This is a genomic window from Caldanaerovirga acetigignens (assembly GCF_900142995.1).
In the GTDB taxonomy this organism is placed as follows: Bacteria; Bacillota; Thermosediminibacteria; order Thermosediminibacterales; family Thermosediminibacteraceae; genus Fervidicola; species Fervidicola acetigignens.
This window is the reverse complement of the sequence record NZ_FRCR01000008.1, coordinates 1-56,710: the sequence shown is the minus strand read 5'-3', so window position 1 is coordinate 56,710 and position 56,710 is coordinate 1. Positions and strand designations below refer to the sequence as shown.

The following is a 56,710-nucleotide window of genomic DNA, read 5'->3' as shown; positions in this document are numbered from 1 at the left end:
ACCGCCAGGGCCATAGCCCGGCAGGTTGGAATAGATAAAGTCATGGCCGAAGTACTTCCGGAGCATAAGGCCGAAGAAGTGGAAAAGCTGAAGAAACAGGGCAAAATTACCGCAATGGTTGGAGATGGCATCAATGATGCACTGGCGCTGGTGGCGGCCGACGTCGGAATAGCCATCGGCACCGGCACCGACGTGGCTATCGAGACGGCAGATATAACGCTCATGAGCGGAGACCTGAAGGGGATTGTAACTGCCATAAAACTCAGCCGCGCCACCATGAGGAACATAAAGCAAAACTTATTCTGGGCGTTCATATATAACACCCTTGGTATTCCGTTTGCTGCCCTCGGATATTTAAGCCCCGCAATAGCAGGAGCCGCCATGGCATTCAGTTCGGTTTCCGTGGTGACAAACGCTCTGAGGCTGAAAAAATTTAAACCCTGAAATTAAACCTAAATGCTGGTAAGACCTTTCGCGGAGCTTCTTAAAAATGACATTATCATAAGGAGGTGTTACAATGGCGGGATGGATAAGCAGGTTTCTGGAGAATTTAGCTAAAGCCAGTGAAAGAGAATTCGCCGGTAGGAAGATGGACTGCTGTGAGTTACATCGAACTCAGGAAAAACACCCGGCGCATAATAATACGGCGCTTAATAATAAGAAAAAATGATTAAAAAGGCCTCTTTTTTTGCAAAAGAGGCCTTTTTTTGCGCCGTGGCTAGCAAAATATGTGTTTGTGTTGGTAGTGCTCCTGGACCTGCATCAGCGCCTCGCCGAATCTCTGGAAGTGGACTACTTCCCTTTCCCTGAGGAAGGAGAGCGTTGCAATAACCCCGTCGTCGTCGGTGAGGGAGATAAGGTGTTCATAAGTTGTGCGGGCTTTCTGTTCGGCAGCCAAATTTTCGTGGAGGTCGGTTATTGGATCTCCCGTAGCCTGGATATAGGCGGCGGTCCAGGGCACTCCGGCGGCGTCATGGGGATAAAGGGCTTTGTCGTGCTGTGCGAAATGGTCTCCAAGGCCGGCCTCTCTCAACTGCTCGGGTGTGGCGTCTTCGGTAAGTTTATATATGAGCGTACCTATAATTTCCCAGTGAGCCATCTCCTCGGTTCCGATGTGGGTAAGGAGGGCCTTAGCCTGGGGTATCGGCATCGTATATCGCTGGGTGAGGTATCTCACCGCGGCGGAAAGTTCGCTGTCAGGGCCGCCGTACTGGGCAAAGAGGAATTTTGCCATGGCTAAATCGCAGCGCCTCACGTTGGCAGGGTACTGCAGTTTTTTCTCGTAAAACCACATTTTTATGTTAGCCTCCTCTCAATATTGGATTTCCCAGGGCCACGGGTCGTTGATGTAGCGATAGGGATAGGGAGATTCGGAGTCGAGTCTAAGCGGCCCGTATCTATCTTCAAAAGCTTTTCTGAGCTGATTTAATCTGCTTACAAGTCGGTTGTGGTCTTCCAATGCTCTCCTGTCGCCCGGGTGGGTATCCAAAAACAGGGCAAGTTCATAAACTCCAAATTCGAGAGCCTGCAATTCCTTCAGCATCTCCACCATTGATCTATAGTCATGCATTTTGTTCACCTCACAATTGTGCTTATTACTCTGGTTTCCTATGAGCAGGTCTGTAGGGCCTATATAAGTCGGGGAAAATGGTTCCGTACATGAGAGCGGTTTTCAGATCGAAAGTTTCGCCGTAAGTTTGAATCGGAATATAAACCTCGGCAAGCCTCATACCGCTTGGGTATCCTTTTGGTGAGTTTTCTGTCCTGTTCATTTATAACTACCTCCAAGAAAGGTTATTTCGATTTGATTTCTTTTCAGTACCATACTATGCACCCTGTGGACTTTCCGTTACAGAAAAAGGGAAAAGGGCCGCGCCTGAGCGCGACCCTTAACGCAGGGATTTACAACCACCAGTCTCCCATAAGAAGGAGTATCAGTATCAGAAAAACTATAAAAGCCTCGCGGCTTCGACGATCACGGCCATCGTAGAAACCGCCTCCGGCTATTTCTCCCATGTAAATCCACCTCCTCCTATATTTCAATACCATAGTATGCGACGGAGGTTGAGCAGGTTACAGAAAACCATTTTTGGTAGAACATTTTACAAAATAATTTTGTTTTTTTATCTTAAAACGCTTTTCGGTTAAGAATGGGTAAATATAAAATAATAGGTAAAAAAAAGAAAAAGAGGGATTAATTTTGTTAATCACTCAGAAGGAAAGAGCCCTTCTACGCTTAAATAGCGTTCGCCTGTATCAGGAAGGACCGTAACTACCAGGTTATCCGGTCTAAAATTACGGGCCACTTTTTGTGCTGCGAAAACCGCAGCACCTGCGGAAATTCCGGCAAGAATTCCCTCTTTTGTTGAAAGCTCTCGGGCAGTTTCAAAAGCTTCTTCATTGGTTACTGTTATAATTTCGTCAATTAAGTCAAGGTCCAATACTTTCGGTATGAAACCAGCACCTATTCCCTGAATTTTGTGGATTCCTGGCTTTCCGCCCGACAGCACCGGTGACGATGTCGGTTCTACCGCCACTATCTTTAGGCTGGGAAATTCTTTTTTTAACACCCGCGCTACTCCGGTTATCGTGCCTCCAGTGCCTACCCCGGCTACAAAAGCGTCGAGTTTACCTCCTGTCTGCTCTAATATTTCTAATGCCGTAGTTTTTTCGTGGATTTCAGGATTGGCCGGGTTCTCAAATTGCTGAGGCATGAAAGAATCCTTTATTTTATTTGTTAGTTCCAAAGCCTTTTCTAAAGCTCCCCTCATTCCCAATTCCGGAGGAGTAAGGACGAATTCGGCGCCATAGGCCTTCAAAAGCTTGCGCCTCTCGACGCTCATTGAAGCAGGCATTACCAATATCAACCGGTATCCTTTAACGGCACATACCATTGCAAGGCCTATGCCTGTATTACCGCTGGTTGGTTCTATAATCGTTGATCCCGGTTTTAAAAGCCCCTTTTTTTCGGCGTCTAATATCATGCTGTAAGCTATTCGATCTTTTACACTCCCGCCGGGGTTAAAGGATTCGAGTTTTGCTGCAATGATTGCTCCCTCCTTTGGCGATAACTTCGAGAGCCGGACCATAGGAGTGCTGCCGATAAGATCCAAAATGGAATTAAAAATGCGGTTTGTCCTTTCCATAAGTGTTCACCTCGTCAATTATTTTTGCAAACAAAATCGTAGTTTTCACCTAAATCTTTTATTGAAGGATTTTCGCCACATATTGGGCATTTGTCATTTTTCGATAGAGCTGGTGTAATAAAGTTGAGTTCTAGCGAATCGAAAATTAGAAATCTCCCAGATAAAAGCTTCCCACAGCCTCCAAAAATTTTTACGGCTTCTATAGCCTCAATAGTTCCCATTACTCCAGGTACTGGTCCTAACACGCCAGTTTCGGCGCAAGATAGTACAGCTCCTGCTTGGGGCATTTTAGGGAAAACGCACCGGTAGCACGGGCCTTTCCCTGGCAGAATTGTCATCGCTATTCCTTCGAATCTCAGTACTGCGGCTTCGGCAAGAGGTTTCCCTGCAAGGACACAGGCGTCGTTTAAGAGATAGCGGCTCGGCAGGTTATCGACACCGTCAACGATGATGTCGTAATCCTTTATTATTTCAAGAGCATTTTTGGTGTTGAAACGAACATTGTACTTCTCAATATTTATTCCGGAATTTATTTTTTTCAAAAACATTTCGGCGGATTCAACTTTAGGGGTCCCTATGCGTGAAGTCGAATGAAGAATTTGCCTATTTAAGTTGCTCATCTCTACAATATCGCTGTCTAAAAGGCCGATATTTTTTACACCTGCCAAAGCTAGGGAAAAGGCAGCCGGAGAACCAAGTCCGCCACTTCCAACTATGAGGACTTTCAAAGAAGAAAGGTTTTTTCCTATGAATGGGTCTTGCATCGAATTTTCCTCAAGGGGTTTAAAGTCTTTTATGGATTTAAATTCCATATCCAGCAAGTTGTAATAAAGGGGTTCTTCCAATGCCCTTCCCAGGTTTAAACATATTTTTATAGCCTCTATCGCCGATATTGTCCCTGCAAAAAAACGAGAAAATACCAGCCCCGGAGAGTTTTTGCGAGAACCTTTCATATTTTGTGGAAAAGCAAGTTTATTACTTCCGCAGTCTTTTGCCGTCATTAAGCATCCGTTCCAGGGACGAGAGAAGCTTAGGATTCTTGGTACTCCTTTTAGTCGCTCGGATTCCTCAAAGTCGTCTGTAAAAAGCGCAAAGTTGATTTTTTCTATATTTTTAAAATTCGGAATATCGTTGTAAAACTCAACATCAAGGTCAGGGTTCAGGTCCAGTAGGCATGCTTTGAGTTCGGAAAAGTCTTCTTTTTTCTTCAAAATTACATAAAGATGTCCTATGCCTGATGCGGCCAGATAATAAAGCAGCGAAAGTATGTCTTCGACGGAATCGGCCACCACTATACCTTCCGACTCCAACAGTTTTTTTTGCCCAGGGCCGCTGATTTCAGGCATGATAATATGTCTCATGTACCTTGTTATTTGTTCCTTTGAGAGGATCACAGCACCACCCCTCAAAACAAATCCGTGTAAACAGATAGAAATATTATACTTTAATTATAAAGTTAACTATGTAGATTGTCAAACAAAAAAAGAGAACCTTTGTGCGAGGTTCTCTATCATAGGCTGTTTAAAACTCTTTGGAAAATATTATTTTTTCTCAGCGAAAAAGCTATAAAAGATGCGAGCATTGCTTTTGCAATATCCCCAGGGATAAAAGGCAGCACCCCGGCTGTTATTGCGGAAATAATGTCCATCCCGGTTACAAATGCAAGGTGCGAAGTTCCTATAATATAAACGATTACAATACCGCCTAATACATTTGAAAATAACAGTTTAGCAAAAGTGGCATTTCCCCTTTTAAGTAGCGTAGCTATTATATACGCTGCAAGGGGCCAGCTCATTATATAACCGCCTGCAGGACCTAAAAGCACTCCTATTCCCGCTGTCCCAAGGGAAAAAAATGGTATTCCGGCAATTCTCATAAGGATGTAAACTATAAGACTTAAAAGAGCTGTTTTAGGGGGTAAAAGGCTTCCTGCCAGCATAACCGCTAGGGTTTGCAATGTTATGGGAACAGGGCTGAAAGGGAGGGGAATTCGTATGTAGCTAAATACCGCCGTGAGCGAGGCAAAAAGTGAGCAGAAAGCAATCTCCTTTGCCGTGAGTTTTTTGTTCATAGAGCTTTAAACTCCTTTCACAGTTGTTTTTTAAGGATATTTTAATATTTGCCGAAGAAATTGTCAACTAAAAACAAAGATAGAGTAAACAAATAATTTTCCAATCGTAATTAAATCCCTGTTAAAAATAGAAAAAATAAGGTAAAATAAAAAGGGGATTTTTTGAGAAACCGCAAAGGGGGAATTAAGATGCCGGACATTACTTTAAAAGTTTTAGGCATGTCCTGTATGCACTGCAAACACGCTGTAGAGTCAGCGGTAAAGGCTCTGCCGGGAATAGAAAAAGTTGAGGCGAAGGTGGAGGAAGGAAAGGTTGAGGTCTACTTTGACTCTTCAAAAGTTTCCGTTGAACAAATTGCATCCGCGATAGAGGATGCAGGGTATGATGTTGAAAAATAGTTGACAGATTCGGGTTTTATGTCCTTAAGGGGCATAAAATCTTTTTTTATTGTTTAAACACTAGGGGTATTTTCCACTTGTCTTGCTCCGAACAAATATGGTACACTATAAATAATGCAGAGGAAGGCGGTCTTTATGCTGACTAAGGGCGACAAGATTTTGATTGCAACGGTAATTTTGGTGGCGTTTGTAATTTTTACAGGATTTCAAATTTATGGCTTTACTGGCGGGAAAACCTATGCCGTTATAGAAATAAATGGAAAAGAATATCAAAAGATTTCTCTTGGTAAAGATGGACCCAAGATGCAATTAAAGGTAGCAGGATTTATAGGCGATGTTGTACTTGAAATTGATAGAGACAAGGTCAGGGTAGTTGCTTCTGATTGCCCCGATAAGGATTGTTTACGTCAAGGGTGGGTGTCCAAGCCAGGACAGACGCTGGTATGTCTGCCTAATAGAGTTGTTGTTAAGATTCAAAACACGGAATCCACGAATGAGGTGGATGGCGTAAGCTTTTAAGCAATTATTTACAGGGATGATTTTTATGGCAAAAACAAAAAAATTAGTATATCTGTCGTTGCTGGTAGCCGGAGGAGTTGCCCTCCACGTAATAGAGAACATGATACCGGTGCCTTTTCCGGTGCCCGGCGCAAAGCTAGGCCTTGCCAATATCATTTCTCTGTTAGCGATAGTACTTTACGGAACTCGAGAAGGGTTAGAAGTAAACATCTTGCGGTGCTTAATAGGTTCGTTTTTGGGAGGTTCAATGTCAAGTCTGATTTACAGCCTTTCAGGAGCAATATCAAGTACTCTGGTGATGGGATTTGCCGTTAAGTACTTTGAAAAAGTTTTTAGCCTAGTAGGCGTGAGTATACTCGGGAGTGTGACCCATAATTTTGCTCAGGTTACTGTGGCCAGCGTCGTGCTTTCCACCTTTGGGATATATTCTTACTTGCCTTTTTTAATGGTTGTGGGACTTTTAACTGGGGGCTTCACCGGACTTGCGGCAAATTTTGCAAAGGAAAAACTCTCCGGAAGCCTCGGCCTTGTGGAGACGGTTGACAGAAGGAGATGAACCATTATGTACAACAACCTCGGTCCCAGGCTGATTTTAGCTTCGGCTTCTCCGAGAAGAAAGGAGCTTTTAAAGCAGATAGGGCTCGATTTTGAAATAATACCGAGTGCCATCGATGAAACTTTGCCGTCTGGGACAGCACCGGCTGTAGCGGCGGTGAAACTGGCAGAAAATAAAGCTTTAGATGTGGCAAGTCGCATAAAAGATGGAATAGTCATAGCCGCTGATACCGTTGTTGCTTTAGACGATATAATTTTGGGAAAACCCAAGGACGAAGAGGAAGCGATGAAGATGCTCGAAAGTCTAAGCGGAAGGTGGCACAGGGTTTTTACGGGTGTCGCTGTAATTGACAGTTCCTTATCAAGAAAGATTGCGGACTGCGAAGAGAGCAGGGTAAAATTCAAAAACCTTTCCTCTAGCGAAATAGAAAATTATATAAAAACTGGCGAGCCTATGGACAAAGCTGGAGCTTACGGAATCCAGGGGAAAGGAGCATTGCTTGTAGAAAAAATAGAAGGATGTTATTATAATATCGTGGGACTGCCGATTTTCAAATTAAGCCTTTTACTTTCTAATTTTGGAATAAGAATTCTTTGATCAGGAGGAAATTTCGTGTCATCCTTAAAGATTAAAGACCTGCCTAGAGAGGCAAGACCGCGGGAGCGCTTGCAAAAATATGGGGCTACTGCTTTAAGCGATGCGGAGCTTCTTGCTCTTTTGATAAGAACCGGTACCAAGGCCGAATCAGCTTTGGTGTTAGCCCAAAGGGTTTTAAAGGGAGACGGAGGAAAAGCCGGACTGGAATTTGTGGCAGAGGCAAGCTTAGAAGAGCTTTCAAAAGTTAAGGGGATTGGCCTTGCAAAGGCAGTACAGATAAAGGCAGCCGTCGAACTAGGCCGCAGGATTTCATCTTGCTTTAAGGATTGTGATATAGTAATATCCTCACCAGTTGACGTGAAAAAATTATTGATGGAAGAAATGCGTTATTTGGACAAAGAATATTTTAAAATAATCATGCTAAATGTTAAAAACCGTGTTATATCGGTGGAAAATATTTCAATAGGCAGTCTTAATTCGTCTATAGTTCACCCGAGAGAAGTGTTCAAGCCTGCAATTAAAAGGAGTAGTGCAGCCGTTATACTAGTTCACAACCATCCTAGCGGAGACACAACGCCAAGCAGGGAAGATATAGAAATAACTCGCCGCCTAGTGGAAGCAGGCAAAATTCTTGGGATAGAAGTATTAGATCACATTATTTTTGGGAATTCGGATTACTTAAGCTTCAAAGAAAAAAGGATTCTTTAAAAAAGAAAAAATTCGACCAATAATGGAAAGGAGTAGCAGTGCATGTTTGGACTTTTCAAGGCTCTTTCGAAAGATATAGGAATAGATCTTGGCACGGCTAACACGCTCGTGCACGTGAAAGGGAAAGGGATAGTGCTTAGAGAGCCGTCGGTAGTCGCAATTCAGAGGGATACGGGGACCATTTTAGCGGTGGGCGAAGAAGCAAAGCACATGATAGGGAGAACACCCGGCAATATTGTGGCCATACGGCCGTTGAAAGACGGCGTAATTGCTGATTTCGATATAACCCAGGCGATGCTTAAGCATTTCATATCGAAGGCCTTAAAGACAAGGAGCTTCGTGAAACCCCGAGTGGTGGTTGGAATACCTTCGGGTGTTACCGAAGTTGAAAAGAGGGCCGTCATAGACGCAACGCTGCAGGCAGGGGCCAGGGAAGCATATCTCATCGAAGAACCAATGGCGGCTGCCATAGGAGCAGGGCTCGAGGTGCAGGAGCCTACAGGAAATATGGTTGTGGATATCGGCGGTGGCACTACGGAAGTTGCCATCATATCCCTTGGAGGAATTGTGACTAGCAAGTCTATACGTGTAGGCGGAGATGAAATGGATGAGGCTATAGTAAACTACATCAAGAAAGAATACAACCTCATGATAGGAGAAAGGACTGCAGAAGAAATTAAAATAACGATTGGGTCTGCTTTCCCTAAACCCAAAGAGGAGGCCATGGAGGTAAGGGGAAGAGACTTGGTGACGGGTCTTCCAAAGACTATAAAGGTGAGCTCTGAGGAGATAAGGGAGGCCCTTGCTGAACCGGTAAACAGCATTTTGGACGCGATAAAGGTCACGCTTGAAAAAAGTCCTCCCGAACTTGCGGCAGATATAATGGACCGGGGGATAGTCATGACGGGCGGAGGTGCGCTGCTTTATGGCCTTGACAAGCTGGTTAACCACGAAACGGGAATGCCGGTTCATATTGCCGAAAATCCCATGGACTGTGTGGCTCTCGGAACGGGAAAAGCCCTTGAGGAACTGGACCTTTTGAAGCGAGTGCAGGTCTTATCAAAAAAAGTTGTTTAAAGGGTGTGGTGGTTTTTGCTGCACCTTAGTAGATATAAAAAGGCATTTTTCCTTATATTTATAGTAGTTGCCCTGAGCTTTGCAGTAAATTCTACGGTTCACAACAGGTCTTTATTTGGTGTACTGGAGCGTCCTGTAATTTTCTTTGTAAAACCCTTGCAGGAAGTATTCTCATGGATTTCCCACGGGGTGAGGAAAGCCGTTACGTCGGTTTCCGAGGTGTTTTACCTAAAGAGGGAGAATGAGGCTTTAAAGAAAGAGGTACAAGAACTTTTAGAATACAAACATAAATTTTTAGAATACAGCGCAGAAAACGCAAGGCTTCGAAGAATGCTGGAGTTCAAGGAAAAAAATTTACAATACAATATGGTGGCTGCCGAAGTAATAGGTAGAGACCCTGGCAACTGGTTTAACGTAATAATTATCGATAAAGGGAAGAAAAACGGTATCATGGAAAATATGGCCGTAGTTACCGAGAGGGGCTTAGTCGGATACACGATGGACGTGGGGGATGATTGGGCTAAGGTGCTCATGCTTTTGGACAACAGAATGTCGGTGAGCGCGATGATACAGAGGACGAGGGATAACGGCATTCTCAAGGGCAATATCGCACCGGCTCCGCCCGGGTGCGCCAAAATGGTTTTTTTGCCGGCCGACGCCCGCATCGTGAAAGGGGATGTGGTCATATCCTCCGGTTTGGGAGGCATAGTGCCCAAGGGTATATTGATAGGAGAAGTAGTAGAAGTAAAAAAAGAATCGGATAATTTGACCCAGTACGCAATCGTAAAGCCAGCGGTGGATTTTCAAAAGTTGGAAGAAGTTTTCGTCATAAAAGGGCAAAGGGCCGTGCCGGGGGGTGAATAGCGGGTTGAGAGTACTTGCCTATTTCGCGATAGCTGTTTTGCTGATGGCAGCCCAGTCCACCCTGGGAGTGCTTTTTCAAATCGGCACCATTAAACCCGATTTCGTACTGGTATTGGTGCTTTGCGTGGCGTTAATTAAGGGAGAGAATGCGGGAGCCGTATACGGCCTTACAATAGGACTTCTTGAGGATATAGTTTACGGAAGTTTTCTCGGATTTAACGCACTGATAAAGTTCCTGACCGGTTATGTGGTAGGTTACGGAACGAGAGATTTATTTAAAGGTCCCGTGGCGTTGACCATGGGCTTTGTTTTCGTTGGGACGCTGCTTTACAATCTGGTATTTTTGTTAGCGTACTGGGTTTTCGTCCCCGGGTACACCACCGGCCTTTTGGTGCCGAAAGCGGTATCTTCGGCCTTTTATAACGCGCTTATAGCCCCTTTTGTGTACGCGGCTGTTATGAGGCTGGAAAAATTTCTGAATTTTTATTTTGAGACGAAATATTAAAACCAGGGGAGAATTGCCGTGGATGTTAAGAAAATGGAGAAAAGGTTGCACATATTCACGTGGATTGCGGTGGGAGTTTTTCTTTTTCTGAGCATAGGCCTGTTCATGCTCCAGATAATCCACGGTGCTGAATACGAAAAACTCGCCCAGGAAAATAGAATCAGGATAGTGCCTGTCACGGCGCCGAGAGGAGTTTTTAAAGATAGAAACGGCAAAGAATTGGTTAACAGTAAGCCGAGCTATACCGTTTCTTACATGAACGTAAATTCAACCCCTGAAGAACAGGAAAAGGTATTCAAAGTATTGAGTGAGATCTTAAAAATACCCGAAATCACTCAGATTGTGAAAGAAAAATACACTGTGGGTGAAAATGGAGAGATAGTTTTGGAAAAGCTCCCGCTATATGACGTAAACGGCGACGGAAAGGTGGGTGCGGGCGACATCGAAGTGATTGACGAAAGAACACAGAAAGGCGTCGGCATAAAGAGCATCGAGGCCTCCACGGGCAAGGTAATTCTCGATGCCCCTAAAGATGCGACGGTGCTCGTTTCATACTCTTATCACACTCTGAAGAATAAAATAAGGGACCTGGGATATAAAAAGTACATGCCGGTCAGGCTGAAGACCAATGTCGATATGGAGACGGTGGCAAAAATCGAGGAAAGACGGCTTCCCGGCGTTTATATCGAAGTGGAACCCATAAGAAATTATGTCTATGGAAGCCTTGCAGCTCATGTCTTCGGTTACGTAGGAGAAATTAATCAGGAAGAGCTGAAAGCCCTCAGGGATAAGGGTTACCGGCTCGGGGATCTGGTGGGCAAGATGGGGCTGGAAAAGGTATTGGAGCCGTATTTAAAAGGCGAGGACGGAGGCCGGCAGGTAGAGGTGACGGCGACGGGAAAACCCATACGCACTCTCGGTGAAAAGCCGGCGACTCCGGGAGCTACGGTCAATCTTACGTTAGACCTGAAACTGCAGCAAGTGGCAGAAAAGGCCTTGGAAGAACAGCTTAAAAAGCTTCAGACGAACAAAAGAAATCCACTGCCCAACGCCAAAAGAGGGGCGGTTGTGGTATTGAATGTCAAAACGGGAGAAGTGCTGGCCATGGCCAGCTACCCGAGTTTTGACCCCAACATGTTTGCGAGGGGGATAACCCAGAAGGAGTGGGAAAGCCTGGCCAACAATCCCTTGAGGCCTATGGTGAATATAGCTATATCTGAAGTATACCCGCCCGGTTCGGTTTTTAAAATGGTCACGGCCACAGCAGCATTGGAGGAAAAGGTGACCGATGAAAATGAGAAGATTCGCGACCCGGGAGTTTACTGGACAATAGCGCCGAAAAAAGACTGGAAACCCGGAGGGCACGGCATCGTCGACATAGTAAAGGCCATTGCCGAATCCTGTAACATCTATTTTTATGAAATGGGAAGGAGGCTCGGCATAGATACCATAGAAAAATATGCAAGGATGTATGGCCTGGGGAAACAGACTGGAATCGAACTTCCCGGTGAGAAATCAGGAAATGTGGCAAGCAGGGAATACAAGCAAAAGGCCTTCAATAGAGCCGAGGACAAGATATGGTATCCTGCTGAAACCTTGGATGCAGCGATAGGACAGGGCTACCACCAGTATACGCCCCTTCAAATAGCGACTTATATTTCTGCAATCGCCAACGAGGGTTACTGGATGAAGCCGTATCTTGTAAAGAGCATTGTGGACTCAAAAGGAAATGTGATTTATGAGAGGAAACCCGAGGTTGCGGGCAAAGTTCAGGTGTCGAAGAAGACTTTTGAAATCATAAAAAGGGGCATGAGGGGGGTCGTGCTGCCGGGAGGAACGGCCTACTCCGTTTTTTCTGATTTCCCTATTGCCATTGGAGCAAAAACTGGAACGGCCCAATGGGATGTAAAAAAGACACCCCACGGCTGGTTTGTGGCTTTCGCACCTTTTGATGATCCAGAGGTGGCTGTTGTAGTATTCATAGAGCAGGCTGGATCTGGAGGAACTACTGGAGGCCCCGTGGCCAAGGCTGTGTTGAGTGCTTATTTTAATCTAGATTTGGGACAAGAAGAAAAGGACGGCAGTGGAGAAAATTCCGGAGTTCGGGTTGTCGAATGACCAGCCAGAATCTGTAAGATTCTGGTTTTTTTGTTTTAGCAAGAAGGAATTGGCTTTTTTTTGAAGAATATTGATAAAAGACGAAGCTGCGGAGGGAATATCGATGAGTCAAAAGATGGTAGTAATAAAGGGTACAAGGGATGGGATTTCAATAATATTGCGCCGCCGTTCGGATTTTGAAACCGTAAAAAATACAATTCTTGAAAAACTCCAAAAAGGAGGCGACTTTTTCAAAGGTGGCGAAGCGCGCCTTCTAATCAAAGAAGGACATATAAGCCAAGAAGAGATAAATCAGATTGAGGCGATGTTGAAAGAATACGGCTTAAAACTTAAGAAAGACCATCCGCTTTATACCATTCAATTCCCAACACCTCCGTTGCCTGAAACCCTAATTTTGAAAAAAACCTTGCGCTCGGGACAGAGAATTTCGTATGGCGGCAATGTGGTTATATTAGGCGATGTAAATCCAGGAAGCGAAGTGATAGCGAAAGGGGATATCTTGGTTTTCGGCACGCTGCGAGGCATGGCGCATGCGGGAGCGGAGGGGGATGAAAACTCGATAGTTGCGGCGTACAGGTTGCAGCCTATTCAGCTCAGGATAGCCGGAGTTATTTCAAGACCACCGGAGGGGAAAAGTACAGTTCCGCAGGTGCCAGAAGTGGCCTATTTGAAAGACGGTGTCATAGTAATTGAACCCTATTATTTTCATTAAAGAGGTTTATAAATTAGGAGGGGAAGAGATGGGTCAGGTAATTGTAATTACTTCCGGGAAAGGAGGCGTGGGAAAAACCACCACGACTGCCAACATTGGGACTGGTCTTGCTCTTTTAAAGCACAGGAAGGTAGTGATGATCGACGCTGACATTGGACTTAGGAATCTGGATGTGGTTATGGGGTTGGAAAATCGCATCGTATACGATCTCGTTGATGTGGTGCAAGGCGTGTGCAGGCTGAAACAGGCTCTTATAAGGGACAAGCGCTTCGAAAACCTTTACCTTTTGCCTGCAGCTCAGACGAAGGACAAGACTGCAGTATCGCCTGAACAGATGAAAAATTTGTGCGACCAACTTAAGGAAGAATTCGATTACGTTTTGGTGGATTGTCCAGCAGGTATCGAGCAAGGTTTTAAAAATGCAATAGCCGGGGCGGAGAAAGCTATTATTGTTACGACGCCGGAAGTCTCTGCAGTTCGCGATGCCGACAGAGTAATAGGACTTCTTGAAGCCGCAGGTTTTGAAGAGCCTCAGCTTATAATTAACCGCATTAGGCCGGATATGGTAAAACGCGGCGATATGATGGATATTGAAGACATAATAGATATACTTGCTATCGACCTTTTAGGAGTAATTCCCGAAGACGAGCGAATAGTAATTTCTACTAACAGGGGTGAGCCAGCAGTCGCTGACGAAAGTTCGAAAGCAGGGCAAGCCTATAGGAATGTAACCCGCAGGTTAGAGGGGGAAAATGTACCTCTGATGTCGTTAGATGTAGAACCCACTTTGATGGAAAAAATTAAAATGCTTTTTGGCCTTAGGGTAAGAAGATAAAGGGGGCATTAGGATGGATTTTCTTAGACTTTTTGGTAGAGATGATGTGTCAAGCAAAGATATAGCAAAAGAAAGATTAAGACTTATCCTGGTGCACGATAGGGCCAACGTTTCACCGCAATTCCTAGAAATGATAAAGAGCCGGATCATCAACATTATTTCAGACTATGTCGATATAGAAGAGGAAGGGCTGGAGATTAAGCTTACGAGAATGAAAAAGGATGAGGATGCGACCGTGCCCGCTTTGGTTGCTAACATACCCATAAAGAGGATAAAACATGTTGTCCGCGCTTAAAAAAGGAGGAATATTTTTAGCAAATGAGCGGAGAAGTTTTTGCACTTGATATCGGAACGAGGACAATAGTTGGGGTCGTTTTGTGCAAAAGTGGGAGAGAATTTTTAATAAAGGACTGGGAAATTTTAGAGCATGAAACGAGGGCGATGTACGATGGACAAGTGCATGATGTGGAACTTGTAGCCGATGGTGTCAGGCGCTTGAAAGAAAATCTAGAAGGCAGATTGGGTTATGAATTGAAAAAAGCTGCGGTGGCTGCCGCCGGTAGGAGTTTAGTTACGATCGAGACCAGGGTTGAAAAACGGCTCTTACCTTATAGAGAAATAGAAAGAGATGATATACGAAATCTTACGGTTGAGGCTTTGGAAAAGGCCATTGAATCAATTTCAGGGAAAAGCGCAAAAGAAGGATTTATTGACTATCATTGCGTTGGGTATAGCGTGGTCAGATGGTACCTGGAAGGGAATCCGATAGAAAATCTGCTGGGCCAGAAAGGGAGGAGTGCCACTATAGATATTGTTGCGACTTTTCTCCCGCGTTCGGTGGTTGAAGGCCTAATTTCTGTTTTAAAAAGATGTGACTTAGAATTGGAAAACATTACTTTGGAACCCATTGCTGCAAGTAGCATCGCGGTCCCTCCCAGCATGAGGAAGCTCAATATCGCCCTGGTTGATATAGGTGCGGGTACCTCGGACATAGCCATTTCGAAGGACGGGAGCATCATTGCCTACGGGATGGTTCCTACGGCTGGAGATGAGATAACGGAAAAAATATGCGAAGCATTTCTTTTGGACTTTCAGGAAGGGGAAAGAGTAAAAAGGAAGCTTCTGGACAGTACCTTCGTAGAATTCACGGATGTATTGGGGATTGAAAGGCGCGTGGAAACGAGGCAAGTAATGGAAGCGATAAAAGAGGCGGTTTGGGACCTCTCAGCCCAAATAGCGGGGAAGATTTTAGAGCTCAACGGAAAACCCCCGGCGGCGGTAATATGCATAGGAGGAGGGAGTTTGCTGCCTGGGCTTCCTGAAGCTATTGCGGCAAATCTGGAGATTCCAAAGGAAAGAGTAGGGGTCAAAAACTTAGAGTCCACAAACTTTATCAAAGGTGGCAAGGTAGGCTTATCTGGGCCCTTTGCCATAACGCCTGTGGGTATAGGTGTCAATGCGATAGAAGGTACAACCCTTTCCTTTATCAAGGTTTGGGTAAACGGCGAAATGGTGCATGTGCTGGGTAAAGACGAACCCACCGTTTTTCAAGTTTTAGTGCAGGCAGGATATCCTTCTTCGAGAATTTTAGGGCTGCCCGGTCCTGCTCTGACTTTTGAACTCAACGGAAAATTGAAAGTAGTGCCAGGAAAACTTGGGGTACCTGCGGTGATTACAGTGGATGGGCGTACAGCGAGCCTCGATGATCGTGTAAAAGACGGTGCGAGAATACAAATCGAAGAAGCAAAGCCTGGGGCACCAGGCAGAGCTTGGATTAGGGATTTTATAAAAGATGAGGACAAGGTCTTTATATTCGTCAATGGCAGAAAAATTTCAGTGGAACCGCATGCGTTCATCAATGGCGAGAGTGCCAGTTACGATGATGAGATACCCCCCGATTCGTCGGTGGAAATAAAAAAACCCGACCTCATCGTGAACGATATTTTCAATATAATAGACTTTGATTTAGGCGGATTCAGGGGATACCTGGACATAAAGGTAAACGGCATGCCGGCAACTTTGACTACTGCTCTAGAAAGCGGGGATTCGGTAGAGCTCTCATGGAAAAATATACACGGCTAACCGGATGGCAGATTGCTTTCAGGGGTGGTTTAAGATATGGTATAATGGATAATGGATTTTCTTTGGGAGGCTCGCTATGGATCCGAGGCTTTTAAAAAATCTGGACTACAGGATTATAGTAGTAATAACGATGCTGGCAGCACTCAGCATATTGACCATCAGCAGCGCCACCCATGTAACTGCCCCCGGGGGAAGCTTCCATTATACCAAAATGCAATTTTTATGGTTTCTCCTGGGACTTGTGGCGATGGCGTTTTTCATAGTGGTGGATTACCATACTGTCGCAATGCTTTCAAATGCTATATATGTGGTAAATTTATTATTGCTCGTTATAGTACTGCTTCTGGGAAGAACGACGATGGGCGCTCAGCGGTGGATAGACATAGGTCCTTTTGGCTTTCAACCTTCTGAATTTAGCAAGCTTGCGGTTATAATTACTTTGGCGAATTTTTTGGATAAAAAGAAAGTCGTCGGTTTGAAGGATTTACTTCAAATATTCATTCACGTAGGGATACCGATGTTGCTCATAGTAAAACAGCCAGACCTGGGGACATCTCTAGTATTGATAGCAATAATGTTCGGCATGATATTTGTTGCAGGGGTCAGTGCAAAGCTCATTTTGGGAACTGTAGCGGCGGGATTGGCTGCATTTCCGGTATTGTGGCATTTTCTGCACGATTACCAGAGGATGAGGCTTTTGATTTTTATAAATCCAAATCTGGATCCTTTGGGTTTTGGATACCACGTGATTCAGTCAAAAATAGCTATTGGTTCCGGGAGGTTTTTGGGAAAAGGTCTTTTCAAAGGGACTCAGAACCAGCTTGATTTTATACCTGAGCAGCAGACTGACTTTATTTTTGCCGTGTTGTCAGAAGAACTGGGATTTGTAGGCGGGATGTTTCTTTTATCTTTATTTTTCGCCTTGGTATATCTCACAATAAGAATAGCTTTCAAATCCCGCGACAAACTTGGAACTTATATGGCCGCTGGTGTAGCAACAATGTGGATATTTCAGATATTGGTAAACGTAGGCATGACGATGGGGCTTATGCCCGTCACAGGGATACCCCTTCCGTTCATGAGTTATGGCGGGAGTTCGTTTTTGATGAACATGATGGCTGTGGGCCTTGTACTGGGAATAGGGATGCGAAGACAGAAGATCCTTTTTTAAAGGCCGGGGAAATTTTTCCTTGGCCTTTTGTCTTTGTTGTAATAAAAGGGCTTAGCTCGCCATAGATATATATATCGAGATTTAAGCTGGAGGGGGAACCATGTGGTGGCACAGAGAACGTGATCCGTATGCCCAATATTATGAGAATTCAGAAGAAATGAGTATAAATCGTTTTTTGAACCTCCAAAAGGTTATAGTTGCCTTTGCTATATTATGCGTTATGCTTTTTTTAAAAAAAATTAATTTGCCACCGGCCTCCGCAATAATTACAAGGGTCCGTAGTGCTATAACTTATGAAATGAACTTAGCAGAAATTTTAGAAAAGATAAAATACCAGAAATTTATAAGGGATATACCCGCCTTGAAAAGTATTTTTGGGGAGGAGACTTCTTCTTTGCCTTCGAGAGTATTTATTGCCCCTCTGAATGGGAAGGTTACTTCGGGTTTTGGGCAAAGATTTCATCCCCTCCTGGAAGTAGAACGAATGCACAATGGAATTGACATAGAGCAGCTCGAGGGAACACCTGTCAAAGCTGCGTCAAGCGGAATGGTGATACAGGCGGCTCAAGACCCGGAGCTAGGCCAGCTTATAAAAATAAGGCACGAAGGGGACGTGGTGACGGTATATGCCCATCTTAAAGATGTCTACGTAAAGACTGGAGACAGAGTGACCCAGGGGGAAGTAATAGGAACTGTCGGTAAAACTGGACTTGCCGAAAATCCTCACCTTCACTTTGAAATCTGGGAAAAAGGACAGGCGCAGGACCCGGAAAAGTGGCTGGAAATTTCCGAAAAGCCTTAGGGGGATACACAATGTTTTTTTTAATCGGCAAAGTGAAGGTAAGACTTCATTTTTTGTTTATCGCGATTGTTGTTGCTGGCCTTTTTGGAGGGGCATACAAAGAGATAATAGCTGCTTTGTTGGCAATACTGGTTCACGAGATTTCGCACGTTTTGGCAGCGCAGATGCTTGATATAAAAGTGGACGAACTGGAACTATTGCCTTTTGGCGGCAGGATATATATTAAAATGTTTTACCAATATTCCCGTGAATGCGAGGTACTCGTTTTGCTCGCAGGGCCTGCTGGAAACTTGCTGCTGGCCGCTGTTTTCATGTCCTTAGCTTATAATGGACTTATCCCTTATGGCATTATGTATTTTTTTATAAGATACCAGCTTATTTTAGGACTTTTCAATATGTTGCCGGCCTTACCTTTAGATGGAGGAAAGATATTTATGTTATGGCTAAGCCAAACCGTGAGTTTTATAAAAGCGGTGCGAATAGCGGCCAGGGTGGGGAAGGTTTTGGCATTTTTTTTATTGGCTTTATTTTTAGTTATGGCTGCAAACTCTAATTTGAGTCCGGCGCTTGTAGTGACGGGAATTTTTCTTTTCTGGGCAGCCAGCGATGAGGAAAGACATGCTCCCCTTATGTTTATGAGTTATATGGCGCATAAAAAAGAAAACCTAATTGAAAAAGGGGTATTACCTGTTCAGTCTATCGTAGCCTTTGTCAAAGTGCCAGTAAAACAGGTTATATTTCGCCTAAACCCCCAGAATTTTTACCTTGTCTACATTATAGACAATAACAATAGGTTAAAAAAGTGCTTGACCGAAACGGAAATATTTGACACTATTATAGAAAAAGGATTGGATATAAAGTTGGAAGACCTGTTATAATATAAAAGGCACAAAGCTACGAGGAGGAATAAGACTTTGGAGATTGAAAATATTCTCGATGAAATTCTGCCAAAAGTTTCAAAACCAATGAGGTACGTAGGCAATGAGTTAAACAGCACCAAAAAGGATAAAAACGATATCAAGGTCCATATCGCATTGGCATTTCCAGACGTATACGAGGTAGGCATGTCCCATCTGGGACTCAGGATTTTGTACCACCTACTGAATGAACGAGAGGATGTCTATGCAGAGAGGGTATTTGCACCGTGGATTGACATGGAGGATATACTAAAACAAAAAAAAATTCCTCTATTTAGCCTCGAAAGCAAAACCCCCCTTTCTGAATTTGACATGATCGGTTTTTCGTTGCAGTACGAGATGAGTTACAGCAACGTATTGAATATGTTGGAGCTTTCGGGAGTCCCTATTTTTTCATCAGAGCGCGAGGAAAACAACCCTATAGTTATTGCCGGAGGTCCATGCGCTTACAATCCGGAGCCCCTTGCTGAAATTATCGACCTTTTTGTAATAGGAGAAGCAGAAGAGTCAATTTTGGAATTGGTGGACCTATATATAAATTGGAAGGAAAGTTCATCCGAAAGGAAAGAGTTTCTGGAAAGGGCGGCACAAATTCCGGGAATTTACGTTCCGTCCCTTTACCGGGTGACGTACAGCGAAGACGGGACAGTGAGGGAGATCTTACCCAGAAAAGAGGGTGTTCCAGAAAGGGTGAAAAAACGCTTTATTGAGGACCTCGATAGCGTATATTATCCCACCAAACTGATAGTCCCTTATACTGAAATAGTTCACGACAGAGCGGTACTTGAAATTTTTCGAGGATGTACAAGAGGCTGCCGCTTTTGCCAGGCGGGGATGATATACAGGCCCGTCAGGGAAAAATCGGCGGAAAAATTGGCGGACATTGCCCGGGAAATGATAGATGCCACTGGTTATGAAGAAATTTCGTTAGCTTCGCTCAGTACCAGCGATTACTCGGATTTGAAAAGGCTTGTAGAAATATTAACAACCGAGTTCAAAGACCGCAGAGTCGGCCTTTCGCTGCCTTCGCTTCGCATCGATTCTTTTACATTGGAACTGGCCCGGAGAATTATGGAGATTAAAAAAAGCGGGCTTACCTTTGCTCCCGAAGCCGGTACTCAGAGACTTAGAGATGTCATAAATAAAGGTGTTACAGAGGAGGACTTGATAAAGTCGGTAAGGAGAGCTTTTGAGGCCGGCTGGAACTCGGTTAAACTTTATTTCATGATAGGACTTCCGACGGAAACTTACGAGGATTTAGAAGGGATTGTAGACCTTGCTCATAAAGTGGTGGATGTTTACCGCGAGGTAAAAGGGAAGTGCAAAGGACTCAGGGTTACCGTGAGCACCTCTACTTTTGTGCCTAAGCCCTTTACCCCATTTCAGTGGGAAGCGCAGATTCCTCTAGAAGAGATAAACGAACGCCAGAAATTTTTAAAGAAAAAGCTCAAGAACCCCCATATAATTTACAACTGGCACGACGGCCGATTAAGCTTCCTAGAGGCGGTGTTTTCAAGAGGAGACCGGCGACTGAATTTAGTGCTCAAGAAAGCCCGCGAAAAGGGGTGCAGGTTTGACGGCTGGAGCGATATGTTTGCTTTTTCAAAGTGGATGGAGGCTTTCAGCGAAGCGGGGTTAGACCCCGGATTTTACGCCAATAGGCCGCGCCCTGAAGGAGAATTTTTCCCCTGGGAGGTCATAGATCCGGGAATAGATAGACACTTCCTTTTGAGGGAGTTGAAGAAGGCGAAGATGGCACAGCCGACCCCCGACTGTCGGTTCGACAGGTGCCACGGGTGCGGGATAATCAAAATAAAAGGCGGGATTCGATGTGAAGTTAAGAATGAGGATTAGAAAAGGCCGAGAGGTAAAATTTATATCCCAGCTCGATATGATGAGGGCCTTGGAGCGGGCCATGAGAAGGGCCAGGCTCCCCCTAAAATTTACGGAGGGCTTTAACCCCCGGCCTAAAATGAGTTTTACCCCGGCCATACCGGTCGGGATTACCAGCGATGCGGAATACGTAGACGTGGAACTCACGAAAGAACTTGCTTTGGAAGAAATTTATGACAGCTTGAACTCAACACTGCCACCCGGCATTGCCCTGTTAAAAGTAGGAGATGCCGAAGGCAAACTGCCCCTTTCATCGGTTAACAGGGCGCTTTATACGGTCGTTGTAGACCTGGGATGTGCTTCGAGAGAAGCTCTGGAAGAGGCAATCGGAAAAATCCTTTCTTCATCCGAAATAAAAATGGTCAAAAAATCTAAAGGAAAAGAGAAAGAGGTGAATATCGCCTCCGGAATTTACGGGATAAAAATAAACACCGCTGAAAACGACAGGTTCACGCTCAAGATGGAACTTGCCGCCGGGCAAGATGCAAGTGTAACTCCGTTTATGGTGATTGATGCGTTAAGGGAGTACGTCCCTTCTCTTAATGTACGGGGCGTTAATAAGGATGAGCTGTTTGTTTTCGACAAAGGTAGGAAAATTCTTCCTCTTTAGGTTCCGCAAGGGAGATGAATGTCCATGAAAAAAGAGATAGTTGCTGATGTGGGAAAAGATGAGGTGATGGTGGGGATTTTAGAGGATGGAAAACTAGTGGAGTTTTTTGTTGAAAGAAAAATAAGCGGTAGCATAGCCGGAAATGTATACAAGGGGAAAGTGGCAAACGTCCTTCCGGGTATGCAGGCTGCCTTTGTGGACATAGGTCTGGAAAAAAATGCCTTTTTATATGTGGGCGATGTTAATCTGGAATCGCTGGGAAATCTCAATGAACGATCGGAATGGAATGTAGAAAAACCTTCTATCCAGGATATGTTAAAGCCGGGGCAGGAAATACTAGTGCAGGTAGTAAAAGAGCCCATTGGTTCGAAAGGGGCCAGGGTTTCAACAAATATAACTCTGGCCGGTCGGTACCTGGTCCTTATGCCCAGGCTCGATTATGTAGGGATATCAAGGCGAATAGAAAAAGAAGAGGAAAGGGCCCGTTTGAAGGCTTTGGCCGAGGAATTGCGCCCCTGTCGAATGGGTGTTATCGTGAGAACGGCTGCTGAGAACAGGGGAGAAGACGAAATAAAGGCTGAGATGGATTATTTGAAAAATTTATGGGAAGAGATTAAAAAGAAAGGGCAAACTTCATGGGCTCCTAAGCTGATTTACAAGGACATGGACCTAATAGAGAGGATAGTTAGGGATGTATTCACGCCCGAAGTGACATGTTTTTACATTAATACAAAAGAAGCTTTTGAAAGAGTTGTGGAGATAGTATCGGTAATTGCTCCGGGTTTGCAAGAGAGGGTGAGCCTGTATAACGGTGAAGAAAGTATTTTCCAATATTTCGACATCACATCGGAAATCGAAAAAGCCCTGCGGCGCAAGGTGTGGCTTAAATCAGGTGGTTACATCGTTATAGACAGGACCGAAGCCCTGACGGCAATAGACGTTAATACTGGGAAATTCACAGGCGATAAGGACCTGGAGGATACCGTTTTGAAGACCAACTTAGAAGCTGCGAAGGAAATAGCAAGGCAGATAAGATTGCGGGATATAGGGGGGATTATAATTATAGATTTTATAGATATGAATTCACAGGAACATAGAAAAATGGTCATCGATGCCCTTGAAATGGAACTCAAAAAAGACAGGACAAGGACCCATATTTTTGGGATAACTACTCTAGGCCTTGTGGAAATGACTAGGAAAAAGGTGAGACAGAGTCTCGATGAAGTTTTAGAAAGGGTATGCCCTTACTGTGACGGCAAGGGCAAAATAGGAATTTTAAAATAGCAATTTGATATAGAGCCGTGCTCGCGCACGGCTTTAAGTATTTTTTTCCTTTTCCTCTGAGCCTTTGATTTCCTTACTTTCCGCAGGTTGGGCCTCGCTGGCAGAAAGGGTTTTCACGAGATTTAAGAGCGCGGCAGGATTTATCTTTTTGTCGGAACTGGTCCCTAACATTGTAAGTAAAGTCGATGCCAGGTCTTTTACGTCTGAAGGAGCAGGTTTGGAAAGAACTGAATTTTTTATGCCGATTTTGAGATCCTGAGAATTTAGGAAGGTCAATATACCCAGGATGTTGCTCAAGGCTAGGAGGCTTACCACCTCATTGATGTTACCGCCGCGCTTTCCCTGAATTACTTCCGCCACAATTTCCAACAGGCTGAAATCGGACCTGGTGGTTTCTTCGGACATTGTTTCACCCCCCTGTTAACTTAATATATGATTTCGGTAAATAAAAAAGAATAAAAAGGGCCTTTGCAGCCCTGAACAAAAATCGATTTTTTATTCATTCTTTTCTTTTTCGGCCAACGCATTTAGAAGATTTTCCAGTTGTTTTGTCTTCGTAGAGTCCTCCGCCGGTTTAATTTCGACGGTTTCCTCTTTTTTATCTTCCTTTTCTTCCGAAGGTGTAGATACGATAGAAAGCAATGCGTTTAAGGCTTCAAGGTTTATTTTTTCTTCGGGGTTTGATGGCCTGAAGACGTTGAGGACCGTGGAAAAAATTTCTATAACTTCCTGGCCTTTTGGGCTTAGAAAAGGTTTTAGGGCGCCCAAGAGCTTCAAATCGTCATCAGATACCGAAAGAAGCCTCATTTGTTTAATGCACCCCTTTTGATATTTTTTGATGAAACCGGTACTTCAAAAGACTTAACGAGTAGAATCAGTATTAAAAAAAGCAAATAAGGGTTATATGAGGTTTTTTTCCAGTTTTTTTCGAGCTTTTTCTCATCGTGGCTGTGCTCATTGCCCTTTTTATTTTCATCCATCGTTTCGCACCTACTTTTCATAAATTTTTCTAAAATATTATATGTTTTTTTTGTTGAGGAAGTGAGGGAATAAAGGATGCGGGGATCACCAAAACTAAAAATGACAAGTTTGAGGAGGTGACAAAGTGGAAGGATTTGTAAAAAAGGTAAGGCTTATTACCGCTCTTGCGTTAATGTTAATCCTCGGAGCCGGAATCTTTTCAGAAAGTAGAGAGCGCTCAGTCAAAGAAGCAACTGCCGGCTATTTAGTTGCAGCAAGGGCAAGTGACATAGAATTATTAGCCCGCGTAGTATCAGGGGAAGCGGCTGGAGAACCGTATATAGGTCAGGTTGCCGTTGCAGCCGTTGTCTTAAACAGGGTGAAGAGCTCTAAATTTCCAGATTCAATTCCCGAAGTAATTTATCAGCCGAGGGCTTTTGAGTCAGTGAGCAACGGACAAATATGGGCTAGGAATCCAAGTAGGGAAAATTACAATGCTGCTCGCGATGCCTTAAATGGCTGGGACCCTACTTACGGAAGCCTCTTTTTCTGGAACCCATACAAAAGAGTTAGCCCCTGGATATGGACCCGCCGGATAATCACCCAGATAGGAAGACACGTATTTGCAAGATGAAGGGAGATGATGAATTGAAAAGAAATTATGTTTTGTGGACATTATTAGTGCTGCTCGTAGCTTTGGCGGTTTTTAGCCTTTGGAGCATGAAAAGCAAGGCGTATTCTGCGGAAAACCTTCTGGAGGCGGGTTATCAAAAGGCTTTTTACAACCTTCTTGAAAACGTCAATAACATTAACATATTATTATCCAAAGGGCTTGTCACATCGTCAGAAGGCCAGAGGATTATGCTTTTAACCAGCGTCTGGCACGAAGCGGAAAAGGCCCGTTCCAATCTTTCTTCCCTGCCTTTGGGAAACAGAGATATGACTAACATGCAGAAATACTTCGCCCAGATGGGGGACTTTTCCCATACCATTGCCGAAAAAATCGCGCAGACTCAGACGGTTACTCAAAGGGAGTGGAATATTCTCCGGCAGTTCAAAAAAAATACTCAGAACTTGAACCGGTACCTACGGGAGCTTTCAGATGATGTGGCAAAAGGACGGGTAAACTGGGAGAAAGGTTCTTTTGCCATGGGTATGAGCAGGAGGGTCGGGCAGGTGATGGCCGATAAATTCGTGGCAATAGACCAGCGGCTCAAGGAAGAAGCCCCGACCATCACCTATGACGGCCCGTTTTCCGACCACGTTGAAGAGATAAAACCGAAGGCTATAACAGGTTCGCTCATAACCGAACAGGAAGCCGTTGAAATAGGACGGAAATTCATAGATAACCCGCGGAACGTGCGGTACGATGTTTCGGTGACCGCACGAACAAAGGGGACCATAGATGCCTACACCCTCAGCTTCAGGAGAGCCGGAACGAACGATATTGATATCGCAATGGATGTAAGCCGGCAAGGCGGGCATGTGTTATGGTTTTTAAATTCGAGAAACGTCGAGCAGCAGAAAATAGACATAAAAACCGCCGTCGAAAAGGCGAAAAAATTTATCGCGGCCAGAGGTTACGGCAATATGGAACCCACAGGGTCACTGCGGGAGAACAATACAATTACTGTGACCTTTGCTTATAAACAGGATGATGTTCTAGTATACCCGGATTTTGTGAAGGTAAAGGTAGCCATGGATAACGGCGACGTAGTGGGCTTTGATGCCCTCGGGTATCTCACAAATCACACGGAAAGAAAAATCCCAGAATTTAAAATTAGTGAAGAGGAGGTAAGGGGTAATTTTGAAAAGAGACTTACAGTAAATAGAATACGTAAAGTGATAATACCCGATGAGGCTTTGAAGGAAATCTTTTGCTACGAGGTCGACGGGAGATTGGAAGATGAGCGCTATCTCGTTTACATCAACGCTCAGAACGGACGTGAAGAAAGAATATTGAAAGTTGTGGAAACCGACAGAGGTACCATGACCATGTAAAGCTAGGAACAAATTAAGTTAGGAATGAATAGCCTATTACTAGCAATAGTGGGGCAAAGGGGGGTCTTCGTTGCTTCTTTCCGTGGAAACCAGGAGGGATGTCTTCGTAGTATTTTTAGTACTAATATTGCTTTTACTTGCAGATTAGGCGGGGGAATACCCCGCTTATTAATTTTTTCTTGCAACACATAAGTGGGAAGGGAGTGAATATTATAATTTTTAAGATTAACTTTTTGGAGGGATCTTTTGTGTCTTTAATCCGTGAACTCATCGAAAATATATACCGGCAGGATGAATATTCGCTCGTATATCTGTTACTTATAGCGAACGCACTGAGCCTTGCGGTTTTCCTGTCCAGAGATGCAGAAGCAAAATCCGTGCCAGGTAAGTTTAACGCCAGGGAAAGGGGAACACCTGGTGATTTGAACAAAACCCCAGAAACTCCAAGGACACCGACACAACAGTCTTCAAAAAAAACCATATCGGTTGTCGCAAGCGGTGGAATTGAATTGCCTGCCCCGGGAAAACAGGTAGAGCAGTCCCAAAAAGAAAAAGTGATAGACCTTGAGAAAGTCCGATCAAAACCCCTGGTGTGGCGCTTCCCCAACAACTGAATTACTTTACAGGAGACATTATCAAATATATATGATAAAATGGGAGTTAAAGTGAAGGATTATTGGTACCACCCGGGGGGCGGGGAAAAGAAAACAAACGGGGGAGGAAGTTTTATGAAATATGAAATCCGGGGAAATACATTACCCGTGGTTATCCTGACTTTGGAAAAAGGGGAGAGTGTCTTTACGGAATCCGGCGGTATGGCCTGGATGAGCGACGGATTCGAAATGAAGACCAATATGGAGGGGGGACTTTTTGGAGGTATCGCTAGGAAGCTGGCGGGAGAAACGATTTTTATGACGACTTACACCTGCAAAAAGCAGCATGGTATTATTGCTTTTGCATCATCCTTTCCGGGGAAGATAATCCCGCTGCAACTTTCCGCAGGACAGTCCATTATATGCCAAAAGAAGGCTTTTTTATGTGCGGAAAGGACCGTAAAACTGGAGATTTTCTTTAGGAAGAAACTGGGGGCGGGCCTTTTCGGCGGAGAAGGCTTTATTCTGGAAAAAGTGACGGGCCCGGGAATGTGTTTTATTGAAATGGACGGAGAAGTGGTGGAATACGACCTGGCACCGGGAGAAATTATGAAGGTTGACACCGGCCATATAGCCATGTTTGAACCCACCGTTGATTTTGACATAGAGATGATAAGAGGATTTACAAACATACTGTTTGGCGGTGAAGGCCTATTTTTATCTACTCTAAGAGGGCCCGGCAGAATCTGGCTTCAATCCATGCCTTTACAAAACCTTGCTGCAAGGTTGATACCCTATCTGCCTTCGTCGTCTTCTTCTTAATGTGCTGCTATCAGCAAATAAAAAATGTTCCCGGCAAAAAGAACGCACTATGCAACTTGCTACGCCCAGAGATAAATTGTTCTGTCGCTTCTTTGCTTTCCTGCGCATGTGGTTTTGGCCGTTGCGGACCGCATCCGGGATCCGCTACCTACGAGAGAGTAATAAGCCTTGTGAAAAACGTTATAGTTACGACTAAGGTTTTAATAAACAAATTCGACCTGAACGAGGAAAAAACTGAGGAAATATTGTGTTTACAATGGAATCTAAATAATAAGTAAAATTCTCTTTGATGAAAAAAATAGTAGAGGCGATTTCAAAAAGCATTTTGACGATGAATTTTTCTGACTGGAAGGGAGAGAAAGTCCTGTCGAAGTTGACAGAAGGCGTTTTTGTGTGCTAAAATTAACTACGTGGTTTCGCCGGCCACCGCACAGGGCGGGTTTAAAAGTATTACCTTGTCCTGGCGAGAGGAAGGAGGATGAGAGAATGTACGCGATAATTGAGACCGGCGGAAAGCAGTATAGGGTTTCGGAGGGCGATGTAATCAGGGTAGAAAAATTGAGCGCGCAAGAAGGCGAGATGATCGAGCTCGATCAGGTACTGGCCGTCTCCGACGGAGAGAAATTTATGGTGGGACAGCCGGTACTGGAAAATGCAAAAGTAAAGGCGACGGTACTGAAACATGGCAAGGGCAAGAAAATAATCGTCTTTAAGTACAAGCCAAAGAAGAATTACCGGAGGAAGAAGGGACACCGCCAGCCCTATACCGAGATTAAAATTGAAAAAATCGAAGTCTCATGATAAAGATAACCGTTACTCTTGATGAGAACGAAAGAGTGCGGGAGCTTTCGCTCAAAGGACATGCTGGGTATGCCGAGTACGGAAGAGATATAGTCTGCGCTGCGGTTTCAGCCCTGGTCGAGACAGCGGTGCTGGGGCTTGAAAACGTGGCAAAAATTAGGATTTTTCCGATAAAAAAGGAAGGGTATTTTCATCTTGTTCTTCCCGAAAACGAACAGGAAGAAAAATTATCTAGGGCTTCCGTTATATTGGAAACAACGGTACTAGGCTTGAAAGATATAGCGCGGAGTTATCCAGCATACGTAAAATTAGAAACAAGAAGAAAAGGGGGTGTTTTGAGATGAACCTTCAGCTTTTCGCTCATAAAAAAGGAGTAGGAAGCACGAGGAACGGAAGGGACAGCGAATCCAAGCGTCTTGGAGTGAAAAGATTCGACGGGCAGTTTGTGAAGGCCGGAAGCATCCTGGTGCGCCAGAGGGGCACGAGGATCTATCCGGGGAAGAACGTGGGGATGGGGGTTGACTATACCCTCTTTGCGAAAACCGACGGTTACGTGAAATTCGAGCAAAAAGGCAAAGATAAAAAAGTGGTAAACGTTTACCCCGAAGTGCAGCTCCTCGGATAATCGAGGAGCTTTTTTGATGGCAAAGAAGGAAAATTAAAAATAATGAAGAATATAAACGATGTTAAAATTAAAAAAGGTTTGGTGGACCAAATGGCGGAGTTTTTGGTGCGCTTTACGACTGAAAGCCAGCACTATGTAAGCCTTGTGGTTTCGAAACTTTTAAAGACAAAAGGATATGGTGCTTTTACCTTATTTTGGTGTATATTGATTTTTTTCGTAGCAGTACTTGCGGCAAGATTTTACGATAGATTTGTGCCCAGAAAATGTTGGGAAAGGCTTTTTTTCTTCTCGAGGCTTCAGCGGCACGATTTTAACAACCACCTACAGGTTATATACGCCATGCTTCAATTGGGCAAGGTCGATAAAGTTTTGGATTATATAGAAAAAATAAAAAGGAAAAATGAAATTTTTTCTGCAGTTTGCAGCTTGGAAAACCCGCGGCTAATAGGCGAAGTCCTAGACCTCATAATCCTTTTGAAGAAAAAAGGATATGATATATATATAAAGGAGCCAGTAGACTTCGACCTCAAAAAAGTCAACTTACAAGATGTCAAGTATCTGAAAAAGAAGATTTGGAAGGTATTGAAGGAAGGGAAGGATTTGCAAAAAAATAGTAATCTACAGAATGTGTTTCCCGAAGCGCTGGTCATATGCGATTCTAAACCTGACATTGTATAGCTTTTCTTTTTATGTTGATAATTAAAAGGTGATGGATATGTTTGTGGATAAGGCAAAAATATACGTCAAAGCTGGAGATGGCGGAAATGGAGCTGTTGCTTTTAGGAGGGAAAAATACGTGCCCCGGGGCGGACCGAGCGGAGGGGACGGCGGAAAGGGTGGAGACGTGGTGCTCCTTGTTGACAGAAATCTTTCTACCCTGCAGGATTTCAGATATAAAGTACATTATAAGGCAGAGCGCGGACAAAACGGGCAGGGTTCAAACAAAGCAGGCAAAAGCGGCGAAGATCTTATCATCAGAGTCCCCCCGGGCACGGTTGTAAAGGATGCAGCTACCGGTGAGGTGCTTGCAGATCTTGTAGAACACGGCCAGAGCTTTGTTGTAGCCCGTGGAGGCAGAGGAGGGCGCGGGAATGCTCGTTTTGTTTCGTCCGTAAATCAAGCTCCGGATTTTGCAGAAAAAGGTGAACCCGGTGAGGAACGCTGGATACTACTTGAATTAAAACTGCTGGCTGATGTAGGTCTTGTGGGTTTTCCAAATGTAGGTAAATCCACCCTGCTTTCCCGGATGACGGCGGCAAGGCCCAAGATTGCCGATTATCCCTTCACCACCCTTTCCCCTAATCTCGGAGTGGTGGAAACCGGTCCGACTGGTCGCAATTTTGTCATTGCCGATATTCCCGGGCTAATTGAGGGAGCACATCAGGGCCTGGGGTTGGGCCATGAATTTCTGAAGCATGTGGAAAGGACCAAGCTCCTTGTCCACGTCATAGATGCTGCAGGACTTGACAACGACCCTATAGAGGGGTTTTATGTTATAAACAAAGAACTGGAAAACTTCAATGAAAAACTGGCCCGGAAGCCCCAGATAGTTGCGGCTAACAAAATGGACCTTCCGCAGGCTAGAGAAAACCTGGCTAGAATAAAATCTAATCTAGAACCTCGGGGTTACGAAGTAATTCCAGTATCGGGAGCGACGGGCGAAGGCTTAAGAGAGCTGATCTACAAAATAATACAGTACTTGGATAAAATAGGTGATGAAAAGGTTGAACCAGTTGAGGTAAAAAAATACACCGTAAAAGAAGAGGATAAGATAAAAGTAAGGCGGGAAGGAGAAATTTTTGTTGTCGAAGGAAAGACCGTGGAGCGGCTAGTGGCCATGACAGACCTAGGCAACGAGACCGCTTTAAAGAGATTGCAGAGAGCATTTAAGAATCTAAGAATTGACGAACTTTTAAAAGAAGAGGGAATAAAAGAGGGAGATACAGTGAGGATAGGCAATAGCGAATTTTACTATACAGAGTTGGAGTAAAGACCGAAAGTGGAGGGAGACGTTTTGGGGATTGGAAAGAGGATTGGGATAATGGGGGGAACGTTTGATCCAATCCATTTTGGACACCTGGTAACGGCAGAAGAGGCTAGGATTAATTTTGAATTGGACAAGGTAATTTTTGTTCCCACCGGAAAACCCCCCCACAAAAAAGATTATGAAGTAACCGATTCCGAACACAGGTATTTGATGACTGCATTAGCTACGAATAACAATCCTTTTTTCGAGGTTTCCAGGATTGAGATAGATAGAAAAGGGTATTCCTATACGGTAGACACGTTAAATCAAATGGTACAAATATACGGAAAAGATACCTCGTTATTTTTTATTTCTGGAGCCGATGCGGTGCTTGATATACTTACATGGAAAAACATAAAAGAAGTGCTGGATATTTGTACTTTTATAGCCGCTACGAGGCCTGGCTATCCTATTAATAAATTAAAAGATAAGCTTGAAGAGATAAAAAGATTATACGGGAAAGACGTTTACCTACTCGAGGTTACTGCAATAGCTATATCCTCTACCGATATAAGAAGAAAGGTCAAAGAAGGGCGTTCCATTAAATATCTGGTTCCAGAGGGTGTGGAAAAATACATTTTGAAAAACGGTCTTTACAGGTGATTTGGATGATTTCAAAGGAATTGATTATGGAGGATTTGAAAAGGAACATGACTCAAAAACGCTTCGCCCACACTCTCGGAGTAATGGAAATTGCGGTGGCCCTTGCAAAAAGATACGGTGTCGATGTAGAAAAAGCGCAGCTTGCCGCAATGGTACACGACTGCGCAAAAGATATGCCGCAAGACGAGCAGTTGAATTTAGCACGGCAGTTTGGTATACTGTTAGATGAAATTTCAATGGCGGAGAAAGCTTTAATACATGCCCCGCTTGGAGCTGCCTTAGCGAAAATAAAATACGGCATAGAAGATCCGGCTATACTCAGGGCTGTCAAAGTGCACACTACGGGGGACCCGAAGATGACCCCCCTTGATAAAGTGATTTTTCTTGCAGATTACATAGAGCCCGGGAGGAATTTTCCAGGAGTCGACAGGTTGCGCAAAGTGGCTTTTGAAGATTTGGATGATGCTGTAATCATGGCGTGCGATTCGACTATAAAGTACGTAATAGAGGGCGGTAGGCTGCTGCATCCACGTATGGTCGAGGCAAGAAATTGCCTTCTCCTGGAGAAACTCAAAAGGGGAGAGAAAAAATGGGGAGGATAATTAAGTATATAATTATCGTTTTTGCTTTTGCATCTTTAGCTTTCGTGAGCGGTTTTTATTTTGCTCTGTCCCGCTTGAATGGAGGTCAAGGTCTGTTTACAGGAGACAATCCTTCCGGCGATGAGTACTCTGGCGGGAGATTGAACGTCCTAGTTTTGGGACTTGATGCCGGAACCATTGGCGCCGACGAAGAGCACAACCATTACAGGTCTGATACGATGATGGTGGTGAGTGTTGACCCTGTCGAGAAAAAAATCAACGTGCTTTCGATTCCCAGAGATACCAGGGTAAGGATTCCCGGAGTGGGTTATCAGAAGATAAATGCTGCGATGGCTTATGGAGGGCCAGAGCTTGCCGTTAGAACAGTAAAGGACTTTCTTGGAGTGCCCATACACAATTATGTGGCTATAAATTACAGCGGCTTTCGCAAGATAGTAGACGCGATGGGTGGTGTAGAGATAAATATTGAAAAAAGGATGAAGTACGTGGACAAAGCCGGAGGACTTAATATCGATTTGGAACCTGGCCTTCAGGTGCTCGACGGGGAAAAGGCCGAGCAATTCGTAAGATTTCGGCAGTACCCGGAAGGCGACCTTGGGAGGATAAAAGCCCAGCAGAAATTTCTCGAAGCTGCTGTAAAATCATTTTTTAAACCTTCTACCATTTTGAGGCTTCCTCAGATAGTAAAGGCAGTTCAGGAAACGGTGAGAACTGATATTGAGCCATCAAATATGATGAAACTTGCGAATCTCGCAAGGCAGATAGGACAGGACAACGTAAAAATGTATATCCTTCCTGGAGAGGGAAGGTATATAGGCGGCGTGAGCTACTTTTTACCTTATGAGACCGAAATGCGAAAAGTAGTGAAAGAAGTGTTCTTCGGCGAAAACGCAAATGTAAAGGTTGCGGTATTAAACGGCAGCGGCTATGCGGGCCTGGCAAGTAAAGTGGCGGAGAAATTGGAAGCAATGGGTTTCACGGTGGTCAGGGTCGCTAATGCCGATAGCTTCGATTACGATACCACAACTATAATATATCCCAGCGATATGAAAGAATACGCAGAAAAGCTGGCGAAAGTTTTCGGGAGTGCTAGGATGCAGGAAGGCACTGGGGATGACGAAAATTTGACGACAATAATCGTGGGTAAGGATGCCCAGAGAAATTGATATGGAGGGGGAACGAATGATAATAAGCCCCAGAGAAGCGGCAATGCTTGCAGCTAAAGTTCTTATTGAAAAAAAGGCTGAAAATGTAGTGGTGCTGGACATAAGTTCCATTTCGATTCTGGCCGATTATTTCGTAATTGCCACCGGCAAATCATCGATTCACGTCAAAGCCCTATGCGATGAAGTTGAAGAGAAACTCCTGGAAAATGGGTGCAGAATTAGGGGGAAAGAGGGCTATGATGAGGCCCGTTGGGTCTTAATAGACTTTTTTGATGTCATTGTCCACGTATTCGACGAGGATTCGAGGGACTATTACGACCTGGAGAGACTTTGGTCCGATGCAGCGAGGATAGACGTTGACAGCAATTATGATTTTGCATATAATAGACAGTAAAAGTGAAAACTGCCATTCAAGGAGTAGTAAAGGCTAAAGCCCTTACAGAGACCGGGTGGATGGTGTGAATCCGGAGGGTGAAGCCTTGAACTCGCCTTGGGAATTGGCCGGTAGGCGTTAAAGTGCAAAGAGCGGGCAACAGCCAATTAGGGTGGTACCGCGGGAGAAAGGCTTCTCGTCCCTAAATTGACGAGAGGCCTTTAATTTTAAAAATTGCTCGAACTTGAGAGGAGGTTGCTTTGTGAGCAGCTACGATTTTAAAAAAATTGAGGCGAAATGGCAAAAACGATGGGAAGAGCAAAAGCTATATAAAACTGTGGAGGATCCAAATAAACCAAAATACTATTGCCTTGAAATGTTTCCGTACCCTTCTGGGAAGCTACATATGGGCCATGTGAGAAATTATTCCATAGGAGATGTTGTAGCCCGGTTCAAACGGATGAAAGGATATAATGTGCTTCACCCGATGGGGTGGGATGCTTTCGGCCTGCCTGCCGAGAACGCTGCCATAAAACACGGCATCCATCCAGCCAAATGGACGTGGGATAACATAGCCAACATGAGAAAACAGCTCAAACAGCTTGGAATAAGCTACGATTGGGACAGGGAAATTGCAACGTGCCACCCTGGCTATTATAAATGGACCCAATGGTTTTTCTTAAAACTTTACGAAAGGGGACTGGCTTACCGCAAAAAATCGTACGTCAACTGGTGCCCTTCGTGCTCTACGGTGCTCGCCAATGAACAGGTGGTGAACGGGCGCTGCGAACGCTGCGGAGCCGAAGTCGGGAAAAAGAATCTGGAGCAGTGGTTTTTCAAAATAACCGAGTACGCCGACGAACTTCTGGAAGACCTAAAAAGGCTCCCCGGCTGGCCCGAAAAGGTAAAGATAATGCAGGAGAACTGGATAGGGAGAAGCGAGGGCGTGGAAGTTTATTTTACCGCTGAAAAAACCGGAAGGAGGATACCGGTTTTTACGACAAGGCCCGACACGATTTTCGGTGTAAGTTATCTCGTCATGGCGCCGGAACACCCGATGGTGGACGAACTGGTGGATGGAACGCCTTACGAAAAAGAGGTAAGGGAATTTCAAAAGAAGATGGAAAAATTAAGCGAGATAGTCAGGACCTCTACAGAAATTGAAAAAGAGGGCATTTTTATCGGGGCTTATGCGATAAACCCCATTAACGGCGAAAAGGTGCCTATATGGATTGCCAATTACGTTCTTTTGGACTACGGAACGGGAGCTGTAATGGGGGTGCCAGCCCATGACCAGAGGGATTTTGAGTTTGCGAAAAAATACGGTCTTCCGATAAAAGTCGTGATAAATCCGCCGGGAAATGAGCTTTCGGCCGGGGACATGACGGAAGCCTATACTGAAGAGGGGATACTCGTAAATTCGGGTGCGTTCAGCGGTATGAACAGCAACGAAGCGATAAAGGCAATAGCAGAGTTCATGGAAGAAAAAGGATTAGGGAAAAAGACCGTAAATTACAAACTGAGGGACTGGTTGATATCAAGGCAACGCTACTGGGGGGCTCCGATCCCCATAATTTACTGCGAAAAATGCGGCATCGTGCCGGTGCCTGAAGAAGAGCTTCCCGTCTTGCTTCCCGACGATGTGGAGTTCAACCCGAAAGGTACTTCTCCGCTGTTGGAATGCGAGGAATTTTTGAACACCACCTGTCCCAAATGTAAAGGTCCGGCGAGGCGCGAGACAGATACAATGGATACTTTTATGTGCTCTTCCTGGTATTATTACAGGTTTACCGACCCAAGGAATGAAGAAAAACCCTTCGACAGGGAAAAGCTCGAGTACTGGATGCCGGTGGACCAGTATATAGGCGGGGTGGAGCACGCGATATTGCACTTGATGTATTCTAGGTTCTTCAACAAAGTCATGAGGGATGCGGGTCTTGTACATGTAGATGAGCCTTTTACCAATCTGCTGACCCAGGGCATGGTTTTAAAAGACGGCGCTAAGATGTCCAAATCCCTGGGCAACATCGTGAGCCCGGAGGACATCATAGAAAAATATGGGGCTGATACGGCGAGGCTTTTTATACTTTTTGCATCGCCACCGGAAAAGGACCTGGAGTGGAGCGACCAAGGCGTGGAAGGTTGCTACCGTTTCCTCCAAAGGGTTTGGAGGTTGGTGGAAGAGCTCTTGCCGAAGGTCGACGCTCCATCCGGCAACGAACAGGTGGACAGAGAAGTGAAGAGGCTTGTTCACAGGACGATAAAGAAAGTCACCGAGGACATCGAGGAAAGGTTCAACTTCAATACAGCCATAAGCGCCATTATGGAGATGGTAAACGGACTTAACTCGTGCAAGGAAAAGGCGGTTTCCGGCAAGGTAATCGAGGAAGCAGTGGAAAGCCTTCTTTTGCTCCTTGCACCCTTCGCACCCCATATAACAGAAGAACTCTGGGAGCGCATGGGGAATAAAACGAGCATCCACCTTATGTCCTGGCCTGAGGCCGATGAATTGGCGATGGTAGAGGAAGAAGTGGAAATGGTCATTCAGGTCAACGGAAAGGTCCGGGCAAAAATGCTGGTGCCTGCCGAAATCGCGGAGGAGGAGATGAAGGAGGCTGCCTTAAAGCACGAAAAAATTTCGTCCATTATCGAAGGCAAAACGGTGGAGAAAATTATAACCGTGCCCCATAAACTGGTGAATATAGTGGTAAAATAAGACGGCCCTTTCGGGCCGTTTATTTTTCGCGGAATTTAATGTAAAATAAAGTTAAAAGTTCATCAAAGAAACCGGCAGGTGAGACAATGCTCCAATTTACGAAAAGGGAAAAAATACTCCTTTTTGCGTTGACAAGCGTAAGTTTAATGGCTGTAATTTTTGCTTATAGGGCTTTTTTTGTTAAAGTTCCCGATGTGGCCTTTAAGTTGGAAGGTGGTAAGGCAATTCCAGTTTTTGAAAGCGAAAATAATTCCGGTGAGGTTCCCGAGGAAGACAAAATTGTAGTGCATATTGCAGGGGCAGTAAAAAATCCAGGAGTTTATGAGCTTAAAGAAGGAAGCAGGGTAATTGACGCTGTTAAAGCTGCAGGAGGGTACATTTCCGAAGCTGACGTTACTGGAATAAATTTGGCAAAAAAGCTGCAGGATGAGGATAAAATCTACATTCCGCAAGTAGGAGAATTCCCTGCCTCCGGTGACGCCGTAAACGGAGGAATTTCGCCGTCGGACGGCAAAATAAATATCAACTCGGCGGGGCTTGATGAACTGGATAAACTTCCGGGTATAGGTCCTGCCCTGGCTCAAAGGATTATCGATTACAGAAACCAGCACGGGCCATTCAAATCCGTTGAAGAACTGAAAAACGTCTCGGGGATAGGGGAAAAACGGTTTGAGGAAATAAAGAATTTGGTTAAGGTAAATTAGCTTTAAGGAGGTTCTTTGGTTGGATAAAAGAGAGGTCTTGAAGAAATTACCGAAAGTAAGCGAGCTTATGGAAGAAGATTCCATAAAAGTGCTCGAGCAGCATTACGGAAGACAGTTGGTTTTGAGCGCCGTAAGGCAAGGAATAGAGGAAGTCAGGCGTTTAATCGAAAAAGCCCTTGAAAATGGGCTTGAAATCCAGGCAGATGAAGAGGACCTCAAAAGAGAAGCTCTGGAAAGGACAGTGAAGCTCGCCTCCAGGTACGGTTCTTACAGCCTGAGAAAGGTTATAAACGCCACCGGTGTAGTGCTGCACACCAACCTGGGCAGGGCGCCGCTGCCGGAGGAAGCCTTGAAGAATATTGTCGATGTAGCTCGCGGATATTCGAACCTTGAGTATGATCTGGAAGAGGGGAAAAGGGGGGAGAGATATGACCATGTCCGGGGGGTTTTGTGTGACATAACCGGCGCAGAAGATGCAATTGTAGTAAACAATAACGCGGGTGCGGTGCTTCTTTCGCTTTCTGCCCTCGCTTCCGGGAAGGAAGTTGTAATATCGAGGGGGCAGTTGGTGGAAATAGGTGGCAGCTTCAGGGTACCCGATGTCATGGCCCAAAGCGGTGCCACTTTAGTAGAAGTAGGAACGACCAATAAAACGCGAATTGCCGATTACGAGAGGGCTATTAATGACAACACTGCATTGCTCTTGAAAGTCCACACCAGCAATTTTAAATTCGTAGGTTTTTGGTCCGAAGTGAAAATAGAGGATTTGAAATCTTTGGGGCTGAAATACGGCATACCAGTCATGGAGGATTTGGGTAGCGGAGTTTTAGTAGACCTTGCAAAATTCGGATTGCCTCATGAGCCCACTGTTCAGAACTCGATAAAGGCGGGAGCTGACATAGTTACTTTCAGCGGCGACAAACTTCTAGGTGGTCCTCAGGCGGGTATTATCTTAGGGAAAAAGGAATACATAGAAGAAATAAAGCGTCATCCCCTGACGCGAGCTCTTAGGATAGACAAGCTCACTTTGAGTGCCCTTGAAGCAGTTTTAAAAATTTACAGAAATGAAGACTATGATAAGATACCTGTTTTTAAAATGCTTTTAAAGTCCCCTGAAGAGATGGAAAAGAACGCCAAAAAACTTGCAGAATACCTTAAAAAAGTTGTTCGCGATAAGGGGACCATAGAAATTTTTGACGACACTTCAGCGGTTGGGGGAGGTTCCCTCCCTGGCGTTGAACTTCCGACTAAAGTCGTTGCCGTAACATTTCGAACATTGAGCCCTGATGACCTGGCGAAAAGGCTGAGGTCGGGCAGGATTCCGGTAATTGGCAGGATAAAAAAGGACAAATTCCTTTTGGATGTGAGGACCCTGTCTGAGGAAGACTTGAGAGTTATACCAGAGATGTTGGGGGGTGTGTTATGAGCGGAGTGATAGTAGGGACGGCAGGCCACATAGATCACGGGAAAACCACGCTGATAAAGGCAATGACGGGTATTGATACAGACAGGTTGAAGGAAGAAAAAGAAAGAGGCATTACAATTGACCTTGGCTTTGCCCATCTTTTGCTGCCGAGTGGTCGGAAGGTAGGAATAGTAGATGTACCTGGTCACGAGAAATTTGTGAAGAATATGCTGGCGGGAGCAGGCGGAATAGATTTGGTTCTGCTTGTAGTTGCGGCCGACGAAGGCGTGATGCCACAGACTAGGGAGCACCTCAATATTCTTCAGCTTCTCAACATAAAAAAAGGCATAGTTGTGGTGACCAAAAAAGACCTGGTGGACGAAGAGTGGCTAGAATTGATAAAAGAAGATATTAAAAAGGAACTGAAAGGAACATTTTTAGAAAATTCACCCATGGTCTTTGTATCAGCAGTAAAGGGGGAAGGAATTAAAGAACTTATCGAATTAATCGACAATATGACTGCCGAAAGTTGCGAAAAAGACATAGATTCACCATTTCGCCTCCCAATAGACAGGGCTTTTTCAATACCGGGGATAGGTACCGTGGTAACCGGAAGCCCTATATGCGGCCGCATTAGGGTGGGGGAAACGGTAGAAATCTTCCCAAAAGGGCTGATTTCAAAAGTAAGGTCTATAGAAGTCCACGGGGAGAGCAAGGATTCGGCTTATGCCGGTCAGAGGACGGCTGTGAATTTAAGCGACGTGAAGCCGGAAGACATATCAAGAGGCGATGTAATTTCGAAAGTAAATGCTATGATGTCAGTAAACAGGGCAGCCGTCTGGTTTAAGCTCCTTAAAGACTCGCCGAAGGCCTTGAAAAACAGAGAAAGGGTCAGATTTCATGCGGGGACTGGTGAGGTTATGGCTAGGATAAATCTCGTAGAGGGTGATGAGCTCCTCCCCGGGATGGAAACCTTTGCAATCGTTGATTTTGAAGAACCTGTTGCGGTCGTTTATGGAGATTACTATGTGGTCAGGAGTTATTCTCCCGTCTACACCATAGGAGGCGGAAGGGTCCTCTTCGTCAACCCTCCAAGATTAAAGAGAGCATTGAAGGATAAGGCCTTGGAGACTTTGAAAAAGGCAAAAGAAGGAGGCCTTGAAGATTTTATCCTGGGGTTTGTATCGGTCTTCGGAAGTCCCCACATTCCGGTCAAAGATTTGATGCCGTATACGGGGAAAAGCTTTGAAAGGTTGATGGAAGCTGCTAAAAGTCTTTCCAAAAAAGGGAAAGTGTTGGTATTGTGTGTGGGTGCTGAAGATGAAGTTTTTGATATAAAATTTTGCGAGGAAAAGAGGGAACAAGCCAAGCAAATCCTGGAAAACTACCATCAAAAATTTCCGTTGAGCGAAGGTATGGCAAAAGAAGAGCTTAGGAGCCGCCTTAACCTTGTCGGAAAAGTTTTTGAAGCCCTGCTGGATATGTGGGCGAAAAAAGGAATAGTGGAAAGCAGGGGCAAGACGGTTCGACTGAAGGGATTTGCTGTTAGGATGGATGAAAAACAAAAAAAGGTAGCCGATATGCTGCTTCGCGAGTTTAAGGAAAAGGGATGGACTCCTCCGAGTGTCGAAGAACTTCAGGCGTTATTCGGCGTCGAGGAAGGCGCTGTAAAGGAAGTGCTGAATTGGCTTGTATTTAAAGGAGATATAGTTAAGATCGGCGAGGGGCTTTATTTGGGGAGGGAATGGGTTGAAAGAGCTTTAGAACTCCTGAGGGAATTTTTTAGAGAAAATAGCGAACTTACGGTTGCACAGTTCAGGGACATGCTGGGTACTACAAGGAAGTATGCCTTGCCGCTTTTAGAATACATGGATGGGATAAAAGCCACCAGGCGCTTGAAGGACATTCGGGTAGCAGGCGTTAAATTGTACGAACAAAGCAACAAAGGAGAACCGTCCGATGGAAGTTGAAAAAAGTCCGATTTTCTGCTATTATAATTCTGTGTGCGGGGGCAGATAGGTCCTGGTGGGCCTCCTGGTCTTCAAAACCAGTGTCGGGGGCAAAACCTCCGGGGTGGGTTCGATTCCCACATGCTCCCGCCAAATTCGGAATTTTGGCTTTCAGATGACTCTGAAAGCCTTTTTTTAATAGCAATCATTTGGGGAATTTGGGGGAGGGAGTAGATTTGCATAAAGTAGCTTGGAGCAGCTCCCATGGCGAATTCCTCATTAGCGATTCTTACTATTTTTCAATTCTGGAGAGGGAAGCCCAAAAAAAAGGCATCGAAATAGTGGAAGTAGCGGATTTCGAGGAATTGTTTTCTTATCCAGTGGTGGTATTCAACTACAGCGAGCGCCCTTTTGACGAACGAGAGATTGAAATAATAGAGAGGGCTGTAAAGCAGGGGAAACGCGTTATATTTACCGGCCATTTCAATAACAAGGACAACGTGGCGAGGATAGCGAATGAAGTCAGCGCAAGATTCGACCTCAGGTTAAAAGAAGATGAAGTTGTGGACGATGAAAATTTTGCTTCGGACGACTGCAGAATGGTCATAACTTCGCGAGTCGAAGCTTTCGGAGATGGTGTAAAAAGGGTAGTTTTCCCTTACAGCGCACCTGTAGAAATTTTAAATTCGGAGGCGAAAGTTATTCTCAGGGGAGAGGACTCCTCCCGAGACGGCTCTGGGGAAAGGGCTCCGATACTTGCTGCTCAACGTCCATATCCTTCGGGAGGAAGTTTAGTGCTTTGTGGGAGCTGCCTTTTTTGGGACAACTATTCTATTTTGCGGGAGGACAACTTGAGCTTTTCGTTGAACCTGCTCACTTTTCGTTAATCTTCGCTAGGTTCTATATCAGCAAGATCGTACGTAAATTCAACAAGCCTTGGCTTCATGAAAATCGGAGCACCGAATCGGAGGGCTAAGGCTATGGCGTCGCTGGGTCTCGAATCGATTACTAAAGTTTTCCCATCGAGTGTAATGTGGATTTCTGCATAGTAAATGTTATCCCTTATATCGGTTATAATTATCTTGTCAAGATTTCCTCCCATACTTTCGATTACTGATTTTAAAAGGTCATGGGTTAAGGGTCGAGGAGGCTTTACTCCCTGAAGGGGCAGGGCTATGTTGTGCGCCTCTAAGGGTCCGATAGCAATGGGCAGCACTTTCTTTTCCTCTTGATCCACAAGTAGTATCAGATATTCTCCAGCCGGGCTTGCGACAACCGATTTAACCCTCATTTCAAGCATTTTTACCACCTCTTATATTGTTCAAGATTAATTATAACATTATTTATTAAAAAATAGTAAATCTGGGATGCAAGAAATTTTGCAAAAAGTGCAATACTATTTGGCATTTCTTTAAAAAAAGCTGCTTTCGAGGGCATTTTTGTATTGGTATGAAAATTGCTAAATGTAAGTAGTTGAAAATTTTTTATAAAGCGTTTAATATATTGTTTAATATGCGATTTATAAAATTATGCATGATGAGAGGTGGTAAAAATGCTTAAGCCTGAAGAGGTCATTCCGACCTTAGGAAAGTACATGCTGGTTGACGGTTTTCCTGTTGTTGTAGATATGGAAAAGTCCCATGGTTGTCGTATAGTCGATGCAAGAGACGGCAGCGAATATCTGGACTTTTACACTTTTTTTGCGTCATTGCCCTTGGGGTTTAATCATCCAAAACTGGCAAATGAAGAATTCAAGGAGAGAGTATTCAGAGCGGCTGTAAACAAGGTCGCGAATTCGGACATTTATACAATTGAAATGGCTCAGTTTGTAAAGACCTTTATGGAATTTGCTGCACCGTCTGGCTTCGACCATCTATTTCTAATAGATACCGGGACCCTCGCCGTGGAAAATGCGTTGAAAGTAGCAATGGACTGGAAGGTAAGAAAAAATATAGAAAAGGGATACAAGGAGAGCGAACAAAAAGGCACGAAGGTAATTCATTTCAAAGAAGCTTTCCACGGGCGAAGCGGTTACACTTTGTCCCTTACAAATACAGCAGACCCGAGAAAATATAAGTATTTTACCAAATTCAACGACTGGCCCCGCATACTTAATCCCAAGATCGTATGGCCGCTCGAAAAACACCTGGAAGAAGTCAAAAAGGCCGAACAAGAAGCGCTAAAGCAGATAAAGGAAGCTATTGCGAAAAGTCCCGACGACATCTGTGCCATTATAATAGAGCCCATTCAGGGAGAAGGCGGGGACAACCATTTTAGACCGGAATTTTTGAAAAGCTTAAGAGAGATTTGTGACGAACACGAGATTATGCTGGTTTTTGATGAAGTGCAGTGCGGCATGGGGATAACGGGGAAAATGTGGGCTTTTCAGAACTTCGGAGTAGAACCGGATATATTTGCTTTTGGAAAAAAAGCTCAGGTTTGCGGCATCTTGTCCAATCGCCGGGTGGATGAGGTCGAGGAAAATTGTTTTGTGGAAAGCAGCCGGATAAACTCCACGTGGGGCGGAAATATAGTCGATATGGTGAGAGCTACAAGGATTATTGAGGTGATGATTGAAGATAAAGTGCTCGAACATGTAAACAGAGTATCGCCGGTGCTCCACAAATACCTCCATGCGCTTGAAGATGAGTTCCCGACCCTCGTGAGAAATGTGAGATATAGAGGGTTAATGGCGGCTTTTGACCTACCCGATGCGGAATTGAGGAACAAATTCCACAGGCTTTGCTTTGAAGAAAAAATGCTGGTTTTAACTACCGGGGTAAAAGGAATACGGTTGAGGCCTATCCTAACTGTTAGTGAGGAAGACTTAGAAGATGGGTACAACCGCCTGAGGAACGCATTAAGAAAACTTAACTTGCAAAAAGATTAGTGTCCATATATAATGTCCATATAAAGCCTGCTGAGAAAGCGGGCTTTTTGCTTTATTGGCAAACTATTGATCGACAGGGTATAATATAAATCGGTCGTTAAAAATCGCATCAGCGGAGGATTCCAATGAAAGAAGTACGACAAGCCGTAAAAACATTTTCCCTACGAAAAAAGATAATGAGGTTGTCACTTCCCGCAATTTTTGAGATGATATCAGGCACTATCGTTTGGGTGGCTGATACGGCGATGATTGGGCGTTTGAGCGCCGAAGCGCTAAATGCTGTCGGTTTAGGAGGACAACTTGCATTTAACGTAACTTACATTTTCGGTACTTTAGGCGATGGGGTTTTGGCGATGGTATCGAGGTACATAGGTGGGGGAGATAAAAAGAGGGCCAATTATGTTTCCGAGCAGGCTTTGATTATGTCCGCATGTCTTGGTATAATTCTCACTATAATTTATTTTTTTGGTGCTGAATGGATTTTTGGGCTGTTAACTGATGACCCTGAAGTTATAGTAATTGGAACGAAATATATGAAGATCCTTGCTTTTGCTGTAACCTTCATGGTGCCCACTTATGTGGTCAATTGTGCATTGAGAGGGGCGGGAAACGCAGTTGTTCCTATGCTATCGGCTGCGATAGGAAATTTTCTTAACATAGTAGGGGATTACGCTTTTATTTTCGGAAACTTCGGATTTCCGAGGATGGAAGTTGAAGGGGCGGCTCTTGCTACGACGATTTCACAAATCGTCGCGGCAGTGATTACTCTGGGCTATGCCGGTTCGGGACGGGCTTATGTTACAATAAACTTCAATAAACTCGCTTTTTTAGATTTAAAATTAATGCGGGGGCTCTTTTCACTAAGTCTTCCTTCTTTCCTAGAAGAACTCTCCTTTGGTGCGAGCAGGATGCTTTCCTCTATCTGGATAAACAGGCTGGGCACGATGGCTTTTGCTGCCCATCAGGTCGCGGTAACGGGGGAATCCCTTTCCTTTATGCCAGGGTATGGTTTTTCTGTGGCTGCTTCGGCGATAGTTGGGCAAAGCTTGGGGGCAAAAGAAGAAAAAGTAGCCGAAAAAGCTGCATGGGAAGCTGCCAGGCTCTCGGCCATCCTAATGGGGATGACGGCTGTTTTGTTTTTCCTGGTACCGGAAAAGATAACAGGTGTTTTTACGAACATACCGGAGGTGAGGGTCCTTGCGGCAAGGTGCCTGAAGATCGGCGCGTTGGAGCAGGTTAGCATCGCGTATTCTATGACGCTAGCAGGGGCGCTCAGGGGAGCTGGAGATACTAGGGGACCTTTTCAGGTTACTCTGATAAGTTTGTGGCTCGTGAGGATACCATTGATTTTTCTTGTCATATTTGTGTTTAAGGCAAGCCTAGAATTCGTATGGGTGACTACAGTTTTACAGTTTTTTATAGAGGCCGTTTTGATGGGCAGAAGGTTTAAAAAAGGTGAATGGAAAAAAATAACAATATAGGATGGGTATATATTGGAGTACTTGACATATAATATATAAAAAATTAATATATAGTAGAGGCATTTTTTGATCCCGATGAGGAAATGTAAAAGAGGAGGAATTTTTTTGCAGACAAAAACTCGGCTATGGGTCATTACCCTGGTCGCCGCAGCGGGAATTGCATTAGCCCTGTGGGGACACCATAGCAGGGAGAAAAATGTGACTATTTTAGACGCTGGAAAAAAAATCGAAGTTAAGACGTATAAATCGACTGTAGAGGATTTACTGAAAGAAAAGAATATTTCGGTTTCGGAAAATGACGTGATAATACCCGATGTATCTTCTAAACTCACGGATGGCTGCATAGTTCAAATAAAGCGGGCTTTTGATGTGAAAATTACCGCGGATGGGGAGGAACTTGAAGTAAAAACACAGCCAGATACAGTGGAAAACATTGTGAAAAAAGCAGGAATAAAGCTCGGTGAAAAAGACAAGATTGAACCGGCAAAGGATGCTTATGTAGAAGGTCCCGCAGTTGTAAAGGTCATCAGAGTGGAGGAAAAAGTCATAGAGGAATTGAGAAAGATACCCTATAATAAGGTGTTGCGGGTGGATTATGACCTTCCCATAGGGCAAACAAAACTGGTGCAAAAAGGTCAGGATGGCCAGGAGAAGGTTGTGACGAAAATTAGGTTGGAAGATGGGAAGGTGGTAGAGAAAAGTACAGAAAAAATCGTGATAAAACCAGCCGTGCCGGAAATCGTTTTAAAGGGAGGGCTAATGGTCGCGTCCCGTGGAGGCGAGAAATTCGAATATACTCAAAAACTCAGGATGTTGGCTACGGCTTATACTTATACGGGGAATCGGACAGCAACCGGCACGATACCTAGGGTAGGAGTGGTTGCGGTAGACCCTGATATAATACCATTAGGGACGAGGCTATATGTAGAAGGTTACGGGTTTGCGAGAGCCGAAGATACGGGTTCTGCAATACAGGGAAACAGGATAGATATTTTCGTTGAAACCGAAGCTTTAGCGCGCCGGTTCGGACGCCGGTGGGTAGACGTATATATTTTAAAGAACTAAAAAAATGGACTTGTCCAGTTTTTTGGGCAAGTCCATTTTTTTACATTAGCTCTTTCTTTTATTTTTTCTTCTTTTGGATGTGTCTATAAGAATTAATGTAATAGTGGTTTCGACGGCGCCTGTACCTTCTTATTCCTACCGATATTCGAAAAGGCACATAAATTATTCCGATAAGAAGGGATGGCCAGAACCACCAATGAGTGAAAATTTTGCGGGGAACATCGGAAGCTGCCACGAGGGGTATGCTCCCGATTTTCACCCCATCTCGGTAAAATTCAAGGACTCCCAATGTCTGGCCTTTGGCAACGGGTGCTTTGATATCATCGGGTATAATTTTTTTGATTTCGATTGGGGCACTTCCTCTTTCGACTACTGCTGAAAAGTCTTCTGAAGCAGCTAAATCCACGGGTGTTCCGAACTTGACCGGTATTTTTTCAACCACTTCACCTTTCTTAATCAATTCTCTTTTTTCAAAGTTATTGAATCCGTACTCGAGCAAAGCTTTTGCGTCCGCGTATATATTACGGCCTTGAGATTTTAAAACTACCGCCAAAAGCTGCCATCCGTTTCTCGTCGCCGAGACAACTATGGTCTGTCCTGCCGAACGGGTATAACCGGTTTTGACCCCGTCGGCACCTTCAAAATTCCATAAAAGCTTGTTGTGGTTTACCAGAGTTCTGTCCCATTCTTTGCCCTGCCATGGGATGTAAAAAGTTTTTGTTGCTACTATTTTCCTAAATTCAGGATGGTTTAGCAGCGCATAACGGGTAATTAAAGCCAGGTCGTAAGCTGTTGTGTAATGGTTTTTGTCAGGCAGGCCGCTAGGATTTACGAAATTTGTGTTTTCAGCCCCGAGGCTTTTCGCCTTTTCGTTCATCAATTTAGCAAAATTCGATACACTTCCTGCTATGTGCTGTGCTATGGCTACTGCGGCGTCATTTCCCGAATTGAGCATCATGCCGTAGAGCAACTGTTCGAGAGTAAGCCTTTCCCCTTCTTCCAGGTATATGCGGCTTCCATCAACTAAGGTGGGTTCCTTCTCAATAGTGACGATGTCCGATAGATTCCCTCTTTCAAGGGCGAGCACTGCAGTCATAATTTTAGTAGTGCTGGCTGGCTCCAGTTTCTGATGAGCGTTTTTTTCGTAAAGAACCTGGCCGGTCCTTACATCCATTAAAACTCCTGCGACCCCTACTATGGAAGGAGGTGAAGGTAATGATGCAGCCTGGGGCTTTTCTGTCGTTATGAGCACAAACAAAATGAAAATTGCAAATAATTTATGACATACTGACCTTGTCATTTGACACCTCTCAGTGGGTACTATTTGACTTTTTTAGTATAACAAAAAACTGAAGAAAAGCAAAGTCGGAATAAAAAAATGCGTAAAATCCCAAAATATATTAAGTAAAAAATAAAACAGGGGGGCATAAAGTGGCAAGAACCAAGGTAAAGACGGCCGGGTTTATGGTAAATTTTCAAGACCAACTGGACAATATGATGAGCGGTTTAAAAGCCATTGAGGAAGACTTTGACGAAGCTTTACAGAAACTTCTTATAAAATCTTCAGGGCAAATACAATTGAGTAAAAAATTGGAAGAAATATCGTTGATCGTGGAATTTATGAAAACTCAAAATTCGAGCGAGAATGAGGAGGAAATAAAAAATCTTGTAAAGGCTATAAAAAGGAAGTTTTATGAATGCATCGAGCTATTGATGTGTCAAATCCACAAAAGCATGATGAGAGCCGTGGAGTCCCTGAGCGAAGCCCAAGAGGGCATCGTGATGGCGGACAAAATACATAAATTGATGAAAAGTTTGGTGAGGCTAGAAAGGGTGATCGAAGAGTGAGCGGGCAATTTAAGGAATTTGCTATGCTTTCTTTGCGCTCGGCCATTCTTTTTACTGTCAGCCTGGTTCTCGTTCGAATTATGGGAAAGAGAACAATCGCTCAGCTTTCACCCTTCGACCTTATCCTGATTATCATAATGGGGTCTGCTATTGCCATACCTCTGGAGGATTTGAAAATAGCCTTGAGGTTTGGCATAGTGCCGGTGGTAGTAATGTCAGTTTTAAATTACATTTTAGCAATAATAATAACTAAAAATAGAAAATTAGAAAACATTTTGCAGGGGACTTCGACAGTTCTCATAAAAGACGGAGAAGTAATTCCAAAAAACCTAAAAAAAGAGCGAATTACCGTAGCGGACCTTTTAATTCTCCTGAGGGAAAAAAATATAACGGATATAAATGATGTCCAGGAAGCTACGATCGAGCCCAACGGAAAGCTCAGTATATTGAAAAAAAAAGAAAGGGAAGCTGTTACGCCTAAAGACTTGGGATTGACCGCTTCACAGGGTATCTTTCCCATATTGGTTGTGCACCAGGGGCGGGTGGTGAAGGATAATCTAGAAATTCTGGGAGTAGGAGTCGAAGCATTGCTTTCCGAATTGAGGAAAAAGGGAATAAATCGCTTCTCAGAAGTCAAAGCCGCCTGGTTGGACGAGGAAGGACGGCTTGAGACAGATGTTGTGGCAGAAGACAACTTTAAAAAGAGAACAGGAAGGCACGATGGCTTTTTCAGCAAATTGGGAGTAAGCGCCGATAGTATAGAAAAAGAATTCGGCGTCGATCCTTACTTATTTCTCGATGCCGTATCCTTGGGATTAAAGGATGAGGAGATATCCAGTTTGCTGGGTTACGAAGTTAAAAAGGTCAGAGAACTCAGGGCAAAGCTCGGAAATGTCGGGAGCGAAATCGGGCTATATTACAAAAAAGACCTTCCACAATGACAATCTAATAATTCACGGCTTTTTTTTCATTTCCTCTTACAATGTGAGAAAGGTCAACCTTTCCTCCTTTTTTTATTATGACGAAATCGTTTTCATCGTAAGGCCCGATAAGAATCTTCTTAAGAAAATGCAAATCTCCTTCTTGGCTATCTACCTTCAGACCGACCTTTTCAGCAAACTCCTGAATTTCCTTTAAATACTTTTCGGTGTCGTAAGTGCCAGTTTCAAGGAGCATTAATTTTGTGTAGTTTTTAAGCATTAGGCGGAACAATTTCTTTGCCCTTTCCTCGCCGTAACGTTCCAAGGCTATTTTATATTCTTGTATAATACTTGCCGGACTTTCGATCCAGCGCCTTGTCAGGTAATACGCATCATTTAGCCGTTCCGATTTTAGCAACATGGAAATGCAATCGTTTACCCTCGGGAAAATTAAATTAGCAGTGGTAGCCTTCAAGCCGATGAGGGCGTTGCCGCAGTATCCGTAAACCAGTATTATGTTGTCGGTGCCTTCCAAGTTGTCGATAATTTCTTGGAGCTTAGACTTTAGGCGTTCAGGTTCGGAGTGATATTCTGAGTCCACCCAAATTACATGGTCTAGGGAATTTATTTCGTCCATTACATGCTGCAATTCGTCTTGAATCATTCGACATGCTATGATCGTGTTTTTCATATCTATCCCCGCTTTCGTGTTTTTCTTTACAATATTATGAAATAAAAGATATTGAAAATCAAGTTTGATTTTTAGGAATATGATGTTTTCTAAAAGGTAAAAAACCTGTATAATAAAAGTGAATTTTTAAAATATACCTAGGCGGGTGGGCATCTGATGGAAAACGCAAAGGTGCTGCAGCAGGAACGGATATGCATATATAGAGATTTATATGACGACAAGGTTCCGAAGAGAGTACCAGTAAACATAAATCTCCCTTTTGAGGTAATAGCTCAGTTTGGAGGCCTTGACCTTAGACAGGCTCACTGGAATCCGGCTATGCTTGAAGAAGCAGTTGATAAGGTATGCGAGTTGGTTTACTCCGATGTGTGCGTCTTTATGGGCTCTTTCCGGTATCCCTCATTTTATCATATCTTAAAGTCGCAATCCTTTAAGATGGCATCAAATGGTTATATTCAGCATCCAGAAGTATCCGGAATGGACCCTGAAGACTACGATTATCTGATAAAAAACCCCTTTGACTGTATTATAGAAAGGATTATCCCCAGGCTATATAAAGCCTTTAACCCCGGTGAACCGATAGTGTTTGCTTTGAATTTCGCAAAAAGCCTTTTGGCTTATAAAGAGGATTTTTCAATATCGGCTGAGATAAGAAAGAAGATGATCGACAAATACGGCTATTATCCGGAGGGTTTGTTTTCGGAAAATTGCGGTTTTACCGAAACCCCTTTTGATTTTTTGGCAGATCAGCTTAGAGGTTTCAAGGGGATAAGCAGGGATATAAGAAAGATGCCGGGCAAAGTCGTGGCGGCTTGTGAAGCCCTATACCCTCTGGTATTTAAAAAAGGGATACCTAAAAAAATAACAAAATATTCTCAAGTATTTCTTCCGCTCCACATGCCGCCCTTTTTGAGAGAAGAAGACTTTGCAAAGCTGTATTGGCCTACTTTTAAGAGAATGCTGGATGAATATGCCTCAATGGGGATTCGATGTACGATTTTTTGCGAACATGACTGGATGAGATATCTGGATTATCTTTATGAGCTCCCCACGGATACCACTTTATGGTTCGAATACGGCAATCCCAAACTTATAAAGGATAAGCTGGGAAAAAAACACATAATAACGGGTCTTTATCCCATAATGAATTTAAAGACGAAAACAAAAAAAGAGTGCGTGGATGAGGCAAAAAAGTACGTCGATGTACTGGCGCCTGGAGGAAAATATATATTTAATTTTGACAAGAATCCACTTCTTCTCAGCGACATAAAAATTGAAAACCTGTGCGCCGTCGCTGAGACTGTTAGGGATTATGCCGTTTATAGCAATCCGGGAGAGATATCAGGAATGGTTTTTAAAAAAGAAGATTATAAGGCGATACCTTTGAGCAATTTTGAAAGCAAGTATTACACCGGCAGTACAGGGTACGAAAATACTAGGCTTTCCGATTTTGCACGTGAAAAACTCGATAGGTTAGATAAAGAGATGTTTGATTATCTGATGTTCCTTCTTTTATAAAAATTGATGAAAGCAAAATTAAAGTATATAATTGTGCAAGGAGGGATTTTATGAAGAATATCATAACTTTAAATGATTTGATAATAAAGGCTGTTGAGGAATTGGATGAGGAAAGGGTTATTAAGTTATCAAAAAAGGCACTAAAATCCGGAATGGAGCCGCTCTTTTTGCTGGACCTGATAAAAGAGGGAGTAAAAAGGGTTGGAAAATTGTATGAAGAACAAAAATATTTTATCGCGGATCTTATAATGGCTGGACTCATTTTTAAAGAAGTTCTAGAATTGGAAGAAATAAAGGAACGGTTTCAAAGAAAGAGCGATGAAATAGAGGGGAAAATAGTCGTAGGGACGGTAAAAGGCGATTTACATGACATAGGAAAGGACATTTTTAAGGGTTTGATGGAAGTGAATGGCTTCGAAGTTATAGATTTAGGAGTAGATGTGCCCGAGGATGCCTTCGTGAAAAGTGTAATTAAATATAAACCCGATATTATAGGGCTTAGTGGGGTACTGACAACTACGGTAGAGTCAATGAAAGATGTGGTTGAAGCCCTTATGCAAGCTGGAGTTAGAAACAGCGTTAAAATTATTTTAGGAGGAAACCACATCACCAGGGAGGCATGCGAATATATTGGTGCAGACAGTTTTACCAATGATGCATCAGAAGGAGTAAAGATATGTAAACAGCTTTTAAAATCAAAATGAAGCGGGGAGATGTGCCATGCGACTTCCGATATATTTGAAAATTGCTCAGGATATAAAAGAAAAAATAAATAGCGGAGAATTAAAACCCGGGGATCCCATTTACTCTGAAAATACCTTATGCAAGGCGTACAAAGCCAGCCGCATGACTGTAAGGAGAGGTTTGGCTTTGCTCGCCAGCGAAGGTTACATCTACTCGATTCCCGGGAAGGGCAGCTTTGTGAGGGAGCCAGACAACAACTCCTATACTCTTTACTACAACGAGATGAAAAATTTTGTAAACAGCGTGGATAAAACAAAACTACTAGAAGTGAGCATTACGCTGCCCAATCAAAGATTGATAAACAGCCTGCAGGTTACGAAGAATAAAAAGATAATCCTCATAAGAAGGCTGTTCTTCACCGAAGGGGAACCAGTGGCTTACGACATAAAATACCTTCCGTACTGCAAAGGAATGCCTATAGTTGAGAAAGAAATTCAATATGCAACTTTCCCAGAAATGGTCGCGAAAAAGATGTCGCTCTTTGCAATAAAAAGGGAATTGATAATCTACACTCAGATGCCTGATGAGGAAATCAAAAAATATCTTAACATATATAACGACCTTCCGCTCATGGTTGTGGAACAAAAACTTTACGATAGAGAGGAAAGGCCAATAGGGCTAGGTATAACGTATTACAGAGGGGATTATTGCAAGCTTTATGCCGAGTCGTATTTTTCCGATAGCTTATTGAACGAAAAATATAAAAATGGCGTTGAAACTTGAGGTTTCTTTTTTTATTTCCGCAACATTTGAAAAATGGACACATTGACAAAAATTTTTAAATATGCTAATCTAATAGTATAGAAGTAAAACATACATGTATATACAGGTTTGCTAAAAAACAAAATTTAAGAGGGGGAAGTTGAATGATCATAATTGGTGAAAAAATCAACGGGACGATTCCTCGTGTTCAGAAAGCCATAGAAGAAAAAGACGAGGCATTTATTCGTGAGCTAGCCATAAAGCAAGCTGAAGCAGGCGCGGACTATATTGATGTGTGTGCAGGAACTTCTCCTGAACGGGAAGAAGAGACTTTAATATGGCTGATGGAGATTGTGCAGGACGCTGTCGAAAAGCCGCTTTGCATAGACAGCCCCAACCCCAATACTATTGAAAAAGTTTTTAAGTATGCAAGGAAGCCGGGGATAATTAATTCGGTTTCCGAGGAGAAGAATAAATGCGAAATTATTTACCCGCTTATTCAAGGGACTGAATGGCAGGTGATAGGACTTACATGCGATAACGACGGAATACCGAGCGACGTTGAAAAGAGGATAAGCATAGCTAGGATTTTAGTGGAAAAAGCGGATAAATACGGGATAAGTCCGGACAGAATACACATAGATCCTCTGGTAATTGCTTTAGCTACCGACAATCAGGCTGTGCACAAATTTGTGGAGGCCTTAGAAGGGATAAAGAAAATCTTCCCAACAGTAAAAATTACTTCTGGATTGAGCAACGTTTCTTTTGGACTGCCTTATAGAAAAGCTATAAATCAGGTATTCTTGACGGTGGCTGTGTTTGCTGGGATGGATTCAGCCATCATGGACCCCACCAACAGAGACATTATGACAACTCTCTTTGCTGCAGAGGCTATTGCAGGACGGGATAAGTTCTGCAGGAAATATGTAAATGCATACAGGAAGGGGCTCCTTGGCCCCACAAAGGAGGCATCGAAATAAAAAAGTGGGATAACTTGATGTTTGTGGATTGCCATGTGCACATTGCGCTAGACGGCAGAGATTCAAAAAAATGGCGCCAACTTATAGCGGAAAAGAATTATGAACCGGTTAAAACGGCATTAGAATTATACAAAGACAAAGGTATTATGGCAATAAGAGACGGCGGAGATAATTACGGAATATCGCTAGTGGCACGTGAAATTGCAAAATCCTTGGGAATTACTTTTAGGTCCCCAGGATGGGCAATTTATAAAAAAGGGATGTACGGTACTTTTTTAGGAAAACCTGTTGTGGGGATAAAAGACTTCAAAGATTTGTTTACAGAACTTCTGAAAGTTAAGGTAGACCATTTGAAAATTATATTGACGGGCCTTGTAGAGTTTGAATGTTACGGGAAAGTAGGTGGAATCGGCTTTTCCGGGGAAGAGCTTAATTACATGGTGCAGTCGGCCAAGGAGAAGGGGCTTCCTGTTATGGTTCACGCGAATTCGTCTATTGGAGTAAAAATGGCAGTAGAAGCTGGCGCCGATACGATTGAACATGGATATTTTTTATCAGATGAAGAACTTTATATGATGGCCGATAAAGGTGTGGTTTGGGTGCCAACTCTGGCGCCTTTAGGTAACATCCTTGAAAAAGAGGAACTCCGCAGGCGTTATAGTGATAAAATTAAAAATATCAAAAAAATTTTTGATGAACATTTGAATGCGATAAAAAAGGCATTGAGTTTGGGGGTGAAAGTGGCCATCGGAAGTGATTCTGGTTCTTTGGGAGTTTACCACGCACAGGGCTTTTTCGATGAAGTAAGGTACTTTAAAAGGTGCGGTATTTGCGAAGAAGATGTATATATGATGGCGCATAAAAATGGAATTAAAGTTGTGGGATTAGATAGTGGCAAAAGCGAGTTTTAGGAGGGAATTGACCATAATGAAAATAAGCACGAAAAAAATAGCATATATGGCAATGCTGGTAGTGCTCAATATAATACTCACCAGAATTGCTAGCATAAGGATAGCCATTGGCACTATCGAGGCGATCAGAATAGGGTTCGGAGGATTTCCGGTGATCCTGGCAGGCATTGCTATGGGACCCATGGCTGGTGGAACAGTTGGAGCAATAGGAGACCTTATCGGATACTGGATAAACCCGATGGGGCCGTATATGCCGCATTTTACACTGACAGCAGCGTTGACCGGTGTAATTCCCGGTGCTATGATTAGACTTTTTAAAACAGAGCAACTTGGTTTTTGGCATCTTTTGGTTGCAATTGCTGCAGGACAAATAATCACTTCGGTGTTGCTGGTGCCTTATTTCCTATACAGGCTCTTCGGCATACCGCTCGTCTACAAAATAGTTTCTTCTTGTATTACTCAAGTTTTTAATATCCCAATTTATACAATTCTCGCCAAATTGATTTTAAAAAGGCTCAGCTTTAGTCTTGCTCAACAGAAGGTTATCTAAATTAATTTATTTAAATTAATTCAAAAAAATGGCAAAATCTTAAGAAAGGACGGGATGTGAATGGCTTTCAAAAGCGACATAGAAATAGCCCAGGAGGCAAAATTAGAGCACATAAGGGACATAGCTGCGAAACTAGGTCTTACTGAAGATGACATCGAGTACTATGGCAAGTACAAGGCGAAAGTAGACTATAACGTTTTAAAGAGATTGCAGGACAGGAAAGACGCCAAACTGATATTGACTACTGCCATAAACCCAACTCCTGCTGGCGAAGGAAAGACTACGACGACGGTAGGTTTAGGTGATGCATTGAGCAGGCTTGGCAAGAAGACGGCAATAGCCCTGAGGGAACCGTCACTAGGACCGGTTTTTGGCGTAAAGGGCGGAGCTGCAGGAGGTGGATATGCTCAAGTAGTGCCGATGGAAGATATAAATCTGCATTTCACTGGTGACCTTCATGCAATTGGGGCAGCAAACAACTTGCTTGCTGCTATGCTGGACAACCATATATATCAAGGCAATGAGCTGGGTATAGACCCGCGGCGCGTAGTTTGGAGGCGCTGCATTGACATGAATGATAGACAATTGAGGTTTGTAGTGGACGGACTTGGGGGGAAAGCCAACGGAGTTCCCAGGGAAGACGGCTTTGACATAACGGTAGCATCGGAAGTAATGGCAGCGTTTTGCCTTGCTACTGACCTAAAGGACCTGAAAGAAAGGCTATCGAGGATAATTGTTGCATATACCTACAGTGGCAAACCCGTAACTGCTGGGGATCTAAAAGCCCATGGAGCGATGGCAGCATTGTTAAAGGATGCACTGAAACCCAATTTGGTGCAGACGTTGGAAGGTACTCCTGCCTTCGTCCACGGAGGTCCATTTGCCAACATAGCCCACGGATGCAACAGCGTCCTTGCTACTAAAATGGCTATGAAACTTGCGGACTACGTAGTAACCGAAGCAGGATTTGGCGCGGACTTGGGAGCAGAGAAATTCCTGGACATAAAGTGCCGGGTAGCGGGCATAAGACCAGATGCAGTTGTTATTGTGGCCAGTATAAGGGCATTGAAGCATCACGGCGGAGTGCCGAAAGATAGGCTAAGCGAAGAGAACCTAGATGCTCTAAAGAAAGGGCTACCCAACTTGCTGAAACACGTAGAAAACATAACTGTCAAATTTGGTTTGCCGGCTGTAGTAGCAATAAACAGGTTCCCGAGCGATACGCAGGCTGAGCTGGAGCTAGTAAGGACGGAATGCGAAAAATTGGGTGTAAAGTCGGTAATATCCGAAGTTTGGGCAAAGGGTGGAGAAGGTGGAATTGACTTGGCTAAAGAAGTGCTCAGGCTAATAGAAGAAGGTAAGAACAACTACAAACCGCTTTATCCATTGGACATGGGCATAGCCGAGAAGATAGAGATGATAGCGAAAGAAATTTACGGCGCAGATGGTGTTGACTTCACTCCAGCAGGCAAGAAGGATATAGAGACGATAGAGAGTTTGGGATTTAGAGAAGTGCCAGTATGCATGGCTAAGACACAGTATTCGCTGAGCGACAACCCAGCACTTTTAGGTAGGCCGAGTGGGTTTAGAATAACAGTCAGAAACGTGAAGATATCTGCGGGGGCCGGATTTGCTGTAGCACTCACTGGCGAGATAATGACGATGCCGGGACTTCCCAAGCGGCCTGCTGCTGAGAACATAGATGTGGATGAAAATGGAAGAATCAGCGGTCTCTTCTAGAGAAAATTTTTAGTAAAGAGAAAAGTGCGGGGGTAATGATGAGGGTCCCGTGCTTTTCTCACTTTTAAAATCGGAGGTGGAAAAATGGCAGATATCTTAAGCGGAAAAGAAGTGGCGGATGCATTAAAACAAAAACTAATAAGTGAGGTAGAGGTATTAAAGGCAGGCGGTGTTACCCCCGGCCTTGCCATAGTGATAGTAGGGGAAAGGCCCGACTCTGTGTCGTATGTAAAAGGAGCCCAAAAAAGATGTGCGGAGATCGGCATAGAAACCAGCGTAGTACAGATGCCCGAAAACACCCCGGAAGAAGAATTCGTAAAAAAGCTCCACCAACTGAACGAAGATGAAAAAGTCCACGGCATACTCGTCATGCGGCCGCTACCCGCTCACATTTCGGAAGACAGGGTAAAATACGAAATATCGCCCCGAAAAGACGTGGACTCATTCAACCCGGTAAA

General features: G+C 44.0%; 65 protein-coding genes and 1 tRNA gene (1 of these 66 cut by a window edge). 53 read left to right on the top strand and 13 right to left on the bottom strand.

Annotated features, from left to right (window positions below; genetic code table 11):
• Window positions 1–444, top strand: partial view of a heavy metal translocating P-type ATPase gene (locus tag BUB66_RS07405; RefSeq protein ID WP_073256937.1) — the final stretch only. Its footprint begins 1,956 nt before the window's first position; the window shows 444 of its 2,400 coding nt (coding positions 1,957–2,400); the start codon falls outside the window, past its left edge; its stop codon occupies window positions 442–444.
• A 73-nt stretch (window positions 445–517) separates the two neighbouring features.
• On the top strand, window positions 518–670 hold the full coding sequence (locus tag BUB66_RS12230; protein WP_188092884.1) for an LDCC motif putative metal-binding protein: 153 nt from the start codon (window positions 518–520) through the stop codon (window positions 668–670).
• Between the two features lie 48 nt (window positions 671–718).
• Here the strand turns inward: BUB66_RS12230 and BUB66_RS07400 are convergent, their stop codons facing one another.
• The 7 genes from BUB66_RS07400 to BUB66_RS07370 all read right to left on the bottom strand — a co-directional run bounded on the left by BUB66_RS07400 (window position 719) and on the right by BUB66_RS07370 (window position 5,217).
• Entirely contained in the window at window positions 719–1,294 is a 576-nt protein-coding gene (locus BUB66_RS07400; RefSeq protein WP_073256934.1) for a manganese catalase family protein, read from the bottom strand.
• A gap of 18 nt (window positions 1,295–1,312) precedes the next feature.
• Window positions 1,313–1,570 (bottom strand): spore coat protein CotJB, encoded by a 258-nt coding sequence (locus BUB66_RS07395; protein ID WP_073256931.1) that lies wholly within the window; start codon window positions 1,568–1,570, stop codon window positions 1,313–1,315.
• A 25-nt stretch (window positions 1,571–1,595) separates the two neighbouring features.
• On the bottom strand, window positions 1,596–1,772 hold the full coding sequence (locus BUB66_RS07390; RefSeq protein WP_073256928.1) for a spore coat associated protein CotJA: 177 nt from the start codon (window positions 1,770–1,772) through the stop codon (window positions 1,596–1,598).
• Window positions 1,773–1,902: 130 nt separating this feature from the next.
• Window positions 1,903–2,049, bottom strand: a complete 147-nt coding sequence (locus BUB66_RS12150; protein ID WP_159431515.1) for a hypothetical protein — start codon at window positions 2,047–2,049, stop codon at window positions 1,903–1,905.
• A 158-nt stretch (window positions 2,050–2,207) separates the two neighbouring features.
• A complete protein-coding gene (cysK, locus tag BUB66_RS07385; RefSeq protein ID WP_073256925.1) occupies window positions 2,208–3,146 on the bottom strand; it encodes a cysteine synthase A in 939 nt (312 codons plus the stop codon).
• Between the two features lie 14 nt (window positions 3,147–3,160).
• A complete protein-coding gene (locus BUB66_RS12040; protein ID WP_143156249.1) occupies window positions 3,161–4,540 on the bottom strand; it encodes a HesA/MoeB/ThiF family protein in 1,380 nt (459 codons plus the stop codon).
• A 116-nt stretch (window positions 4,541–4,656) separates the two neighbouring features.
• Complete coding sequence (locus tag BUB66_RS07370; protein WP_073256922.1) at window positions 4,657–5,217, bottom strand: biotin transporter BioY; 561 nt, start codon at window positions 5,215–5,217, stop codon at window positions 4,657–4,659.
• A 189-nt stretch (window positions 5,218–5,406) separates the two neighbouring features.
• Here BUB66_RS07370 and copZ point away from each other — a divergent pair, with 189 nt between their 5' ends.
• The 19 genes from copZ to BUB66_RS07280 all read left to right on the top strand — a co-directional run bounded on the left by copZ (window position 5,407) and on the right by BUB66_RS07280 (window position 22,866).
• Window positions 5,407–5,616: a copper chaperone CopZ gene (gene copZ / locus BUB66_RS07365; RefSeq protein ID WP_073256919.1), complete on the top strand. Its 210-nt coding sequence runs from the start codon at window positions 5,407–5,409 to the stop codon at window positions 5,614–5,616.
• Between the two features lie 135 nt (window positions 5,617–5,751).
• Window positions 5,752–6,135, top strand: coding sequence for a NusG domain II-containing protein (locus tag BUB66_RS07360; RefSeq protein ID WP_073256916.1), 384 nt, complete (start codon window positions 5,752–5,754; stop codon window positions 6,133–6,135).
• 25 nt (window positions 6,136–6,160) lie between these two features.
• Window positions 6,161–6,691: a Gx transporter family protein gene (locus tag BUB66_RS07355; protein ID WP_073257182.1), complete on the top strand. Its 531-nt coding sequence runs from the start codon at window positions 6,161–6,163 to the stop codon at window positions 6,689–6,691.
• A 6-nt stretch (window positions 6,692–6,697) separates the two neighbouring features.
• Window positions 6,698–7,288, top strand: a complete 591-nt coding sequence (locus BUB66_RS12225) for a Maf family protein (RefSeq protein ID WP_188092883.1) — start codon at window positions 6,698–6,700, stop codon at window positions 7,286–7,288.
• A gap of 15 nt (window positions 7,289–7,303) precedes the next feature.
• Window positions 7,304–7,996 (top strand): RadC family protein, encoded by a 693-nt coding sequence (gene radC, locus BUB66_RS12220; protein WP_188092882.1) that lies wholly within the window; start codon window positions 7,304–7,306, stop codon window positions 7,994–7,996.
• A 42-nt stretch (window positions 7,997–8,038) separates the two neighbouring features.
• A complete protein-coding gene (locus tag BUB66_RS07345) occupies window positions 8,039–9,073 on the top strand; it encodes a rod shape-determining protein (protein WP_073256913.1) in 1,035 nt (344 codons plus the stop codon).
• 3 nt (window positions 9,074–9,076) lie between these two features.
• Complete coding sequence (mreC, locus tag BUB66_RS07340) at window positions 9,077–9,937, top strand: rod shape-determining protein MreC (protein ID WP_244269791.1); 861 nt, start codon at window positions 9,077–9,079, stop codon at window positions 9,935–9,937.
• Window positions 9,938–9,941: 4 nt separating this feature from the next.
• The gene (gene mreD / locus BUB66_RS07335) at window positions 9,942–10,442 is read left to right on the top strand and encodes a rod shape-determining protein MreD (protein WP_073256907.1); all 501 of its coding nucleotides are present in this window, start codon (window positions 9,942–9,944) and stop codon (window positions 10,440–10,442) included.
• Window positions 10,443–10,460: 18 nt separating this feature from the next.
• Entirely contained in the window at window positions 10,461–12,560 is a 2,100-nt protein-coding gene (gene mrdA, locus BUB66_RS07330) for a penicillin-binding protein 2 (RefSeq protein ID WP_073256904.1), read from the top strand.
• A 103-nt stretch (window positions 12,561–12,663) separates the two neighbouring features.
• Window positions 12,664–13,272 (top strand): septum site-determining protein MinC, encoded by a 609-nt coding sequence (gene minC, locus BUB66_RS07325; protein ID WP_073257179.1) that lies wholly within the window; start codon window positions 12,664–12,666, stop codon window positions 13,270–13,272.
• A 28-nt stretch (window positions 13,273–13,300) separates the two neighbouring features.
• A complete protein-coding gene (minD, locus tag BUB66_RS07320) occupies window positions 13,301–14,107 on the top strand; it encodes a septum site-determining protein MinD (RefSeq protein WP_073256901.1) in 807 nt (268 codons plus the stop codon).
• A gap of 13 nt (window positions 14,108–14,120) precedes the next feature.
• A complete protein-coding gene (gene minE / locus BUB66_RS07315; protein WP_084098898.1) occupies window positions 14,121–14,402 on the top strand; it encodes a cell division topological specificity factor MinE in 282 nt (93 codons plus the stop codon).
• Window positions 14,403–14,425: 23 nt separating this feature from the next.
• Window positions 14,426–16,189 (top strand): cell division protein FtsA, encoded by a 1,764-nt coding sequence (locus BUB66_RS07310; RefSeq protein ID WP_073256895.1) that lies wholly within the window; start codon window positions 14,426–14,428, stop codon window positions 16,187–16,189.
• Window positions 16,190–16,265: 76 nt separating this feature from the next.
• Window positions 16,266–17,360 carry a rod shape-determining protein RodA gene (gene rodA, locus BUB66_RS07305; protein ID WP_073256892.1) on the top strand — a complete coding sequence of 365 codons (1,095 nt, stop codon included), beginning with the start codon at window positions 16,266–16,268 and terminating at the stop codon, window positions 17,358–17,360.
• Between the two features lie 100 nt (window positions 17,361–17,460).
• Window positions 17,461–18,162 (top strand): M23 family metallopeptidase, encoded by a 702-nt coding sequence (locus tag BUB66_RS07300; RefSeq protein ID WP_084098896.1) that lies wholly within the window; start codon window positions 17,461–17,463, stop codon window positions 18,160–18,162.
• Window positions 18,163–18,173: 11 nt separating this feature from the next.
• Window positions 18,174–19,040 (top strand): site-2 protease family protein, encoded by an 867-nt coding sequence (locus BUB66_RS07295; protein ID WP_073256889.1) that lies wholly within the window; start codon window positions 18,174–18,176, stop codon window positions 19,038–19,040.
• A 36-nt stretch (window positions 19,041–19,076) separates the two neighbouring features.
• Window positions 19,077–20,933, top strand: a complete 1,857-nt coding sequence (locus BUB66_RS07290) for a TIGR03960 family B12-binding radical SAM protein (RefSeq protein ID WP_073256886.1) — start codon at window positions 19,077–19,079, stop codon at window positions 20,931–20,933.
• Entirely contained in the window at window positions 20,911–21,582 is a 672-nt protein-coding gene (locus BUB66_RS07285) for a TIGR03936 family radical SAM-associated protein (protein WP_073256883.1), read from the top strand. Before BUB66_RS07290 ends, BUB66_RS07285 begins: the two co-directional genes overlap by 23 nt.
• A 24-nt stretch (window positions 21,583–21,606) precedes the next feature.
• On the top strand, window positions 21,607–22,866 hold the full coding sequence (locus tag BUB66_RS07280; RefSeq protein ID WP_073256881.1) for an Rne/Rng family ribonuclease: 1,260 nt from the start codon (window positions 21,607–21,609) through the stop codon (window positions 22,864–22,866).
• 33 nt (window positions 22,867–22,899) lie between these two features.
• On the opposite strand, the gene BUB66_RS07275 is transcribed toward BUB66_RS07280, so the two are convergent.
• The 3 genes from BUB66_RS07275 to BUB66_RS12145 form a co-directional block, all read right to left on the bottom strand.
• Complete coding sequence (locus tag BUB66_RS07275) at window positions 22,900–23,271, bottom strand: hypothetical protein (RefSeq protein ID WP_073256878.1); 372 nt, start codon at window positions 23,269–23,271, stop codon at window positions 22,900–22,902.
• 90 nt (window positions 23,272–23,361) lie between these two features.
• The gene (locus BUB66_RS07270) at window positions 23,362–23,673 is read right to left on the bottom strand and encodes a hypothetical protein (protein WP_073256875.1); all 312 of its coding nucleotides are present in this window, start codon (window positions 23,671–23,673) and stop codon (window positions 23,362–23,364) included.
• On the bottom strand, window positions 23,670–23,846 hold the full coding sequence (locus BUB66_RS12145) for a hypothetical protein (protein ID WP_159431514.1): 177 nt from the start codon (window positions 23,844–23,846) through the stop codon (window positions 23,670–23,672). Before BUB66_RS12145 ends, BUB66_RS07270 begins: the two co-directional genes overlap by 4 nt.
• Before the next feature lie 125 nt (window positions 23,847–23,971).
• On the opposite strand from BUB66_RS12145, the gene BUB66_RS07265 reads away from it, so the two are divergent.
• The 19 genes from BUB66_RS07265 (at window position 23,972) to BUB66_RS07175 (ending at window position 41,099) form a co-directional block, all read left to right on the top strand.
• The gene (locus tag BUB66_RS07265; RefSeq protein WP_244269790.1) at window positions 23,972–24,460 is read left to right on the top strand and encodes a cell wall hydrolase; all 489 of its coding nucleotides are present in this window, start codon (window positions 23,972–23,974) and stop codon (window positions 24,458–24,460) included.
• Between the two features lie 14 nt (window positions 24,461–24,474).
• Entirely contained in the window at window positions 24,475–25,827 is a 1,353-nt protein-coding gene (ypeB, locus tag BUB66_RS07260; RefSeq protein ID WP_073257170.1) for a germination protein YpeB, read from the top strand.
• Window positions 25,828–26,075: 248 nt separating this feature from the next.
• Window positions 26,076–26,441 carry a hypothetical protein gene (locus tag BUB66_RS07255; protein WP_143156247.1) on the top strand — a complete coding sequence of 122 codons (366 nt, stop codon included), beginning with the start codon at window positions 26,076–26,078 and terminating at the stop codon, window positions 26,439–26,441.
• A 114-nt stretch (window positions 26,442–26,555) separates the two neighbouring features.
• The gene (locus BUB66_RS07250; RefSeq protein WP_073257146.1) at window positions 26,556–27,242 is read left to right on the top strand and encodes a TIGR00266 family protein; all 687 of its coding nucleotides are present in this window, start codon (window positions 26,556–26,558) and stop codon (window positions 27,240–27,242) included.
• A gap of 486 nt (window positions 27,243–27,728) precedes the next feature.
• Window positions 27,729–28,043: a 50S ribosomal protein L21 gene (rplU, locus tag BUB66_RS07245; protein ID WP_073256869.1), complete on the top strand. Its 315-nt coding sequence runs from the start codon at window positions 27,729–27,731 to the stop codon at window positions 28,041–28,043.
• A complete protein-coding gene (locus tag BUB66_RS07240) occupies window positions 28,040–28,387 on the top strand; it encodes a ribosomal-processing cysteine protease Prp (protein WP_073256866.1) in 348 nt (115 codons plus the stop codon). The genes rplU and BUB66_RS07240 overlap by 4 nt, the downstream gene beginning before the upstream one ends.
• Entirely contained in the window at window positions 28,384–28,668 is a 285-nt protein-coding gene (gene rpmA, locus BUB66_RS07235) for a 50S ribosomal protein L27 (protein ID WP_073256863.1), read from the top strand. Before BUB66_RS07240 ends, rpmA begins: the two co-directional genes overlap by 4 nt.
• 42 nt (window positions 28,669–28,710) lie before the next feature.
• Window positions 28,711–29,346, top strand: coding sequence for a Spo0B domain-containing protein (locus BUB66_RS07230; protein ID WP_073256861.1), 636 nt, complete (start codon window positions 28,711–28,713; stop codon window positions 29,344–29,346).
• Window positions 29,347–29,383: 37 nt separating this feature from the next.
• Window positions 29,384–30,658 (top strand): GTPase ObgE, encoded by a 1,275-nt coding sequence (gene obgE / locus BUB66_RS07225; RefSeq protein WP_073256859.1) that lies wholly within the window; start codon window positions 29,384–29,386, stop codon window positions 30,656–30,658.
• A 24-nt stretch (window positions 30,659–30,682) separates the two neighbouring features.
• Complete coding sequence (gene nadD, locus BUB66_RS07220; protein WP_244269789.1) at window positions 30,683–31,297, top strand: nicotinate-nucleotide adenylyltransferase; 615 nt, start codon at window positions 30,683–30,685, stop codon at window positions 31,295–31,297.
• Window positions 31,298–31,323: 26 nt separating this feature from the next.
• The gene (yqeK, locus tag BUB66_RS07215) at window positions 31,324–31,899 is read left to right on the top strand and encodes a bis(5'-nucleosyl)-tetraphosphatase (symmetrical) YqeK (protein WP_244269788.1); all 576 of its coding nucleotides are present in this window, start codon (window positions 31,324–31,326) and stop codon (window positions 31,897–31,899) included.
• Window positions 31,887–33,065, top strand: a complete 1,179-nt coding sequence (locus tag BUB66_RS07210) for an LCP family protein (RefSeq protein WP_073256857.1) — start codon at window positions 31,887–31,889, stop codon at window positions 33,063–33,065. The genes yqeK and BUB66_RS07210 overlap by 13 nt, the downstream gene beginning before the upstream one ends.
• A gap of 16 nt (window positions 33,066–33,081) precedes the next feature.
• Window positions 33,082–33,459, top strand: a complete 378-nt coding sequence (rsfS, locus tag BUB66_RS07205) for a ribosome silencing factor (RefSeq protein WP_073256854.1) — start codon at window positions 33,082–33,084, stop codon at window positions 33,457–33,459.
• Between the two features lie 241 nt (window positions 33,460–33,700).
• Complete coding sequence (leuS, locus tag BUB66_RS07200; RefSeq protein ID WP_073256851.1) at window positions 33,701–36,154, top strand: leucine--tRNA ligase; 2,454 nt, start codon at window positions 33,701–33,703, stop codon at window positions 36,152–36,154.
• 86 nt (window positions 36,155–36,240) lie between these two features.
• Window positions 36,241–36,858: a helix-hairpin-helix domain-containing protein gene (locus BUB66_RS07195; protein WP_073256848.1), complete on the top strand. Its 618-nt coding sequence runs from the start codon at window positions 36,241–36,243 to the stop codon at window positions 36,856–36,858.
• 19 nt (window positions 36,859–36,877) lie between these two features.
• A complete protein-coding gene (gene selA / locus BUB66_RS07190; protein WP_073256845.1) occupies window positions 36,878–38,284 on the top strand; it encodes an L-seryl-tRNA(Sec) selenium transferase in 1,407 nt (468 codons plus the stop codon).
• Window positions 38,281–40,233: a selenocysteine-specific translation elongation factor gene (gene selB / locus BUB66_RS07185; protein ID WP_073256842.1), complete on the top strand. Its 1,953-nt coding sequence runs from the start codon at window positions 38,281–38,283 to the stop codon at window positions 40,231–40,233. The genes selA and selB overlap by 4 nt, the downstream gene beginning before the upstream one ends.
• 37 nt (window positions 40,234–40,270) lie before the next feature.
• A tRNA-Sec gene (locus BUB66_RS07180) sits at window positions 40,271–40,365 on the top strand.
• 83 nt (window positions 40,366–40,448) lie between these two features.
• Complete coding sequence (locus tag BUB66_RS07175) at window positions 40,449–41,099, top strand: DUF4350 domain-containing protein (protein ID WP_073256839.1); 651 nt, start codon at window positions 40,449–40,451, stop codon at window positions 41,097–41,099.
• Here BUB66_RS07175 and BUB66_RS07170 read toward each other — a convergent pair.
• Window positions 41,096–41,512, bottom strand: coding sequence for a bifunctional nuclease family protein (locus BUB66_RS07170; protein ID WP_073256836.1), 417 nt, complete (start codon window positions 41,510–41,512; stop codon window positions 41,096–41,098). The two genes, BUB66_RS07175 and BUB66_RS07170, sit on opposite strands and share 4 nt — an antisense overlap.
• 252 nt (window positions 41,513–41,764) lie before the next feature.
• Between BUB66_RS07170 and lat the strand changes: the two genes are divergently transcribed.
• The 3 genes from lat (at window position 41,765) to BUB66_RS12640 (ending at window position 45,648) form a co-directional block, all read left to right on the top strand.
• A complete protein-coding gene (gene lat, locus BUB66_RS07165; RefSeq protein ID WP_073256833.1) occupies window positions 41,765–43,102 on the top strand; it encodes an L-lysine 6-transaminase in 1,338 nt (445 codons plus the stop codon).
• A 125-nt stretch (window positions 43,103–43,227) separates the two neighbouring features.
• The gene (locus BUB66_RS07160; protein WP_073256830.1) at window positions 43,228–44,583 is read left to right on the top strand and encodes an MATE family efflux transporter; all 1,356 of its coding nucleotides are present in this window, start codon (window positions 43,228–43,230) and stop codon (window positions 44,581–44,583) included.
• A gap of 105 nt (window positions 44,584–44,688) precedes the next feature.
• Window positions 44,689–45,648, top strand: a complete 960-nt coding sequence (locus BUB66_RS12640) for a resuscitation-promoting factor (protein WP_280144546.1) — start codon at window positions 44,689–44,691, stop codon at window positions 45,646–45,648.
• 58 nt (window positions 45,649–45,706) lie between these two features.
• Here BUB66_RS12640 and BUB66_RS07150 read toward each other — a convergent pair whose 3' ends face one another.
• Window positions 45,707–46,948, bottom strand: coding sequence for a D-alanyl-D-alanine carboxypeptidase family protein (locus BUB66_RS07150; RefSeq protein ID WP_073256827.1), 1,242 nt, complete (start codon window positions 46,946–46,948; stop codon window positions 45,707–45,709).
• 131 nt (window positions 46,949–47,079) lie between these two features.
• Between BUB66_RS07150 and BUB66_RS07145 the strand changes: the two genes are divergently transcribed.
• Window positions 47,080–47,496, top strand: coding sequence for a hypothetical protein (locus BUB66_RS07145; protein ID WP_073256824.1), 417 nt, complete (start codon window positions 47,080–47,082; stop codon window positions 47,494–47,496).
• Window positions 47,493–48,437 (top strand): YetF domain-containing protein, encoded by a 945-nt coding sequence (locus BUB66_RS07140; protein WP_073256821.1) that lies wholly within the window; start codon window positions 47,493–47,495, stop codon window positions 48,435–48,437. The genes BUB66_RS07145 and BUB66_RS07140 overlap by 4 nt, the downstream gene beginning before the upstream one ends.
• A gap of 4 nt (window positions 48,438–48,441) precedes the next feature.
• Here BUB66_RS07140 and BUB66_RS07135 read toward each other — a convergent pair whose 3' ends face one another.
• Window positions 48,442–49,107, bottom strand: a complete 666-nt coding sequence (locus tag BUB66_RS07135; protein ID WP_073256818.1) for a DUF1638 domain-containing protein — start codon at window positions 49,105–49,107, stop codon at window positions 48,442–48,444.
• A gap of 156 nt (window positions 49,108–49,263) precedes the next feature.
• Here BUB66_RS07135 and BUB66_RS07130 point away from each other — a divergent pair, with 156 nt between their 5' ends.
• The 8 genes from BUB66_RS07130 to BUB66_RS07095 all read left to right on the top strand — a co-directional run.
• Window positions 49,264–50,625 (top strand): uroporphyrinogen decarboxylase/cobalamine-independent methonine synthase family protein, encoded by a 1,362-nt coding sequence (locus tag BUB66_RS07130; protein ID WP_073256815.1) that lies wholly within the window; start codon window positions 49,264–49,266, stop codon window positions 50,623–50,625.
• Between the two features lie 50 nt (window positions 50,626–50,675).
• On the top strand, window positions 50,676–51,329 hold the full coding sequence (locus BUB66_RS07125) for a cobalamin B12-binding domain-containing protein (protein ID WP_073256812.1): 654 nt from the start codon (window positions 50,676–50,678) through the stop codon (window positions 51,327–51,329).
• A gap of 16 nt (window positions 51,330–51,345) precedes the next feature.
• A complete protein-coding gene (locus BUB66_RS07120; RefSeq protein WP_073256809.1) occupies window positions 51,346–52,092 on the top strand; it encodes a GntR family transcriptional regulator in 747 nt (248 codons plus the stop codon).
• 143 nt (window positions 52,093–52,235) lie between these two features.
• Window positions 52,236–53,051, top strand: a complete 816-nt coding sequence (locus BUB66_RS07115; protein ID WP_073256805.1) for a methyltetrahydrofolate cobalamin methyltransferase — start codon at window positions 52,236–52,238, stop codon at window positions 53,049–53,051.
• A 17-nt stretch (window positions 53,052–53,068) separates the two neighbouring features.
• Window positions 53,069–53,962 carry an amidohydrolase family protein gene (locus tag BUB66_RS07110; RefSeq protein ID WP_073256802.1) on the top strand — a complete coding sequence of 298 codons (894 nt, stop codon included), beginning with the start codon at window positions 53,069–53,071 and terminating at the stop codon, window positions 53,960–53,962.
• A gap of 16 nt (window positions 53,963–53,978) precedes the next feature.
• On the top strand, window positions 53,979–54,512 hold the full coding sequence (locus BUB66_RS07105; protein WP_143156246.1) for a folate family ECF transporter S component: 534 nt from the start codon (window positions 53,979–53,981) through the stop codon (window positions 54,510–54,512).
• Between the two features lie 60 nt (window positions 54,513–54,572).
• Window positions 54,573–56,252, top strand: a complete 1,680-nt coding sequence (locus tag BUB66_RS07100; RefSeq protein WP_073256799.1) for a formate--tetrahydrofolate ligase — start codon at window positions 54,573–54,575, stop codon at window positions 56,250–56,252.
• Between the two features lie 84 nt (window positions 56,253–56,336).
• Window positions 56,337–56,710, top strand: a 374-nt coding sequence (locus BUB66_RS07095) for a tetrahydrofolate dehydrogenase/cyclohydrolase catalytic domain-containing protein (RefSeq protein WP_280144537.1), incomplete at its 3' end; no start/stop codon positions are given.

Coding starts and splice junctions, on each gene's coding strand:
- minC (WP_073257179.1), top strand. CDS start 12,664: ATGAGTCAAAAGATGGTAGTAATAAAGGGTACAAGGGATGGGATTTCA.
- BUB66_RS07135 (WP_073256818.1), bottom strand. CDS start 49,107: ATGAAAAACACGATCATAGCATGTCGAATGATTCAAGACGAATTGCAG.
- lat (WP_073256833.1), top strand. CDS start 41,765: ATGCTTAAGCCTGAAGAGGTCATTCCGACCTTAGGAAAGTACATGCTG.
- BUB66_RS07400 (WP_073256934.1), bottom strand. CDS start 1,294: ATGTGGTTTTACGAGAAAAAACTGCAGTACCCTGCCAACGTGAGGCGC.
- BUB66_RS07195 (WP_073256848.1), top strand. CDS start 36,241: ATGCTCCAATTTACGAAAAGGGAAAAAATACTCCTTTTTGCGTTGACA.
- BUB66_RS07310 (WP_073256895.1), top strand. CDS start 14,426: ATGAGCGGAGAAGTTTTTGCACTTGATATCGGAACGAGGACAATAGTT.
- BUB66_RS07125 (WP_073256812.1), top strand. CDS start 50,676: ATGAAGAATATCATAACTTTAAATGATTTGATAATAAAGGCTGTTGAG.
- BUB66_RS07345 (WP_073256913.1), top strand. CDS start 8,039: ATGTTTGGACTTTTCAAGGCTCTTTCGAAAGATATAGGAATAGATCTT.
- BUB66_RS07150 (WP_073256827.1), bottom strand. CDS start 46,948: ATGACAAGGTCAGTATGTCATAAATTATTTGCAATTTTCATTTTGTTT.
- BUB66_RS07130 (WP_073256815.1), top strand. CDS start 49,264: ATGGAAAACGCAAAGGTGCTGCAGCAGGAACGGATATGCATATATAGA.
- BUB66_RS07170 (WP_073256836.1), bottom strand. CDS start 41,512: ATGCTTGAAATGAGGGTTAAATCGGTTGTCGCAAGCCCGGCTGGAGAA.
- BUB66_RS12145 (WP_159431514.1), bottom strand. CDS start 23,846: ATGGATGAAAATAAAAAGGGCAATGAGCACAGCCACGATGAGAAAAAG.
- BUB66_RS07120 (WP_073256809.1), top strand. CDS start 51,346: ATGCGACTTCCGATATATTTGAAAATTGCTCAGGATATAAAAGAAAAA.
- rodA (WP_073256892.1), top strand. CDS start 16,266: ATGGATCCGAGGCTTTTAAAAAATCTGGACTACAGGATTATAGTAGTA.
- minE (WP_084098898.1), top strand. CDS start 14,121: ATGGATTTTCTTAGACTTTTTGGTAGAGATGATGTGTCAAGCAAAGAT.
- BUB66_RS07360 (WP_073256916.1), top strand. CDS start 5,752: ATGCTGACTAAGGGCGACAAGATTTTGATTGCAACGGTAATTTTGGTG.
- rplU (WP_073256869.1), top strand. CDS start 27,729: ATGTACGCGATAATTGAGACCGGCGGAAAGCAGTATAGGGTTTCGGAG.
- BUB66_RS07370 (WP_073256922.1), bottom strand. CDS start 5,217: ATGAACAAAAAACTCACGGCAAAGGAGATTGCTTTCTGCTCACTTTTT.
- BUB66_RS12225 (WP_188092883.1), top strand. CDS start 6,698: ATGTACAACAACCTCGGTCCCAGGCTGATTTTAGCTTCGGCTTCTCCG.
- BUB66_RS07240 (WP_073256866.1), top strand. CDS start 28,040: ATGATAAAGATAACCGTTACTCTTGATGAGAACGAAAGAGTGCGGGAG.
- copZ (WP_073256919.1), top strand. CDS start 5,407: ATGCCGGACATTACTTTAAAAGTTTTAGGCATGTCCTGTATGCACTGC.
- BUB66_RS12150 (WP_159431515.1), bottom strand. CDS start 2,049: ATGGTATTGAAATATAGGAGGAGGTGGATTTACATGGGAGAAATAGCC.
- BUB66_RS07250 (WP_073257146.1), top strand. CDS start 26,556: ATGAAATATGAAATCCGGGGAAATACATTACCCGTGGTTATCCTGACT.
- BUB66_RS07355 (WP_073257182.1), top strand. CDS start 6,161: ATGGCAAAAACAAAAAAATTAGTATATCTGTCGTTGCTGGTAGCCGGA.
- BUB66_RS07295 (WP_073256889.1), top strand. CDS start 18,174: ATGTTTTTTTTAATCGGCAAAGTGAAGGTAAGACTTCATTTTTTGTTT.
- BUB66_RS07270 (WP_073256875.1), bottom strand. CDS start 23,673: ATGAGGCTTCTTTCGGTATCTGATGACGATTTGAAGCTCTTGGGCGCC.
- BUB66_RS07210 (WP_073256857.1), top strand. CDS start 31,887: ATGGGGAGGATAATTAAGTATATAATTATCGTTTTTGCTTTTGCATCT.
- yqeK (WP_244269788.1), top strand. CDS start 31,324: ATGGAGGATTTGAAAAGGAACATGACTCAAAAACGCTTCGCCCACACT.
- BUB66_RS07105 (WP_143156246.1), top strand. CDS start 53,979: ATGAAAATAAGCACGAAAAAAATAGCATATATGGCAATGCTGGTAGTG.
- cysK (WP_073256925.1), bottom strand. CDS start 3,146: ATGGAAAGGACAAACCGCATTTTTAATTCCATTTTGGATCTTATCGGC.
- BUB66_RS07280 (WP_073256881.1), top strand. CDS start 21,607: ATGAAAAAAGAGATAGTTGCTGATGTGGGAAAAGATGAGGTGATGGTG.
- minD (WP_073256901.1), top strand. CDS start 13,301: ATGGGTCAGGTAATTGTAATTACTTCCGGGAAAGGAGGCGTGGGAAAA.
- obgE (WP_073256859.1), top strand. CDS start 29,384: ATGTTTGTGGATAAGGCAAAAATATACGTCAAAGCTGGAGATGGCGGA.
- BUB66_RS07110 (WP_073256802.1), top strand. CDS start 53,069: ATGTTTGTGGATTGCCATGTGCACATTGCGCTAGACGGCAGAGATTCA.
- BUB66_RS07100 (WP_073256799.1), top strand. CDS start 54,573: ATGGCTTTCAAAAGCGACATAGAAATAGCCCAGGAGGCAAAATTAGAG.
- BUB66_RS07115 (WP_073256805.1), top strand. CDS start 52,236: ATGATCATAATTGGTGAAAAAATCAACGGGACGATTCCTCGTGTTCAG.
- BUB66_RS07395 (WP_073256931.1), bottom strand. CDS start 1,570: ATGCATGACTATAGATCAATGGTGGAGATGCTGAAGGAATTGCAGGCT.
- BUB66_RS07230 (WP_073256861.1), top strand. CDS start 28,711: ATGAAGAATATAAACGATGTTAAAATTAAAAAAGGTTTGGTGGACCAA.
- BUB66_RS07275 (WP_073256878.1), bottom strand. CDS start 23,271: ATGTCCGAAGAAACCACCAGGTCCGATTTCAGCCTGTTGGAAATTGTG.
- BUB66_RS07390 (WP_073256928.1), bottom strand. CDS start 1,772: ATGAACAGGACAGAAAACTCACCAAAAGGATACCCAAGCGGTATGAGG.
- rpmA (WP_073256863.1), top strand. CDS start 28,384: ATGAACCTTCAGCTTTTCGCTCATAAAAAAGGAGTAGGAAGCACGAGG.
- BUB66_RS07160 (WP_073256830.1), top strand. CDS start 43,228: ATGAAAGAAGTACGACAAGCCGTAAAAACATTTTCCCTACGAAAAAAG.
- BUB66_RS07300 (WP_084098896.1), top strand. CDS start 17,461: ATGTGGTGGCACAGAGAACGTGATCCGTATGCCCAATATTATGAGAAT.
- selB (WP_073256842.1), top strand. CDS start 38,281: ATGAGCGGAGTGATAGTAGGGACGGCAGGCCACATAGATCACGGGAAA.
- rsfS (WP_073256854.1), top strand. CDS start 33,082: ATGATAATAAGCCCCAGAGAAGCGGCAATGCTTGCAGCTAAAGTTCTT.
- BUB66_RS12230 (WP_188092884.1), top strand. CDS start 518: ATGGCGGGATGGATAAGCAGGTTTCTGGAGAATTTAGCTAAAGCCAGT.